55 protein-coding genes and 3 pseudogenes (2 of these 58 cut by a window edge) are annotated in these 57,671 nt (G+C 52.6%); 43 read left to right on the top strand and 15 right to left on the bottom strand.

All coding sequences use genetic code 11. The annotated features are described in order from the left end of the window. The 3 genes from ydgH to folM all read left to right on the top strand — a co-directional run. Nucleotides 1-598 carry the 3' portion of a DUF1471 family protein YdgH gene (gene ydgH / locus ACQG1K_RS09905; protein WP_022647937.1) on the top strand. The gene continues 347 nt to the left of window position 1, outside the view, so 598 of the gene's 945 nt are visible here — the last part of the coding sequence; its start codon lies off the left edge, out of view; its stop codon occupies nt 596-598. A 185-nt stretch (nt 599-783) separates the two neighbouring features. After that, a complete protein-coding gene (locus ACQG1K_RS09900; protein ID WP_023306086.1) occupies nt 784-2,166 on the top strand; it encodes an amino acid permease in 1,383 nt (460 codons plus the stop codon). 39 nt (nt 2,167-2,205) lie between these two features. Beyond that, complete coding sequence (gene folM, locus ACQG1K_RS09895) at nt 2,206-2,928, top strand: dihydromonapterin reductase (protein WP_022647935.1); 723 nt, start codon at nt 2,206-2,208, stop codon at nt 2,926-2,928. On the opposite strand, the gene ACQG1K_RS09890 is transcribed toward folM, so the two are convergent. Continuing rightward, nucleotides 2,925-3,260 carry a GlpM family protein gene (locus tag ACQG1K_RS09890; RefSeq protein ID WP_022647934.1) on the bottom strand — a complete coding sequence of 112 codons (336 nt, stop codon included), beginning with the start codon at nt 3,258-3,260 and terminating at the stop codon, nt 2,925-2,927. The genes folM and ACQG1K_RS09890 overlap by 4 nt on opposite strands. Before the next feature lie 127 nt (nt 3,261-3,387). Here ACQG1K_RS09890 and rstA point away from each other — a divergent pair, with 127 nt between their 5' ends. From rstA to tus, 4 genes are all read left to right on the top strand, one after another. Further along, nucleotides 3,388-4,104 carry a two-component system response regulator RstA gene (gene rstA, locus ACQG1K_RS09885; RefSeq protein WP_367075207.1) on the top strand — a complete coding sequence of 239 codons (717 nt, stop codon included), beginning with the start codon at nt 3,388-3,390 and terminating at the stop codon, nt 4,102-4,104. Nucleotides 4,105-4,493: 389 nt separating this feature from the next. After that, nucleotides 4,494-4,913, top strand: coding sequence for an anti-adapter protein IraM (gene iraM / locus ACQG1K_RS09880; RefSeq protein WP_048966459.1), 420 nt, complete (start codon nt 4,494-4,496; stop codon nt 4,911-4,913). Between the two features lie 325 nt (nt 4,914-5,238). Then, nucleotides 5,239-6,537: a two-component system sensor histidine kinase RstB gene (rstB, locus tag ACQG1K_RS09875; RefSeq protein WP_367075209.1), complete on the top strand. Its 1,299-nt coding sequence runs from the start codon at nt 5,239-5,241 to the stop codon at nt 6,535-6,537. Between the two features lie 74 nt (nt 6,538-6,611). Then, on the top strand, nt 6,612-7,541 hold the full coding sequence (gene tus / locus ACQG1K_RS09870; protein ID WP_022647930.1) for a DNA replication terminus site-binding protein: 930 nt from the start codon (nt 6,612-6,614) through the stop codon (nt 7,539-7,541). Here tus and fumC read toward each other — a convergent pair whose 3' ends face one another. After that, nucleotides 7,542-8,936: a class II fumarate hydratase gene (gene fumC / locus ACQG1K_RS09865; protein WP_058678012.1), complete on the bottom strand. Its 1,395-nt coding sequence runs from the start codon at nt 8,934-8,936 to the stop codon at nt 7,542-7,544. It lies immediately after the preceding gene. Between the two features lie 139 nt (nt 8,937-9,075). After that, on the bottom strand, nt 9,076-10,722 hold the full coding sequence (gene fumA / locus ACQG1K_RS09860) for a class I fumarate hydratase FumA (RefSeq protein ID WP_022647928.1): 1,647 nt from the start codon (nt 10,720-10,722) through the stop codon (nt 9,076-9,078). 199 nt (nt 10,723-10,921) lie between these two features. Between fumA and manA the strand changes: the two genes are divergently transcribed. Both manA and ACQG1K_RS09850 read left to right on the top strand, forming a co-directional pair. Continuing rightward, the gene (manA, locus tag ACQG1K_RS09855; RefSeq protein WP_032624354.1) at nt 10,922-12,097 is read left to right on the top strand and encodes a mannose-6-phosphate isomerase; all 1,176 of its coding nucleotides are present in this window, start codon (nt 10,922-10,924) and stop codon (nt 12,095-12,097) included. A 99-nt stretch (nt 12,098-12,196) separates the two neighbouring features. After that, nucleotides 12,197-13,723, top strand: coding sequence for a YdgA family protein (locus ACQG1K_RS09850; RefSeq protein WP_022647926.1), 1,527 nt, complete (start codon nt 12,197-12,199; stop codon nt 13,721-13,723). A 55-nt stretch (nt 13,724-13,778) separates the two neighbouring features. On the opposite strand, the gene ACQG1K_RS09845 is transcribed toward ACQG1K_RS09850, so the two are convergent. Further along, complete coding sequence (locus tag ACQG1K_RS09845; RefSeq protein WP_022647925.1) at nt 13,779-14,807, bottom strand: Mal regulon transcriptional regulator MalI; 1,029 nt, start codon at nt 14,805-14,807, stop codon at nt 13,779-13,781. Nucleotides 14,808-14,986: 179 nt separating this feature from the next. On the opposite strand from ACQG1K_RS09845, the pseudogene malX reads away from it, so the two are divergent. The 10 genes and pseudogenes from malX to ACQG1K_RS09795 form a co-directional block, all read left to right on the top strand. Beyond that, a pseudogene (gene malX, locus ACQG1K_RS09840) lies at nt 14,987-16,117 on the top strand (PTS maltose transporter subunit IICB); the annotation flags it as partial. A gap of 85 nt (nt 16,118-16,202) precedes the next feature. Next, on the top strand, nt 16,203-17,972 hold the full coding sequence (locus tag ACQG1K_RS09835; protein WP_214623872.1) for a recombinase family protein: 1,770 nt from the start codon (nt 16,203-16,205) through the stop codon (nt 17,970-17,972). A 558-nt stretch (nt 17,973-18,530) separates the two neighbouring features. Next, nucleotides 18,531-19,292, top strand: coding sequence for a lysozyme inhibitor LprI family protein (locus ACQG1K_RS09830; RefSeq protein WP_207383198.1), 762 nt, complete (start codon nt 18,531-18,533; stop codon nt 19,290-19,292). A gap of 275 nt (nt 19,293-19,567) precedes the next feature. Next, nucleotides 19,568-20,155, top strand: coding sequence for a hypothetical protein (locus ACQG1K_RS09825; RefSeq protein ID WP_058670901.1), 588 nt, complete (start codon nt 19,568-19,570; stop codon nt 20,153-20,155). Nucleotides 20,156-20,331: 176 nt separating this feature from the next. Continuing rightward, nucleotides 20,332-20,730: a hypothetical protein gene (locus ACQG1K_RS09820; protein WP_277360153.1), complete on the top strand. Its 399-nt coding sequence runs from the start codon at nt 20,332-20,334 to the stop codon at nt 20,728-20,730. Nucleotides 20,731-21,467: 737 nt separating this feature from the next. Further along, nucleotides 21,468-22,241: pseudogene (locus tag ACQG1K_RS09815) on the top strand (IS3-like element ISSen4 family transposase); the annotation flags it as partial. A gap of 261 nt (nt 22,242-22,502) precedes the next feature. Beyond that, nucleotides 22,503-22,934: a hypothetical protein gene (locus ACQG1K_RS09810; RefSeq protein WP_208284195.1), complete on the top strand. Its 432-nt coding sequence runs from the start codon at nt 22,503-22,505 to the stop codon at nt 22,932-22,934. A 379-nt stretch (nt 22,935-23,313) separates the two neighbouring features. Continuing rightward, entirely contained in the window at nt 23,314-23,928 is a 615-nt protein-coding gene (locus ACQG1K_RS09805; RefSeq protein ID WP_214623983.1) for a recombinase family protein, read from the top strand. A gap of 76 nt (nt 23,929-24,004) precedes the next feature. Then, nucleotides 24,005-24,451, top strand: coding sequence for a hypothetical protein (locus ACQG1K_RS09800; protein WP_049025767.1), 447 nt, complete (start codon nt 24,005-24,007; stop codon nt 24,449-24,451). 195 nt (nt 24,452-24,646) lie between these two features. Further along, on the top strand, nt 24,647-25,615 hold the full coding sequence (locus ACQG1K_RS09795) for an IS5-like element IS903B family transposase (RefSeq protein ID WP_426720870.1): 969 nt from the start codon (nt 24,647-24,649) through the stop codon (nt 25,613-25,615). Nucleotides 25,616-26,041: 426 nt separating this feature from the next. Here the strand turns inward: ACQG1K_RS09795 and ACQG1K_RS09790 are convergent, their stop codons facing one another. Next, complete coding sequence (locus tag ACQG1K_RS09790; protein WP_214623804.1) at nt 26,042-26,764, bottom strand: YagK/YfjJ domain-containing protein; 723 nt, start codon at nt 26,762-26,764, stop codon at nt 26,042-26,044. 418 nt (nt 26,765-27,182) lie between these two features. Between ACQG1K_RS09790 and ACQG1K_RS09785 the strand changes: the two are divergent. The 3 genes and pseudogenes from ACQG1K_RS09785 to add form a co-directional block, all read left to right on the top strand. Then, nucleotides 27,183-27,650: pseudogene (locus tag ACQG1K_RS09785) on the top strand (glucose PTS transporter subunit EIIB); the annotation flags it as partial. A gap of 49 nt (nt 27,651-27,699) precedes the next feature. After that, nucleotides 27,700-28,872 carry a MalY/PatB family protein gene (locus ACQG1K_RS09780; protein WP_367075212.1) on the top strand — a complete coding sequence of 391 codons (1,173 nt, stop codon included), beginning with the start codon at nt 27,700-27,702 and terminating at the stop codon, nt 28,870-28,872. 96 nt (nt 28,873-28,968) lie between these two features. After that, nucleotides 28,969-29,967 carry an adenosine deaminase gene (gene add, locus ACQG1K_RS09775; RefSeq protein WP_108367667.1) on the top strand — a complete coding sequence of 333 codons (999 nt, stop codon included), beginning with the start codon at nt 28,969-28,971 and terminating at the stop codon, nt 29,965-29,967. A 56-nt stretch (nt 29,968-30,023) separates the two neighbouring features. Here the strand turns inward: add and ACQG1K_RS09770 are convergent, their stop codons facing one another. Continuing rightward, the gene (locus ACQG1K_RS09770) at nt 30,024-31,064 is read right to left on the bottom strand and encodes an oxidoreductase (RefSeq protein WP_023306015.1); all 1,041 of its coding nucleotides are present in this window, start codon (nt 31,062-31,064) and stop codon (nt 30,024-30,026) included. Between the two features lie 239 nt (nt 31,065-31,303). On the opposite strand from ACQG1K_RS09770, the gene blr reads away from it, so the two are divergent. From blr to gstA, 12 genes are all read left to right on the top strand, one after another. Then, on the top strand, nt 31,304-31,429 hold the full coding sequence (gene blr, locus ACQG1K_RS09765; protein WP_193543376.1) for a division septum protein Blr: 126 nt from the start codon (nt 31,304-31,306) through the stop codon (nt 31,427-31,429). A 229-nt stretch (nt 31,430-31,658) separates the two neighbouring features. Further along, nucleotides 31,659-31,874 carry a transcription modulator YdgT gene (gene ydgT, locus ACQG1K_RS09760; protein WP_000217941.1) on the top strand — a complete coding sequence of 72 codons (216 nt, stop codon included), beginning with the start codon at nt 31,659-31,661 and terminating at the stop codon, nt 31,872-31,874. 85 nt (nt 31,875-31,959) lie between these two features. After that, a complete protein-coding gene (locus ACQG1K_RS09755) occupies nt 31,960-32,400 on the top strand; it encodes a DUF2569 domain-containing protein (RefSeq protein ID WP_015570663.1) in 441 nt (146 codons plus the stop codon). Nucleotides 32,401-32,476: 76 nt separating this feature from the next. Next, on the top strand, nt 32,477-33,058 hold the full coding sequence (rsxA, locus tag ACQG1K_RS09750; protein WP_367075215.1) for an electron transport complex subunit RsxA: 582 nt from the start codon (nt 32,477-32,479) through the stop codon (nt 33,056-33,058). Next, complete coding sequence (rsxB, locus tag ACQG1K_RS09745; protein ID WP_015570664.1) at nt 33,058-33,636, top strand: electron transport complex subunit RsxB; 579 nt, start codon at nt 33,058-33,060, stop codon at nt 33,634-33,636. Before rsxA ends, rsxB begins: the two co-directional genes overlap by 1 nt. After that, nucleotides 33,629-35,650 (top strand): electron transport complex subunit RsxC, encoded by a 2,022-nt coding sequence (gene rsxC, locus ACQG1K_RS09740; RefSeq protein ID WP_367075217.1) that lies wholly within the window; start codon nt 33,629-33,631, stop codon nt 35,648-35,650. The genes rsxB and rsxC overlap by 8 nt, the downstream gene beginning before the upstream one ends. Beyond that, a complete protein-coding gene (gene rsxD, locus ACQG1K_RS09735; protein ID WP_022647918.1) occupies nt 35,651-36,703 on the top strand; it encodes an electron transport complex subunit RsxD in 1,053 nt (350 codons plus the stop codon). 10 nt (nt 36,704-36,713) lie between these two features. Further along, complete coding sequence (gene rsxG, locus ACQG1K_RS09730; RefSeq protein WP_367075219.1) at nt 36,714-37,334, top strand: electron transport complex subunit RsxG; 621 nt, start codon at nt 36,714-36,716, stop codon at nt 37,332-37,334. Between the two features lie 2 nt (nt 37,335-37,336). Beyond that, nucleotides 37,337-38,023, top strand: a complete 687-nt coding sequence (locus tag ACQG1K_RS09725) for an electron transport complex subunit E (protein ID WP_003857592.1) — start codon at nt 37,337-37,339, stop codon at nt 38,021-38,023. Next, complete coding sequence (gene nth / locus ACQG1K_RS09720; protein ID WP_063146033.1) at nt 38,020-38,655, top strand: endonuclease III; 636 nt, start codon at nt 38,020-38,022, stop codon at nt 38,653-38,655. Before ACQG1K_RS09725 ends, nth begins: the two co-directional genes overlap by 4 nt. 608 nt (nt 38,656-39,263) lie before the next feature. Next, nucleotides 39,264-40,772, top strand: coding sequence for a dipeptide/tripeptide permease DtpA (dtpA, locus tag ACQG1K_RS09715; RefSeq protein ID WP_023299961.1), 1,509 nt, complete (start codon nt 39,264-39,266; stop codon nt 40,770-40,772). A gap of 105 nt (nt 40,773-40,877) precedes the next feature. Next, nucleotides 40,878-41,483 (top strand): glutathione transferase GstA, encoded by a 606-nt coding sequence (gene gstA, locus ACQG1K_RS09710; protein ID WP_023299960.1) that lies wholly within the window; start codon nt 40,878-40,880, stop codon nt 41,481-41,483. Nucleotides 41,484-41,543: 60 nt separating this feature from the next. Here the strand turns inward: gstA and pdxY are convergent, their stop codons facing one another. The 5 genes from pdxY to anmK form a co-directional block, all read right to left on the bottom strand. After that, nucleotides 41,544-42,404 carry a pyridoxal kinase PdxY gene (gene pdxY, locus ACQG1K_RS09705; protein ID WP_426720872.1) on the bottom strand — a complete coding sequence of 287 codons (861 nt, stop codon included), beginning with the start codon at nt 42,402-42,404 and terminating at the stop codon, nt 41,544-41,546. A gap of 66 nt (nt 42,405-42,470) precedes the next feature. Further along, the gene (gene tyrS, locus ACQG1K_RS09700; RefSeq protein ID WP_038415949.1) at nt 42,471-43,745 is read right to left on the bottom strand and encodes a tyrosine--tRNA ligase; all 1,275 of its coding nucleotides are present in this window, start codon (nt 43,743-43,745) and stop codon (nt 42,471-42,473) included. A gap of 125 nt (nt 43,746-43,870) precedes the next feature. Further along, nucleotides 43,871-44,527, bottom strand: coding sequence for a pyridoxamine 5'-phosphate oxidase (gene pdxH / locus ACQG1K_RS09695; protein WP_003857601.1), 657 nt, complete (start codon nt 44,525-44,527; stop codon nt 43,871-43,873). Between the two features lie 57 nt (nt 44,528-44,584). Next, nucleotides 44,585-44,914: a C-type lysozyme inhibitor gene (mliC, locus tag ACQG1K_RS09690; protein ID WP_100248986.1), complete on the bottom strand. Its 330-nt coding sequence runs from the start codon at nt 44,912-44,914 to the stop codon at nt 44,585-44,587. An 87-nt stretch (nt 44,915-45,001) separates the two neighbouring features. Then, on the bottom strand, nt 45,002-46,126 hold the full coding sequence (gene anmK, locus ACQG1K_RS09685; protein ID WP_032624364.1) for an anhydro-N-acetylmuramic acid kinase: 1,125 nt from the start codon (nt 46,124-46,126) through the stop codon (nt 45,002-45,004). Nucleotides 46,127-46,381: 255 nt separating this feature from the next. On the opposite strand from anmK, the gene slyB reads away from it, so the two are divergent. Both slyB and ACQG1K_RS09675 read left to right on the top strand, forming a co-directional pair. Next, nucleotides 46,382-46,849, top strand: coding sequence for an outer membrane lipoprotein SlyB (gene slyB, locus ACQG1K_RS09680; protein ID WP_022647910.1), 468 nt, complete (start codon nt 46,382-46,384; stop codon nt 46,847-46,849). A 196-nt stretch (nt 46,850-47,045) separates the two neighbouring features. Beyond that, nucleotides 47,046-48,407, top strand: coding sequence for a GGDEF domain-containing protein (locus ACQG1K_RS09675; RefSeq protein WP_367075224.1), 1,362 nt, complete (start codon nt 47,046-47,048; stop codon nt 48,405-48,407). A 38-nt stretch (nt 48,408-48,445) separates the two neighbouring features. Here the strand turns inward: ACQG1K_RS09675 and slyA are convergent, their stop codons facing one another. After that, entirely contained in the window at nt 48,446-48,886 is a 441-nt protein-coding gene (gene slyA, locus ACQG1K_RS09670) for a transcriptional regulator SlyA (RefSeq protein ID WP_032623345.1), read from the bottom strand. A gap of 187 nt (nt 48,887-49,073) precedes the next feature. Between slyA and ACQG1K_RS09665 the strand changes: the two genes are divergently transcribed. The 3 genes from ACQG1K_RS09665 to ACQG1K_RS09655 are packed head-to-tail and all read left to right on the top strand — an operon-like array spanning nt 49,074 to nt 52,206. Beyond that, a complete protein-coding gene (locus tag ACQG1K_RS09665) occupies nt 49,074-49,310 on the top strand; it encodes a DUF1656 domain-containing protein (RefSeq protein WP_022647907.1) in 237 nt (78 codons plus the stop codon). Nucleotides 49,311-49,312: 2 nt separating this feature from the next. After that, nucleotides 49,313-50,173, top strand: coding sequence for an efflux RND transporter periplasmic adaptor subunit (locus tag ACQG1K_RS09660; RefSeq protein WP_038417029.1), 861 nt, complete (start codon nt 49,313-49,315; stop codon nt 50,171-50,173). Then, on the top strand, nt 50,173-52,206 hold the full coding sequence (locus tag ACQG1K_RS09655; RefSeq protein WP_032677351.1) for an FUSC family protein: 2,034 nt from the start codon (nt 50,173-50,175) through the stop codon (nt 52,204-52,206). The genes ACQG1K_RS09660 and ACQG1K_RS09655 overlap by 1 nt, the downstream gene beginning before the upstream one ends. Here the strand turns inward: ACQG1K_RS09655 and sodC are convergent. The 3 genes from sodC to ACQG1K_RS09640 form a co-directional block, all read right to left on the bottom strand. Beyond that, entirely contained in the window at nt 52,185-52,703 is a 519-nt protein-coding gene (sodC, locus tag ACQG1K_RS09650; protein ID WP_022647904.1) for a superoxide dismutase [Cu-Zn] SodC, read from the bottom strand. The two genes, ACQG1K_RS09655 and sodC, sit on opposite strands and share 22 nt — an antisense overlap. 81 nt (nt 52,704-52,784) lie before the next feature. Continuing rightward, entirely contained in the window at nt 52,785-53,681 is an 897-nt protein-coding gene (locus tag ACQG1K_RS09645; protein ID WP_003857612.1) for an aldo/keto reductase, read from the bottom strand. Nucleotides 53,682-53,729: 48 nt separating this feature from the next. Next, a complete protein-coding gene (locus tag ACQG1K_RS09640; protein WP_023299951.1) occupies nt 53,730-53,969 on the bottom strand; it encodes a DUF1289 domain-containing protein in 240 nt (79 codons plus the stop codon). Between the two features lie 148 nt (nt 53,970-54,117). Here ACQG1K_RS09640 and eptA point away from each other — a divergent pair, with 148 nt between their 5' ends. The 4 genes from eptA to gloA all read left to right on the top strand — a co-directional run. Beyond that, on the top strand, nt 54,118-55,743 hold the full coding sequence (gene eptA / locus ACQG1K_RS09635) for a phosphoethanolamine transferase EptA (protein ID WP_367075227.1): 1,626 nt from the start codon (nt 54,118-54,120) through the stop codon (nt 55,741-55,743). Nucleotides 55,744-55,784: 41 nt separating this feature from the next. Further along, nucleotides 55,785-56,384 (top strand): TetR/AcrR family transcriptional regulator, encoded by a 600-nt coding sequence (locus ACQG1K_RS09630; protein ID WP_022647900.1) that lies wholly within the window; start codon nt 55,785-55,787, stop codon nt 56,382-56,384. 53 nt (nt 56,385-56,437) lie between these two features. Continuing rightward, the gene (locus tag ACQG1K_RS09625) at nt 56,438-57,535 is read left to right on the top strand and encodes an alkene reductase (protein WP_023299948.1); all 1,098 of its coding nucleotides are present in this window, start codon (nt 56,438-56,440) and stop codon (nt 57,533-57,535) included. 99 nt (nt 57,536-57,634) lie between these two features. Further along, nucleotides 57,635-57,671, top strand: partial view of a lactoylglutathione lyase gene (gene gloA, locus ACQG1K_RS09620; RefSeq protein ID WP_022647898.1) — the 5' end (the start) only. It continues 371 nt past the right edge of the window; 37 of the gene's 408 nt are visible here — the first part of the coding sequence; it begins with the start codon at nt 57,635-57,637; its stop codon lies off the right edge, out of view.

Genomic DNA, 57,671 nt, shown 5'->3' with positions numbered 1-57,671 from the left:
TCAGCTGGAACCGTATGACACCGTGACCGTTCAGGGCTTCTACCGCAGCCAGCCTGAAGTTAACGATGCCATCACCAAAGCCGCGAGAGAAAAAGGCGCTTACGCGTTTTATATCGTGCGTCAGGTTGATGCCAACCAGGGCGGAAACCAGCGCATTACCGCCTTCATCTATAAGCAAGATGCGAAAAAACGCGTAGTGCAAAGCCCGGATGCGATTCCAGCGGATTCAGAAGCCGGTCGTGCTGCGTTAGCAAAAGGCGGTGAAGAAGCGAAAAAAGTTGAAATTCCGGGCGTAGCAACGTCTGCGGCACCAAGCGCTGAAGTGGGTCGTTTCTTTGAAACCCAATCCACCAAAGGCGGTCGTTATACCGTTACGTTACCAGACGGCACGAAAATTGAAGAGCTGAACAAAGCCACTGCCGCGCAGATGGTGCCGTTCGACAGCATCAAGTTTACGGGCAACTATGGCAACATGACAGAAATCTCCTATCAGGTGGCGAAGCGTGCTGCGAAGAAAGGCGCGAAGTATTACCACATCACCCGCCAGTGGCAGGAACGTGGCAACAACCTGACCATCAGTGCCGATCTGTACAAGTAACAAAACGGTTTCATAAAGGCGGCGCAGTGCCGCCTTTTTTGTTACTTTTTTTCTGATTTCTGCCCCATGTCATTGCATGCATCCGTCACACTCCGTAAAATCCCGCGCCTTAGCGTGATCCACCATTTTTATGCGCCTTAGCGAAATAATTATTCTGGATTTGGACTTTTCATAACAGGAAGCCAATGGAAAAGAAACTTGGCCTGAGTGCGTTAACTGCACTTGTATTGAGCTCAATGCTGGGCGCGGGCGTATTCAGTTTGCCGCAGAACATGGCGGCCGTCGCCAGCCCGGCCGCATTACTAATTGGCTGGGGCATCACCGGCGTCGGGATTTTGCTGCTGGCGTTCGCCATGCTGCTGCTGACGCGTATCCGACCGGATCTGGACGGCGGAATATTCACTTACGCCCGTGAAGGTTTTGGCGAGCTGATTGGCTTCTGCTCCGCCTGGGGCTACTGGCTGTGCGCGGTGATCGCCAACGTCTCCTATCTGGTTATCGTCTTCTCGGCGCTCAGTTTCTTTACCGATACGCCCGAACTGCGCCTGTTTGGTGACGGCAATACCTGGCAGTCCATCGTCGGCGCCTCGGTGCTGCTGTGGATTGTTCACTGGTTGATTTTGCGCGGTGTTCAGACCGCGGCCAGCATTAACCTGGTGGCGACGCTGGCCAAGCTGGTGCCGCTTGGCCTGTTCGTCGTGCTGGCCTTCCTCGCCTTCCGTCTCGATGTCTTTACGCTCGATTTCAGCGGTATTGCGTTGGGCGTTCCCGTCTGGGAGCAGGTGAAAAATACCATGCTGATTACCCTGTGGGTGTTCATCGGTGTTGAAGGTGCCGTCGTGGTCTCTGCCCGCGCGCGTAACAAACGCGACGTGGGACGCGCCACGCTGCTGGCCGTCCTGGCGGCGCTGGGCGTTTATCTGCTGGTGACGCTGCTGTCGCTCGGTGTGGTGGCCCGCCCTGAACTGGCGGAGATGCGTAATCCGTCCATGGCCGGGCTGATGGTGAAAATGCTCGGTCCCTGGGGTGATGTGGTTATCGCGGCAGGTTTGATTGTCTCCGTCTGCGGCGCGTACCTGAGCTGGACCATTATGGCGGCGGAAGTTCCGTTCCTGGCCGCCACGCACAAAGCGTTCCCGCGCCTGTTCGCCCGTCAGAACAAAAACAGTGCGCCATCGGCCTCTCTGTGGCTCACCAACATCAGCGTGCAGGTCTGTCTGGTGCTGATCTGGCTCACAGGTTCGGACTATAACACGCTGCTGACCATCGCCTCCGAGATGATTCTGGTACCCTATTTCTTAGTGGGCGCATATCTGTTAAAAATTGCGACCCGCCCGGCACACTATGCGGTAGGCGTAGGTGCCTGTATTTACGGTCTATGGTTATTGTATGCTTCCGGCCCGATGCATCTGCTGCTGTCCGTGGTGCTCTACGCGCCAGGCCTGCTGGTGTTTATCTACGCTCGCCGTACGCATCAGCTTGATAATGCCCTTAAGCGCCGCGAAATGGCGTTGATAGGTTTGCTGTTAGTCGCTGCCGTACCGGCAACGTGGATGTTAATGGGATAGCGCCGCCTGTCCCATTGTTGAACTGAAAAGGAGATTACGATGGGACACACGCAGCAACGCCCAATATTGATCACTGGCGCAGGCCGTCGCATCGGCCTCGCCCTCGCCCATCACTTTCTCAATCTTCGCCATCCGGTTATCGTCAGTTACCGCACGGAATATCCCTCCATTGAAGGGCTACGACATGCCGGAGCCGTCTGCATTCAGGCGGATTTCTCCACGGATGAAGGTATTCTTGCTTTCGCGGAAAAAGTGAAATCGACCACCCCCGGGCTGCGGGCGGTTATTCACAACGCCAGTACCTGGCTTCCTGAAAAAGCAGGACATTCGCTCAGCGAAACGCTCGCCTGCATGATGCAGATCCACGTTAATGCGCCTTATCTGCTCAACCATGCCCTACAGGATCTGCTGCGCGGACACGGCCATGCCGCAGGCGACATTATCCATTTCACCGATTACGTGGTGGAGCGAGGCAGCGATAAACACATCGCCTACGCGGCCAGCAAAGCCGCGCTGGATAATATGACTCGCTCGTTCGCGCGCAAGCTGGCCCCCGAGGTAAAAGTCAACGCGATTGCCCCGGCGATGATTTTATTTAACGAGGGCGATGATGCCGAGTATCGTCAGCAGGCGCTTAACAAATCGTTGATGAAAATTGCGCCCGGCGAGAAAGAGGTGATCGACCTGATCGATTATCTGCTGACCAGCTGTTACGTCACGGGAAGGACGTTTGCCGTGGACGGTGGCCGCCCGCTGCGCTAGTGAAAGCGGCTCCAGAAGAAGATGAGCACCCAGGCGCTGAGGCTCCAGCAGACCACCGCCCCGCCCAGCGCCAGGGGCAGACGCAGAAAACCGGTGAAGTACCACAGCGACAGCAGATAAATGAAATACGGGATGATTGACCACATCCCGAATACAATGGTGGCACGCAGCGCCTCTATACCCCGCTCAGAGGCCACAATATAGTGCGCAATTAACGCAAAGGTGGGAAACAGCGGGATAAGCCCGGCAATGTAGTAGTTCTTCGTTTTAGCCAGCACCCCAATCAGCAGCACGACCAGCGCACCCAGCGCGGCTTTGATCAACAGCCCCATTCTTTTCCCTTAACAATCAAATAACATTCCCGTGCAGGATAACGGAACTCCGGCTAATTATGAAAGATTAATGGAAGGTTAAGGTTGTGCGGTGTATGTTGACGTTTTTCGCGATGACAGACGTAGTATGAATAAGATTGTTTATGTTGAAGATGAACCCGAAGTGGGTCAATTGATCGCCGCTTATCTGGGTAAACATGATATTGAAGTGGTTGTCGAACCTCGTGGCGATCGCGCTGAAGACGTCGTCACCCGCGAAAATCCGGACCTGGTGTTGCTGGACATTATGCTGCCCGGAAAAGATGGCATGACGCTTTGCCGGGATCTGCGCGCGAAGTGGGACGGCCCGATCGTGCTGCTGACCTCTCTCGACAGCGATATGAATCATATTCTGTCCCTTGAGATGGGCGCGAATGACTACATCCTGAAAACCACGCCGCCGGCGGTCCTGCTTGCCCGTTTGCGCCTTCATCTGCGTCAGCGTGCCAGCGCTGAGCGTGAAGCGCCTGCGCCCTCTTTAACGCCGCATAAGGCGATGCGGTTCGGCACGCTTTCTATCGACCCGGTCAACCGACAGGTTATGCTTTCCGGGGAGCTGATTGCGCTCTCAACCGCAGATTTTGACCTGCTGTGGGAGCTGGCAACTCATGCCGGGCAAATTATGGACCGGGATGCATTGCTGAAAAATCTGCGCGGCGTAAGTTACGACGGAATGGATCGTAGCGTTGATGTGGCGATTTCTCGCCTGCGAAAAAAACTGAAGGACAGCGCCACCGAGCCCTACCGCATTAAAACCGTACGTAATAAGGGCTACCTGTTTGCCCCGCACGCATGGGAAACCTGAAAAAAAACTACACAGTAAATTTCGAAAAATAACTTGCGATGCATCAGGATTGTTATCGGTATACGTCGTAAGTTTTGGATTATATGCATCGTTAGTCATGAAATATCCCTTGATCACATTCCTCTTACCTGTTCAATTTCGATGTGCATTTTTCGCGTAAACAAAAGTAGCTCTAATGTATTTCATTGCTATAGTACAATATATATTCAGCAGTTCAGGAACCATCATCGATCAAAAATCCGTCACTTAAATGCACATTGTGTTAAAAATGAACTTTACAATTTAATAAATTATTATCTTATCCTTATGAAAACAAAGGGGATATAGTTAGCATATAAATAATATCGATCTTTTTCAATAGCTTACGCGTTTGCAGAAATCTAATTCTCATGCTAAACCTTATACTCTCTCAATTATTTAATGAACGAGGTATAGCAATGTCATGGAGAGTCATTAGCTCGGTAATTTGTCCTAACACGGGAATCGTTTATTCAAGCATCTTGGGACTCAAGTTCTTGAAACTCATCATTTGGTATGAAAGCGATGTCTATTTGTACCCCGGCGATAGGATATATCCGACAAAGAATGGCGTCTTCATTAATGGTGTTTTCAAGCCAATATCGATATACAACATCTCCCCTTACAACGAGATGTTATGGAGTGAAATTAAAAACAAGATGGCCTGCCCATACAATCGAAACCAGGAAGAGGAGATATGTACCTACGCGGTGCATTGCAACGCGCGTAAGTGTCCGCATGGGTTTGCCACGAATCCACTGATTGTCAGCACAGTCAAATCCAGACATTAACGAATTTTTGTAATGTTCAGGTTACAAAGATAAGTATCTTTGTCGCACCGTTTGCGCCGGATACCTCTCACTGGTAAACGCCATAAATAAAGCCACCCGCAGGTGGCCTTTGTCATTGTTATTCTGATTCACAAATACTCTCAATCGCAAATAAACTCGTATAGCGAAGCGTAAACGGATTACCCGGGCATTGATGGAATAAAGCGATGCCGTGTTTTATTACCTTTCGACGATTACCCCTTTTCAACGCATCATGCCTGACTTGCGCCCATAGCGACCCTGCTGGTAAAAGACGTGTAGTGAAGCCCCTGTTTCGGTGAAATTAATGAAGAAGCTGTTTGTTCAGTTTTATTTACTGCTGTTTGTCTGCTTTCTGGTGATGACCATGCTGGTCGGGCTGGTCTATAAGTTCACCGCAGAGCGTGCGGGCAGACAATCCCTGGACGATCTGATGAAAAGCTCGCTCTACCTGATGCGTAGCGAGCTGCGCGAAATTCCTCCGCATGACTGGGCACGTACGTTAAAAGAGCTGGATCTGAATCTGTCGTTTGATCTGCGTATCGAACCCCTGAAGGATTTTGATTTAGCGCCGCCGGCGATGCAGCGTTTGCGCGATGGAGACATCGTCGCCCTGGACGAGAAATATACCTTCATTCAGCGTATTCCGCGCAGCCACTATGTCCTGGCCGTCGGGCCAGTGCCCTATCTCTATTACCTGCACCAGATGCGCCTGCTGGATCTCGCCCTGCTGGGCTTTATTGCCATCTCGCTCGCTTTCCCTGTATTCATCTGGATGCGACCGCACTGGCAGGACATGCTGAAACTGGAATCCGCCGCACAGCGTTTTGGGGAGGGTCATTTAACTGAACGCATACATTTCGACAGTGGTTCCAGTTTTGACCGTCTCGGTATTGCCTTTAACCAGATGGCCGATAACATCAACGCCCTGATTGCCAGCAAGAAGCAGCTTATCGACGGCATTGCGCATGAACTGCGCACTCCGCTGGTACGCCTGCGTTATCGCCTGGAGATGAGCGAGAACCTCACCGCCGCGGAATCGCAGGCCCTCAATCGGGATATTGGCCAGCTTGAAGCGCTGATTGAAGAGCTGCTGACCTATGCCCGCCTCGATCGGCCTCAGACGGAGTTGCACCTCAGTACGCCGGATCTTCCCGTCTGGCTACAGACGCATATTAACGATGTGCAGAGCGTTAACCCTCAGCGAAAACTGCTGACAGCCATTACCCCCGACGCGTACGGCGCGCTGGACATGCGCCTGATGGAACGCGTGCTGGATAATCTGATGAACAACGCCATGCGCTACAGCGAAACCACGCTGCGCATAGGTTTAGATTTGCAGGGGAGCCAGGCAATTCTTTGTGTGGAAGACGATGGCCCCGGTATTGAGCCAGCGGAGCGTGAAAAAGTTTTCGAGCCGTTTGTGCGCCTCGACCCCAGCCGCGACCGTGCTACCGGCGGCTGTGGTCTGGGGCTGGCTATTGTCCGTTCTATTGCCCAGGCGATGGGCGGTTCGGTTCGCTGCGAAGCGAGCGAGCTGGGCGGGGCCCGGTTCGTCTTTAGCTGGCCGATCTATCACAACATTCCTCTTCCCATACCTGCCTGAACTAAACCGCACGCTGGCCTGACCCGGCGTGTTGTGCTATATCAGTAGTATGTTGTAACTAATTAAGGGCTATTATGGCGACTTACGATCTCATCGAAAGGCTTAACACCACATTTCGGGAAATAGAGCAGGCGTTACTGACCCTGACGGCGCAACTACAGGGCTGCCGCCTGCTAGCCGCCCGCGTCTTTTCCCTGCCCGAGGTGGCGAAAGGCGCGGAACACGACCCGCTGAACACCATTGAGGTAACGCAGCATATCGGTAAAGTGGCGCTGGAACTGACGTTGCAGCACTATCGCCGCCTTTTCATCCAGCAGCAATCCGAAAATCGCAGCAGTAAGGCCGCCGTTCGCCTGCCCGGCGTCATCTGTCTGCAAACGGATACCGCAACGCGTGAAGCCATTGAGGCGCAAATTACGCATATTAATACGCTGAAAGCCGCCTTCGAGAAAATCGTGACCGTTGAGTCCGGGCTGGCACCGGCTGCCCGTTTTGAATGGGTGCATCGCCAGCTTCCGGGGCTGATCACCCTGAATGCTTACCGCACGCTGACGGTACTGCGCCACCCCGCCACGCTGCGCTTCGGCTGGGCCAACAAGCACATCATTAAAAACTTCACGCGCGACGAGATCCTGGCTCAGCTGGAGAAAAGCCTGAAATCGCCGCGAACGGTCGCCCCGTGGTCGCGGGAACAGTGGATTGAACGGCTGGAGCAGGAGTACCACAGCATTGCCTCCCTGCCGGCTGATACCCGTCTTAAAATAAAGCGTCCGGTGAAGGTGCAGCCTATCGCTCGTGTCTGGTATGCCGGACAGCAAAAGCAGGTGCAATACGCCTGCCCGACACCGCTGATTGCGCTCTACGATGCCGATCAGGGTGCGGTGGTGCCGGATATCGGAGAACTGCTGAACTACGATGCTGAAAACGTTCAGCATCGCTATAAACCCCAGGCGCAGCCGCTACAGCTGATTATCCCGCGGCTGCACCTGTATGTGGCGCAGTGATTACCTGATGCTGCCCACCATCGCTTCCGGGCGGACCCAGGCATCAAACTCGGCGTCCGTCAGGTAGCCCAGCGCCAGCGCAGAGGCTTTCAGGGTAAGCCCCTCTTTGTGCGCTTTTTTAGCGATTTCGGCCGCTTTGTCATAACCAATATGGGTGTTTAGCGCCGTGACCAGCATCAGGGACTCATTCAGCAGCTGGCTGATTCGCTCGCGATTAGGCTCAATGCCCACCGCGCAGTGCTCGTTAAAGCTCTCCATGCCATCGGCCAGCAGACGAATCGATTGCAGTACGTTGTGGATCACCATCGGGCGATAGACGTTAAGCTCGAAGTTACCCGACGCGCCGCCCATGTTGACCGCAACGTCATTACCCATCACCTGACAGCACAGCATGGTCATGGCTTCGCACTGCGTCGGGTTTACTTTACCCGGCATAATGGAGCTACCCGGCTCGTTTTCCGGAATGCTGATTTCGCCGATGCCGCAGCGCGGGCCGGAGGCCAGCCAGCGCACGTCGTTGGCGATTTTCATCAGCGAGGCTGCCAGCCCTTTCAGCGCGCCATGGGTATGGACCAGCGCATCACAGGTCGCCAGCGCTTCGAATTTATTCGGGGCGGTAACAAACGGCTGCCCGGTGATCTTCGCCAGCTCTTCGGCCACACGCACCGCGTACTCGGGATGGGTGTTTAACCCGGTGCCAACCGCCGTTCCGCCGAGCGCCAGCTCCGCCAGATGCGGCAGGCTGTTGTCTATATGCTTAAGATTGTGCTCCAGCATCGCCACCCAGCCGGAGATCTCCTGGCCAAGCGTCAGCGGCGTGGCGTCCTGCAGGTGCGTACGACCAATTTTTACAATGTCGCTGAAAGCCTGCGCTTTCTCGCTAAGCGTAGATTTGAGCGCGTTGAGCTGCGGGATAAGCTGCTCGCGGATAGCGATGACGGCCGCCACGTGCATGGCCGTCGGGAACACGTCGTTGGAACTCTGGCTTTTATTCACGTCATCGTTCGGGTGAACCTTCCGCTCCATGCCGCGTACGCCGCCAAGCAGCTCGCTTGCGCGGTTCGCCAGCACCTCGTTCATGTTCATGTTGCTCTGGGTGCCTGAGCCGGTCTGCCAGATGGCAAGGGGGAATTCGTCGGGATGTTTGCCCGCCAGCACTTCGTCGGCGGCATTGATGATGGCCGAGGCTTTATCGGCATCCAGCAGGCCCAGATCCTGATTGACTTTGGCGGCAGCGCGTTTGGTCAACGCCAGCGCCTGGATTAGCGAGACGGGCAGTTTCTCTGTCGAAATGCGGAAATGCTCCAGCGAACGCTGGGTTTGCGCGCCCCATAGCTTGTCGGCCGGGACGTCGATGGCGCCCATGGAGTCTTTCTCTCGGCGATGCATTGTCATTACTTACTCCTTGATAACAAAGATGGGATTGCTCACATGCTTAAGAGATAAGTATTGATGACTTCTGAGAAACGTTATGGCGCTTTGTGCGCTCTTTTTGATGTCGGGTGGCGTCAGCGCCACCCGGCAATTTACAGAATTACTTCACACACGCCGAACACTGGGAAGACTGGATCTGTTTGAAGAAGTCGTTACCTTTGTCATCCACAAGAATGAACGCCGGGAAGTCTTCCACTTCAATTTTCCAGATCGCTTCCATACCCAGTTCCGGGTACTCCACGCACTCCAGGCTCTTGATACTGCCCTGTGCCAGCACCGCTGCCGGGCCGCCGATGCTGCCGAGGTAGAAGCCGCCGTGCTTGTGGCACGCGTCCGTCACCTGCTGGCTGCGGTTGCCTTTCGCCAGCATGATCATGCTGCCACCGTTGGCCTGCAACTGGTCGACGTAGGAGTCCATACGGCCCGCCGTCGTTGGGCCTAACGAGCCGGAAGCATACCCATCAGGCGTTTTTGCCGGGCCTGCGTAGTAGATCGGGTGATCTTTAATGTACTGCGGCAGCCCTTCACCGTTGTCCAGGCGCTCTTTCAGCTTCGCATGGGCGATGTCGCGGCCCACGATAATCGTCCCGTTCAGGGAAAGGCGCGTTGAAACCGGATACTGCGAAAGCTGCGCCAGGATCTCCTTCATCGGACGATTCAGGTCAACGCGTACCGCTTCGCCCTCACCCGCTTTACGCAGTTCTTCAGGGATGTATTTGCCCGGGTTGTTCTCCAGCTTTTCGATCCAGATGCCGTCGCGGTTGATCTTCGCTTTGATGTTACGATCCGCAGAGCACGACACGCCCATCCCCACTGGACAGGATGCACCGTGGCGCGGGAGGCGGATCACGCGAATGTCATGCGCGAAGTATTTGCCGCCAAACTGCGCGCCCAGCCCCAGATTCTGCGCTTCGGCCAGCAATTCCTGCTCAAGCTGCACGTCGCGGAACGCCTGACCATGTTCGTTACCTTCCGTTGGCAGGCCATCGTAGTATTTGGTTGAGGCCAGCTTAACGGTTTTCAGGGTGCTTTCAGCAGACGTACCGCCAATCACAAACGCGATATGGTACGGCGGGCAGGCCGCAGTGCCAAGGGTGCGCATCTTCTCAACCAGATAGTTCTTCAGCTTGCCCGGGGTAAGCAGCGCTTTGGTTTCCTGGTAAAGATAGGTTTTGTTGGCTGAACCGCCGCCTTTGGCGATGCAGAGGAATTTGTACTCGTCACCGTCGACACTATAGAGGTCAATCTGCGCAGGCAGGTTGGTGCCGGTGTTCACCTCTTTGTACATATCCAGCGCCGCGTTTTGCGAATAGCGCAGGTTATCTTCGGTGTAGGTATTGTAGACGCCGCGCGCCAGCGCCGCTTCGTCACCGCCGCCGGTCCAGACGCGCTGGCCTTTTTTACCGGTGATAATCGCCGTGCCGGTGTCCTGGCAGGTCGGCAGAATGCCTTTCGCCGCGATATCAGAGTTACGCAGGAATTGCAGGGCAACGTACTTGTCGTTCTCGCTGGCTTCCGGGTCGCTCAAAATATCGGCAACCTGCTGCTGATGCGCCGGACGGAGCATAAAGGAAGCATCGTGGAAGGCTTGCTGCGCCAGCAGCGTCAGCGCCTGCGGGTCAACTTTGAGGATCTCCTGCCCTTCAAACTCAGAGACAGAAACGTAATCGCGGGTTAACAGGTAATACTCGGTCCGATCCTGACTGAGGGGGAAAGGATCCTGATAATGGAAGGGTTTATTCGACATTGTTCTCTCACTTACTGCTTCGGTCTGTTTATTCAGGGCAGATGTTCCGCTGCCCGGCTTAAAAGCGAGTCAGCTTATCCTACACAATTTTTTAACAAAAACTGAGACTAGTACGACTTTTTACATCCGCAGGTTACTTCCATTCGGTTTATTGCTTTAATACGCGAAGTTAATTCCACATATGAATCAGGGCTTGATAATGCAAAAACTCATCAACTCAGTGCAAAACTACGCCTGGGGAAGTAAAACTGCGTTAACGGATCTCTACGGTATCGCCAACCCGGACAACCTGCCGATGGCAGAGCTGTGGATGGGCGCGCACCCGAAGAGCAGCTCAAAAATTGAAGATGCCAGCGGCCAGGTGCGCAGCCTGCGTGATGTCATCGATGCCGACAAAGCTGCGCTGCTCGGCGATAAAGTGGCGAATCGTTTTGGTGAGCTGCCTTTTCTGTTCAAGGTATTGTGCGCCGACCAGCCGCTCTCCATTCAGGTTCACCCGAACAAAAAAGCCTCTGAGCTGGGCTTTGCCAAAGAAAATGCCGCCGGTATTCCGTTAGACGCCGCAGAGCGTAACTACAAAGATCCTAACCACAAGCCGGAACTGGTTTTCGCCCTTACCCCTTTCCTGGCGATGAATGCCTTCCGCGAGTTTTCCGAGATCATCTCCCTGCTGCAACCGGTCGCTGGGGCTCACAACGCGATCGCCCACTTCCTGGAAAACCCGAACGCAGAAGCCCTGAGCGCGTTGTTTGCCAGCCTGCTGAATATGCAGGGCGAGGAAAAATCCCACGCGCTGGCGGTGCTGAAAGCCGCGCTGAACGACCAGCAGGGTGAGCCATGGGACACCATTCGCGTAATTTCCGCGTTTTATCCGGACGACAGCGGCCTCTTCTCTCCGCTGCTGCTGAACGTGGTGAAGCTCAACCCGGGCGAAGCAATGTTCCTGTTCGCTGAAACCCCGCACGCCTACCTGAACGGCGTGGCACTGGAGGTGATGGCTAACTCCGATAACGTACTGCGCGCGGGCCTGACGCCAAAATACATCGACATCCCTGAGTTGGTTGCCAACGTGAAGTTCGTGGCGAAACCTGCTGCGGAGCTGCTTACTCAGCCGGTGAAAAACGGCGCAGAGCTGGACTTCCCGATTCCGGTTGACGATTTTGCCTTCTCCCTGCATGACCTCAGCGCAGACGAAACCGCCATTGCACAGGAGAGCGCCGCGATCCTGTTCTGTGTGGAAGGCGAAGCGACGTTGCATAACGGTAGCGAGCGTCTGCTGCTTAAACCGGGGGAGTCCGCTTTTGTCCCGGCAAACGAGTCGCCTGTCTTCGTGAGCGGCACTGGTCGCCTGGCGCGCGTTTTTAATAAGCTTTAGGGACTTACTGAATTTTTTAACAACTCTTGCTAAGCTAGTAACAGGCGTTGTAACACCAGGCGGTTTTAACCGCCTGGTTTCATTTTAGGGATAATCGCAATGAAAAAATCGGTCGTAGCGGTAGGAGTGATTGTTGCTTTAGGCGTGATCTGGACGGGTGCTTCCTGGTATACCGGGAAACAGCTGGAAAGCCGTCTGGCAGAGATGATGGCGCAGGCAAACAGCGAGATTAAGCGCAGCGCGCCTGAAGCAGGCCTGGAGCTGAGCTACCAGAACTACCAGCGTGGCGTCTTTACCAGCCATATGCAGGTGGTGGTGAAGCCGGTAGCGGGCAATCAGAACGCCTGGCTGAAACCGGGCCAGAGCGTGGTACTGGATGAAGTGGTCAGCCACGGTCCGTTCCCGCTGGCACAGTTGAAAAAGTTTAACCTGATCCCCTCTATGGCATCCGCCAGAACCGTACTGGTAAATAACGAGGTGACGAAGCCAATTTTCGATATGGCGAAAAATGAGTCGCCGTTCGAGATCAATACCCGCATCAGCTATGCCGGTGATACGCGTTCCGACATCGACCTGAAAGCCCTGAATTACGAACAAGGCACCGATAAAGTCGCCTTCAGCGGCGGTAATTTCCAGCTTGATGCCGATCGCGACGGCAAGAATGTCTCTCTGACCGGCGATGCCGCCAGCGGCCTGGTGAATTCAGTCAATGAATATAACCAGAAGGTTCAGCTCACCTTTAACAACCTGAAAGCCAGCGGCAATAGCCGTATGACCGATTTTGACGAGCGTATTGGCGATCAGAAGCTGAGCCTCGATAAGATCGCCATTGCGATTGAAGGTAAAGAGATGGCAGTGCTGGAAGGCATGGATCTGGACGGCAAGTCTGACGTTTCCAAAGACGGTAAAAGCATCAACACCCAGCTGGATTACAGCCTGAAAAGCCTGAAAGTACAGAATCAGGACCTGGGTACCGGCAAGCTGTCACTGAAAATTGGCAACATTGACGGCCAGGCATGGCACGAATTTAGCCAGAAATACAGCAAAGAGAGCCAGGCTCTGCTGACCGATGCCGCCCTGCAACAGAACCCGCAGGCGTACCAGCAGCAGGCGATGGCCGTGCTGTTTAATAACCTGCCGATCCTGCTGAAAGGCGAGCCGGTAATTACCGTTGCGCCACTGAGCTGGAAAAACGACAAAGGCGAAACCAACTTCAACCTGTCGCTGTTCCTGAAGGATCCGGCGGCCGCGACCGGCGAGCCGCAGACCCTGGCGCAGGAAGTTGACCGCAGCGTGAAATCGCTCGACAGCAAGCTGACCATCCCGATGGATATGGCAACCGAGTTCATGACGCAGATTGCGAAACTCGAAGGGTATGGTGAAGAAGATGCAGGTAAACTGGCAAACCAACAGGTGAAAGGCCTGGCGGCGATGGGCCAGATGTTCCGCATCACGAAGGTGGAAGACAACACCATTTCCACCAGCCTGCAATATGCTAATGGCCAGGTAACGCTCAACGGCGACAAAATGCCGCTGGAAGATTTTGTCGGCATGTTTGGTATGCCGACGCTGGGCATTCCGGCACCGGCTGAACCGGCTGCGCCGCCGGCAGTACCGCAGCAGTAAATGAAAAACCCCTCGCATGAGGGGTTTTTTATTGCCGGGCGATGTGCAGCGGAGATTACTTCACCGTCACTAACCGCGCCGCCACAATCTGATGCCCGGCCTGCACGTCCGTATTTTCAATACGCTGCATAATTCGGTCTGCCAGGGTGTACCCCATTTCACGAGCCGGCGTCGTCGCCCAGACGATGGGGAGATCGTCTAGCGCATTTTCACCGACATCCGCAAATGCCCCCAGCGCCACCTGATGGCCGAAGAACGTTTCTACCCCGCCCTCACCGCTCTGGCGTCCGGCGCGGATCAAGCCGAACCACGCCCCCATCGCAATCACATCGTTATAGCAAATCACCGCGCTGATTGTCGGGCTGTTGCGAAGCAACGTGCCGATGGCTTCGGCGGCTTTTTTCTGGCTGGACTCACACTCCACCACCCATTCGCTGTGAAACGGCAGGCCGTATTTGATGAGCGTGGAGCAGTAACCGCCCACCCGCTCCGCACGCGTCAGGGACGAGCTTTTACCGCCGAGCCAGGCGATGCGCTGATGGCCGCGATGAATAAGATGCTCGGTCAGCATTTGCGCGGCCTGCATGTTATCCGGCCGAAGGGTATCGGCTTCGTCGAGATAGCTGGCGCGTGACGCAAACACCAGCGGTACGCCTTTCTGCGCCGCGCGCTCACACAATTCACTGCCCACACCGGACGCGCCGGCCACGATCACCCCATCCACCCCTTGCGTCAGCAGCATATCCAGCCTGGAGAGCAGTTGCTCCGGTTCGCGCCCACCGTGGAGCAGGAAAACCATTCGTCCCTGCGCTTCAAGCGCCTCGGTAAGCCCGGCGGTCAGTTCTGCATAAAACGGCGACGCGAGGTCGCGAACAATCAGCCCTATCACCCCGCTTTGCCCACCGCGCAGCGCCGACGCCTGGCGATTACGCACAAAGCCCAGTTGCTCAACGGCCTCGTTGACGCGCTGACCCGTAGCAGGAGAGATGCGCCCCTTCCCGCTCAATACCAGCGAAACGGTGCTGACGGAAACCCCCGCCGCCAGCGCGACATCGTTGATGGTGATCTTTTTCGCTACAGCCATGTGGTGGCGTGACTCCTTGATAATGAGATCGCTAAAACGTTTTATCAATACGTTATCTTTATACTACCAGTAAAAGCCTGAGAATGTGATTTAGCGCGCACTAAAGTTTGATAAAACGTTTTATCTTCTCGCCCCATCGCGGTCGTTAAATCTCTTTCTACCATTTAAGGAGTCGTTTTATGACGACGAAAGCAGCACAAAAAATATCGCTGTGGGAGTTTTTCCAGCAACTGGGCAAAACATTTATGCTGCCCGTGGCGCTTCTCTCTTTTTGCGGGATCATGCTGGGGATCGGCAGCTCGTTAAGCAGCCATGACGTCATTACTCTAATCCCTTTCCTCGGAAATCCGGTACTGCAGGCGATCTTCATCTGGATGAGCAAGGTCGGCTCTTTTGCCTTTAGCTTCCTGCCGGTAATGTTCTGTATCGCCATTCCTCTGGGTCTGGCGCGGGAAAACAAAGGCGTGGCGGCGTTTGCGGGCTTCGTTGGCTATGCGGTCATGAACCTTGCGGTTAACTTCTGGCTGACCGCCAAAGGGATCCTGCCGACGACCGACGCGGCGGTACTGAAAGCCAATAACATTCAGAGCGTGATTGGTATTCAGTCCATCGATACCGGGATCCTTGGAGCCGTGATCGCGGGAGTGATCATCTGGATGCTGCACGAGCGCTTTCATAACATCCGCCTGCCCGATGCGCTGGCCTTCTTCGGCGGCACCCGCTTTGTGCCAATCATCACGCTGGTTGTGATGGGTCTGTTTGGTCTGATCATCCCTCTGATTTGGCCGGTTTTTGCCATGGGGATCACCGGTATTGGCCGCATTATCAACGGCGCGGGTGATTTCGGCCCGATGATTTTCGGTACGGGTGAACGTCTGCTGCTGCCATTTGGTTTACAGCACATCCTGGTTGCCCTGATCCGCTTTACTGAAGCAGGCGGCACTATGGACGTTTGCGGTCATTCCGTTAGCGGCGCGCTGACCATCTTCCAGGCCCAGCTGAGCTGCCCGACCACGCACGGCTTCTCTGAAAGTGCGACGCGTTTCCTCTCTCAGGGAAAAATGCCTGCCTTCCTCGGCGGCCTGCCGGGCGCTGCGCTGGCGATGTACCACTGCGCCCGTCCGGAAAATCGTCATAAAATTAAAGGCCTTCTGATCTCCGGCGTTATTGCCTGCGTGGTGGGCGGTACGACAGAACCTATTGAGTTCCTGTTCCTGTTCGTGGCACCGGTGCTGTACCTCATCCACGCCGTACTGACAGGCCTGGGCTTTACCGTGATGGCTGTGCTCGGTGTGACCATCGGTAACACTAAAGTAAAATACACCTCATTAAGAATTGAGGCGTAAAAACAGCTATACCTGTCGCCCCAATGGATTACCAAGGAGGTGATGACCAATGTCTGCACATGTTACAATCTTAAGAAATACAGTACTTCCAGTGAAATTCAATACCATGAATCGTCCACGCTTATATTCATATATCCGTTACTCCAGCGAACGACAAGGTAAAGGTAGTTCGATTGAGCGTCAGAAGAGCTACATTGCTGAAATGGCAAAACAGATTGCTACTGAGTACGATCTGGAGATTTTCGAGGAATACCAAGATTTAGGGGTATCCGCGTACAAGGGTAAAAACGTTCAGGAAGGAGCTTTATCGGATTTCATAGACCAAGTTGAATCCGGTTTGATCCCAAAGGGGTCTTTCCTCTTGATTGAATCCCTTGATCGCTTCTCACGCCAGAACGCCATGCAAGCGGTTAACCTTTTCACCAGCTTATTACTTAATGGCATCACGGTAATTACCGGGATTGATAAACAGGTTTACAGACAGACTGAAGTAAACACCGAGACATTGCAGCAACTGATGTTTAGCGTGATGTTGTTCAGCCGTGCAAACGAAGAAAGTTCAACCAAATCACACCGCACCATTGCAAGTGCTCTGTCCAAGATCAGACGTCACCAGGAACGGAAACCAGGTGATCCTGTAGTCGCAATTAAAGAGTTAGGGTCGGATAAATGGTGGACAGATTCAAGTACTGGATATGTCAATCCGCATCCAGTCCTGTTCCCCATAGCAAAAAAAATTATCCAGTTAAAACAAGACGGTTGGTCAAATCGGATGATCCTTCAACATCTGAAAAACAACTACGATGGACCGGTTATTGGCAACAAAAAATCAAAAGGTATATGGAATATGCAGCATTGTTCCAGAATCCTTGAACCTGCCATTTATGGACGAAAAGTAATCACTGTAAACAATGCAGAATACGTTCTGGATGATTATTACCCTGCGATCATCAGCAAAGATGAATATGAAGCGTTAAAGCTCCAAGTTGGAAACAAAGGATTTGCCCCGAATCGCGAGAGTAATCCAGAAATACCATTACTTTCCGGTATTGGTATTTTGCACTGTGCGCACTGCTCATGTTACATGGTTAAGGCTAAATCAACCCTTAAAAACCATCCACATGCTTACCGTTACCAATGTGCATCCAGAGATTTACATCAAGATTGTAATAAGTGGGGATTCAGGGCAAGCACCCTTGAAAGGACGATTTTACAACTGATAGCCGATAGAATATTCTTACAGACGAAATATCAACCATCTGGTTTAGAAGGGAAAATAGCGGACATACAATCGCAAATTGAGAACTATGTATTGGCTATAGGTTCAGCTAAAAGCCCTGCGATCATTAATAGCCTCACTTCGCAAATTGATCAACTAGAACAAGAAAAACAAAGTCTGATAGTGGAAAAAAGACTATACGATGAATCAATCGTGCAAATGAACACTGAAGGTTGGGACAAGTTCAGGAAGTTTGACATTGATGACGCACTTAACCCTTTACGCACAAAAATAAGGGCAAACATTAAGACCGTTATTATGCGCGTAGATTGCTCCAGAATAGATAAGAAACACAACTTGTTTACCATCACATACCGCGATCAGCATAAACAGCGTATCGTTATCGAAAACAACTCAGGCTGGAAGAAGGGTAAGATTTATGTTGAAGCGCAGACTATCAACGATATTCAAATTCTTGAATCTGAAGGTTTGATACTGCATGACCATATTGACATATTGATCAACCGAGACAAGTTCATGACGGAAGCGAAAAAACGACTAGATCATCCCCGAACACTGATCGATGAACTGACGGAATAAAGGTAAGTGTTAGTGCCATTGTAAAATTGCCCCACAGAAATGTTAGCGTAATCCATCGCTATATAGCCATGAATCGCTCTGTATCTTGTCAGAGCGATTAAAGCAGACTTCAGGCATCGTTCAATATAAAACCCCCGTAAAACTTGATACAGAGCGTTGTAGAGCAAGGGTTCAAAATTACATCGTATTCATTCTGTCTACGAACTATACTTATTGCACCGCTCCTTATCGAAACACCTCTATGGTTGCCGGAAACCCCGCACAAAGTAGATTGTTATGTCTTTCAATCGCAGTATTCAAGACTAACCGCTGCCCGCCGCCCGACGTTAACACCAAGCATATGAACCATTTTAAAACCCTTTAAAAACAATACCCTTCGCATCTTCCCCCTCTTCTCCCCATGTTAATAGATCGTTTTTACAGATCAATTATACGATATTGATAGATTTCATAGATCAATGTAAGATCATGATTCTTCGGTTAGTGTTTCTCGTAAACAAGACTCACGGAATGAATACTCTGTCCACGATGGAGTGCGAAAGAAAGAAGGTATCCAGAATGACAATTCTTATTAAAACGTTAAAAATCATGGCGTCAGGTGTTGTTTTCGTTTCAGGTTTAACCACCGCCTCCAGTACCGTGTATTTCTTGCCAGAGGCAAAATCAATGGGTGTCGCCAGCAGCGACAAAAACGCACTGATGTTTCTCGGGATGGACAGGGATGTAAATCTGAAGGGAATATGCTTCGCGATGACAAAGCAATCATCATCAATCGTTCCGCTGGTAGATATCACTGCTACAACTGATAACGGCAGATTCACGATGCACGGGTTACGCCCTAATGTCAGTGATTCTAAAGAAGTCGCTTGTTCCTTCGGGTCTGACGCTGGTGATTTCTTGACTGCCATTTCGAAGTCAACAACCGTTAACGTGAAGCTGGACTTCAATGGCGAGATCCGCAATTACAGTTTCGACACTACAGAGTTCGGAAAGGTATTGACTGCGAATGGGCAAGCCGTGGGGGAAAAAGCAGCTAAAGACTACGCTCAGGGAGTAAGGGCACCCGTTTTGTATGATACCAATCACGAAGCCCCTAAAAACAATGCAGAAAAATCAAAGGACGATACACATAGTTTTAAAGCAAGCGATGATAAACTTAATTCAGTCTGGAAAAATCTTAGCCCTGATACACGTAAACGCTTGCTCCCTGCGCAAAGAGAATGGATAAAGAAAAAATCCCAATGCAATAATGAAGAGGCATGTCTTACCCACATGACGGAAAATCGAATTCGTGAACTGGAATCTGAAAATGGAAAATAATCCATCAATATTACCCTTAAACACCAGCTCACTTCATTCTGTGGCTAAAGAGGATACAAAGGACAATATTCAACCATTGTACTTCGCAGATAAAGCAATCATCGAATAATGGAAAGAAAAACGCACCCACGTCATAAATGATGTACAACAAAACCAAAGTCAATTCGATTTACCCACTTTGCATTATGATAATAGTATCAACGTCCCAGAAGACATCTTTGATGCTTCTGGGTGCATCAAACATAAATGTTAAACCTACTAAAGGGAAGTAGATCATGAAATTATCGGAAACAGCACGTTGGTCAATATTCGGAGTGATAGCCGCAGTAGTATTAATATCCGCGTGGCTATCAAGAGATCCGAATAAGGTAATCAAGCAAGCAGCGGAACAAGCCGCAATACAAGCCGCAGAAGACCAACACGAAAAAATGCTTCAGGATCGTCGTGAAAGTGGATTCGTTGAAAAGGTCGACTACACAAACGCATTTGGTGATGTCACAACGCGTTCTGTAAGCGTGTTGGGACGCACGAAAGGAACAATGCTCACAATCAGACGTGAAGGAACAGGAAAGCTCTTAGACGTGTGTTTCAGTGCGATTACTAACGATAAAAAGCGTGAACTTTTCGCCCCATACTTTTCTACCACCGTTTATGTGAAATTCGATGGTGGAGAAACAAAGGAGTTTAGCGCAAGCAGAGGAATCACCGAAGATTTTCTGTGTATATCCTCTCCTCAGAAGTTTCTTTTTGAAATGAGCCACGCCAATCTAATGCAAGTCCAGTTAATCTTTCTGGATCACTACTCCAAAGTTCCAGAAGTCCATGAATGGAACCTGAAACAATATAATGCGATGTTCAAATAATAAACAACCAAATAACATTAAAGCTGTAATGCACTTGAATTTTTTGGGTTTGAATTAACACATCGACGGGAGCAAAGCTTCATGTACATTACAAATGATTCTTGATGCGAGTGTTAAAACTTCATATGAAAGTCGTAACAACGAATAGGCGTATACCTTTAGCGGATGATGATAACATGCAAAACAATGAAACCAGTTTAGTTTACAGAAATGAGTGGAAAGCTTCCACATCTGACCTTATGTTTAAGGGGAAACTTACAGTCGGACGATTTCACTTGACAGATTACTTCATCGTTCAATATATGAAGCTGTTACATGGGATCGAAATACCCGATTCGTGGGTTAGTGATTCATTCATTGACATAGCTGACATTGATACCAGAAAAGTTATGTATATGGAATGCTGTGATATGTTATCAAAAGATATAATGAATGAAATTCGTAACACAGTTAAGTCCCCACCTGACGAAGTGAAAATATATCGAAATGGAGAGCGTATTGTTAAGATAGAATTTAGGGAGAAACAAAATCACCAAAGGAATTTTTTGTTGAAGAAACGGATTGCCTACGGTTGAGGATTCGAAAAAAATCGTTCTGACTGATAAGCTGGAGTGCTCTGCTCCCCACGTTATTGGAAAGCGCCCAAATATTTTAGAAGTAGTTGGGGTTATGTTGAAGATATGAAAAGGCTGGAAAAAACCAGCCTTTGTAGATCATCTCACTTTCTTGAAGATGAGCAGGATCAGGGGGACGCAGAGAGCGAAACCAATGATCGAGGCTAACGCCGAATAAGATTGATTTTGCGATAGCTCCATAACAAACGACGTTAGCTGAGAGGGTGTAAAATCCCATCCTTGGATTACTGTTTCTGAAAAGTTAACGGCGAAGACCAAATCGAAGTAAAGCACTATAACGTAATAGGAAACACAGATAAGTACGACACTCAGCCATCTGATCCAGAACATCTTATTCATCATCTTACCTTTTTGAAGATAAGTAGGATAAGAGGCACGCAGATTGCAAAGCCAAAAAGGGCGACAGTAAAAACGCCATCAGTGGCTTGCATGATGGAGTCTATAGAAGCTTGGTACTCTTTTAATGGGATTGGGCCTGAAAACCGCATACTTTCACTCTCGCTGAATGCGGAAAAAGAGAAGGTAGATAGCAACAGTGCGATAAAGTAGCATAGCGATACAATGCCAATCCCGCCCCATCGGAAAACGGTTTTAGTTCTATTCCTCATTGCCATAAGATCCCCCCAATACGCCACCTACAGTGCCGCCGGAATACGGAGACAATGAATCGCCAGTGGCTGCACCTTCTGACCTGCCGCTATGAGGCTCACCGTCCGGCTGCTGATGCGCATTTATCAGGGCGCATCACTGAGCTGGCACTGGAGCGCAGGCGTTTTGGCTACCGTCGTATTTGGCAGTTGCTGCGCCGTGAAGGGCTTCATGTTAATCATAAGCGCGTGTACCGGCTTTATCACCTCAGTGGCCTGGGCGTAAAACGCAGAAGACGTCGTAAAGGGCTGGCAACAGAACGTCTGCCGCTGCTCCGTCCGGCGGCGCCCAATCTGACCTGGTCGATGGATTTCGTCATGGACGCACTTTCCACCGGTCGCAGGATCAAGTGTCTTACCTGCGTCGATGATTTCACAAAGGAATGCCTGACGGTCACTGTTGCCTTTGGGATTTCAGGCGTTCAGGTCACGCGTATTCTGGACAGCATTGCACTGTTTCGAGGCTATCCGGCGACGATAAGAACTGACCAGGGGCCGGAGTTCACTTGCCGTGCACTGGATCAATGGGCCTTTGAGCATGGTGTTGAGTTGCGCTTAATCCAGCCGGGCAAGCCAACGCAGAACGGATTTATTGAGAGCTTTAACGGACGATTTCGCGATGAATGTTTGAATGAGCACTGGTTCAGCGATATCGTTCATGCCAGGAAAATTATTAATGACTGGCGGCAGGATTATAACGAATGCCGCCCGCACTCCACGCTGAATTATCAGACACCGTCTGAATTTGCAGCGGGCTGGAGAAAGGGTCATTCAGAGAATGAAGATTCCGACGTTACTAACTGAGTGTTGTATCTAATCGTGGGGGCAGGTCAGCTCTGCGCTGAATGGGTTCTTGAATGTTGTGATCACAGATGGGGTAAGTTCGTTGGTGTATTGCTTCATAAGTCCCTCTACTTGTTATGAAAATAATTGCAGCGGTCATTTTACAAGCAATATCCACACGCGCAACACCAATTTGACTTAAGATAAACTTCGTTTCATAACAGAAGCTTATCCGGTAAAATTGACTGAGTACTCTTTGAAAACTTTCAGGTAGGACACATTATGGCAGGTGTATTGGCGAGCACGGCGGCGGCGGTCGGTATTCTCGATAAAGCAGTGAGTATCACCCAAAAACTTGCGAATAACAGCGATGAACTTGACAAGGCAACGCTTAAACTTGAATTGGCTAATCTGATGGTTGAACTTGCCAACGCCAAGATTGAAGCAATCACCACGCAAACTTTGCTCTTTGAGGCTGAACAAAGAAATAAGAATCTTGAAGCACAATTGGTTGATAAATCAACGTTCGTGTTTAAGTCACCGTTGTACTGGAAAGAAGGAGATGAAATTCCCTTTTGTCCAAAATGTTATGAAGGTGATAGTAAAAAACACCATTTGCGTTCTGTAACCCACAAGGCAAGGCCTGAATTTGGCATTCGAGCAAGCAGTAGTTGGTACTGTATGCACTGCAAGAGTTCCTACTCCCGAGAATGACAAAAGAAATAAGCCATTGATTAAATCAACTTTTATTTGGACCGATTTTTTGGTATAGGGGGGAGTTACTTTGTACAGTTCCCATAAACTTTCCCCCCTTTATCCCTTTCCACCTTTAGAGCTACATCACGATGATACTGTGATTGAAAGATAAATCAGAATCATCAGGATGTTCGCTAAGGATCCTACAGCAGTTGTAACAAGCGGTGGTTCCTGCATTTTCAAATCCCATTTTGTCCCTTGTATCATGTTTCATTGGGGTATACCTGATAAAGACCATGATACAAAGTCTCAATAGGGTTAAATTTGACTCTATTGACAACAAAAACACGCACTGTATCATATGGGTGTCAATTTAATATTCAAAAGAGAATGCATAATGAATGTCCGTATCTATTGCCGTGCATCTACCGAAGGCCAACATGCTGATCGTGCATTAGTTAGCCTGCGCGAATTTGCGCAAAGCAAAAACTGGCAAGTAGCCGGAGAATACATTGAGAATGCAAGTGGTGCGAAGCTGGAACGTATGGAACTGATGCGCCTACTTGCGGAAGCACAGCCTGGCGATTTGCTTCTAATTGAAGCGATTGACCGTCTCAGTCGTCTTCAATATGAAGAATGGGCTGAACTCAAAGCTACGCTGAACAGTAAAGGACTGGTTATTGTTTCGATGGATTTGCCAACAAGCTGGCAGATGGTTGAAATGTCCGGTAACGACCTTACTAGCGGAATTCTTCGGGCAGTCAATGCTATGCTGATCGATATCCTTGCGACAATGGCACGACAAGATTATGAAACCCGCCGTAAACGCCAGGCACAGGGGATCGAGAGAGCAAAACTGGCAGGTTTGTATACGGGGAAAGAAAAAGATATGGAAGCCCGTGAAACTGTTCGCGAAATGCTGGCGCAGAATGTTAAACCAGCCCACATCATGAAAGCGGCAGGTATCAGCCGCGCCACCTTTTACCGAATCAAGAAAGAGATTTTGTGTTAAAAACGGACTTGATAACAGTATTTGCTGCCCATATGTCCTGACTTTGAAACGCTCATATTATAATTAAGGATATCCCATGGTAGGTAACTCATTCTTCAAAGGTGTTGATGAAAAAATAGGCAGACAAAAACAAGAGCAGATTGAAGAAAAAGAAACGTTAGCCCAGGAACGAGAACGCTTATCGGAAATTATTGAATCTCTCGTACCAGAAGTTGAAACGTACAAAAATGGTTTACTTGAAAGAGGAATCCACGCTGAAATTTCTACATCTGCACGGCATATAAGCTTCAATATGAAGTATAAAGACGGCGGGAAGCATGAACTTTTATTATCAGAAACTGAGCGATTTGATGGCCGCTATTCGATAACGACATTTTCTACAAACGATAATGGTCGTACTTTTAGTTCTACAAACGGTGCATCTTATAGTTCAACTACTTGGTCGAATGATGATTTCTTTAAAGCTTTAGAACGGCATATCAATGATTTCTTGTTCTATGCGAATCGTCATGGTGGTCTTTAAACAACGACCGTTGTATAACAAGCCTCGCTGAAGTGCGAGGCTTTATTTTATCCATACCGATGCTCGATTTCGATAACACCAACACATTCATCAAACCAGCAACAGTCAAATACTTTCATATATTCAGTCTAAACTGTTGTAAAATTTATCAATAGTCTGACTTGACTTTGTTGAATAAATCGAACTTTTGCTGAGTTGAAGGATCAGATCACGCATCTTCCCGACAACGCAGACCGTTCCGTGGCAAAGCAAAAGTTCAAAATCACCAACTGGCCCACCTACAATAAAGCCCTCATCAACCGTGGCTCCATAACTTTCTGGCTGGATGATGAAGCTATTCAGGCCTGGTATGAGTCGGCAACGCCTTCTTCACGAGGCAGACCTCAGCGCTATTCTGACCTTGCCATCACGACTGTGCTGGTCATTAAACGCGTATTCAGGCTGACCCTGCGCGCTGCGCAGGGCTTTATTGATTCCATTTTTTCTCTGATGAACGTTCCGCTACGCTGCCCGGATTACAGCTGTGTCAGCAGGCGGGCAAAGTCGGTTAACGTCAGTTTCAAAACGTTCACCCGGGGTGAAATCGCGCATCTGGTGATTGATTCCACCGGGCTGAAGGTCTTTGGTGAAGGCGAGTGGAAAGTCAAAAAGCATGGCCAGGAACGCCGTCGTATATGGCGAAAGTTGCATCTGGCAGTTGACAGCAACACACATGAAATCATCTGTGCAGACCTGTCGCTGAACAATGTGACGGACTCAGAAGCCTTCCCGGGTCTTATCCGGCAGACTCACAGAAAAATCAGGGCAGCATCGGCAGACGGCGCTTACGATACCCGGCTCTGTCACGATGAACTGCGGCGTAAGAAAATCAGCGCACTTATCCCTCCCCGAAAAGGTGCGGGTTACTGGCCCGGTGAATATGCAGACCGTAACCGTGCAGTGGCTAATCAGCGAATGACCGGGAGTAATGCGCGGTGGAAATGGACAACAGATTACAACCGTCGCTCGATAGCGGAAACGGCAATGTACAGAATGAAGCAGTTGTTGGGAGATTCACTGACGCTGCGTGACTACGATGGTCAGGTTGCGGAGGCTATGGCCCTGGTACGAGCGCTGAACAAAATGACGAAAGCAGGTATGCCTGAAAGCGTGCGTATTGCCTGAAAACACAACCCGCTACGGGGGAGACTTACCCGAAATCTGATTTATTCAACAAAGCCTCCTGAATTACGAGCGAAGCGAGTTCCGTCAAGCGAAGCGAAGACGGATAGTTAATGCCGGTTAAAAAATATACGGAAATGTACTGTTTTCTCTATATATAAAATATAAATATTATAAACAGTACATCGTACACAGACACTCACTTCGTTCGTGTCCCTCGCTTCGCGAGGAATTTTGAAGTGATGTATGAATCTATCAGCATAGCAACTATAGTTGAACTATCATGCATCTGACCGAAGCATAAAGTTAACCAGTTACAAATCATGCCTTAAAACGCTCTGAGCGAGGCTGTAAGCGACTTTTATGATATGGGTAATGCGATTGCATACCTTGGGAAGAAAAACGCGCTACGGGCTTCCTGTGCGATATTTACGAATTCAGTACTTTGCTACTCAATTTTGATGTTGAGTACATGCGCGTTCCCTTCCCAGTTTGCGCTTTACCACGTTCTTTTGCCAGGTAAGAAAGCCAGAATACCGGACCTTCGAGTGATGAAGGATCGTCACGATGAATGACGTAGTGATCGGGATAGTCTTTAGTGGCTTTAGACAAGTTTACCAGCGTTGCTTTACCACCTGTCAGTTTCATCCAGATTTCCGTAATAATACCAGCAATCCCTCTTTCTGGCGTTCCAAACCATCTTACCGAACGATGTGGAAGTGCAATCCAGCAATGGTAATGGGGTTGTGAAGCCTTTTCCTGTTCGCAAACCCAACCGTAAGCAAAATCGATAATAGGTTCCGATAAACCGTTGTTTCCAGACTCCAGGCGGTCACGTAATCGTTTGAACAGGTTGCGTATGTATTTGTTACCTGCTTCAACAGAAGTGAACTCAGGGAGGTGGAGATCAAAACGGGTCAGGAACACTCGACTGTAGAGCTTCAGGATTGCTTTCAGTTCGTTGATTGTTGATATAAGTATGTCATGACGAACACCAGAGCCGATTCTTGTGTTAATACGGTATTCATGACCATCATGAACAAAGGAGTTGCCATTAATTGTTTTGTAACGTCCGTGTTCATGGTAGACGGTACGAAAACTTGTTGCCGATAAAATCGACGATTCGAACAGGGTTTGTGATTGTTGCATCATTGTTAAATTAACCTTTTTGTACTCAGAAAGAGATCACACCTCCTACATAGTTACTACCTAAAACCACGGTAAAACGATGGCATTTGCGATAGCGCAAAGCCGCCTTGCATCTGACGTTGGGGATGTTTTCGAGGAGAGAAATACTACGGAACAAAGTTTACGGAAATATTTATAATAACTCATTATCATATCAGAAGGAGTGAAAGGGGGCAACGGAAATCATGCCTTGATAAAAGAGGGATGATGATTGTGTGGGGTGTTGGTAACAACGGAGAAATTCAAAGGGATTTACAATCTTGTCTTTGGCTTCCTTCCGGCATACACAGTTGAGTGGGAGCTGTAATTTTCAACATTGCAGTAACCTGATTGTTCACAGTGTACATCGGCAAATATCAATTATACCTATTACACTTCAGTGAACACCGACGGTAACGTGATTGACTTCGTGGTATTCGGTATCCTGCATGGCCTGTCCACCAAGTGGTACCTGGTGCCGGTTGTGGCCGCCATCTGGTTCGCGGTTTACTACGGGATCTTCCGCTTCGCCATCACCCGCTTTAACCTGAAAACGCCTGGCCGCGATACCGATACGGCCACCAGCGTTGAACAGGCAGTGGCCGGTACCGTTGGGAAATCCGGATATAACACGCCGGCTATTCTGGCGGCGCTGGGCGGTGCGGATAACATTACCTCTCTGGATAACTGCATCACCCGCCTGCGTTTGTCGGTGGCGGACATGTCCAAAGTGGATACCAACGCACTTAAAGCTAACCGGGCTATCGGCGTGGTACAGTTAAATCAACACAATTTGCAGGTCGTCATTGGCCCGCAGGTACAGTCAGTGAAGGATGAGCTGGCAACCCTGATGCGAACCGTCGAAGCCTGATGCCTCGCCCCCCTCGTCATGAGGGGGTTTTACTTTACGGAGCACCGTCATGTTTGATTTTTCTACCGTCGTGGATCGACACGGCACCTGGTGTACCCAGTGGGATTATGTCGCTGACCGTTTTGGGGCTGCCGACCTGCTGCCCTTCACCATCTCTGATATGGATTTCGCCACCGCTCCCTGTATTACCGATGCGCTGCACCAGCGCATCAACCACGGCGTGTTTGGCTACAGCCGCTGGAAAAATGACGAATTTCTGGCTGCCGTGGCGCACTGGTTCCGGCAACGCTTTAACAGTCAGATTGATACCGAAACCGTAGTGTATGGGCCGTCGGTCATTTATATGGTCTCGGAGCTGATCCGCATATGGTCCGCGCCTGGCGACGGCGTGGTGGTTCATACTCCGGCTTACGATGCCTTTTATAAAGCCATTGAAGGCAACCGGCGTACCGTTGTTTCCGTGCCGATGCAGAAAACGGCGCGTGGCTGGGACGGCAATATGGCCGCGCTGGAAGCGGCGCTGGCAAAACCGGAAAACACGGTTCTGCTGCTGTGTAGCCCGCAAAATCCAACCGGCAAAGTCTGGACGCGGGAAGAGCTGGCCACTATTGCAACGCTTTGCAGCCGTCATGATGTGGCGGTAATCAGCGACGAAATTCATATGGACATGGTATGGGGCACGCATCGCCATACCCCGTGGAATGAGGTTGCACGCGGTAAATGGGCGCTGCTGACCTCGGGTTCCAAAAGCTTCAATATTCCGGCACTGACGGGCGCCTGGGGGCTTATCGCCGATGACGACAGCCGTAACGCCTATCTGAATGCCTTAAAAGGGCGGGACGGACTCTCTTCCCCTTCCGTGCTGGCGCTGACCGCGCACATTGCTGCTTACCGGCAGGGCGAACCCTGGCTGGACGCGCTGCGGACCTATCTCGAAGAAAACCTGCGCTACATTGCTGACGAACTGAATGCTGCGTTTCCGACACTCAAGTGGCAACCGCCAGAGGCCACCTATCTGGCCTGGATTGATCTCAGCCCACTCGGTATTGATGACAAAACGCTGCAAAACGTGCTGATTGAACAGCAAAAAGTGGCCATCATGCCGGGTTATACTTATGGGGATGAAGGTAAAGGCTATGTTCGACTGAACGCTGGCTGTCCTCGCAGTAAGCTCGAACAGGGCGTTCAGCGCCTTATTGCGGGTATCAACACTCTGCTGTAAATAATTTGCGCAACGGAATATTCCCTTGCGCAAATAGCTTTTTCCCCCGTTTTGTTTTTATAATATGGCGCACTTTAACCAGCAAAGAGTGCGACCATGATTGATACACGCCTGCCTTTAACTGATATTCACCGCCACCTCGACGGGAACATTCGTGCCCAAACTATTCTCGATCTTGGTCGCCAGTTCAATTTAACGCTCCCTGCCGAAACGCTTGAAACCCTGATCCCCCATGTCCAGGTGACGTCGAACGAGCCGGATCTGGTAAGTTTTCTGAGCAAGCTTGACTGGGGCGTGAAGATGCTGGCCTCGCTCGATGCCTGTCGCCGTGTCGCCTTTGAAAACATCGAAGATGCCGCTCGCAACGGCCTGCACTATGTCGAACTGCGTTTCTCTCCGGGCTATATGGCGATGACCCACAGTCTCCCCGTAGCGGGCGTGGTTGAAGCGGTCATTGAGGGCGTGCGTGAAGGTTGCAAAACCTTTGACGTTCAGGCGCGTTTGATCGGCATTATGAGCCGTACCTTCGGTGAAGCGGCCTGTCTTCAGGAGCTGGAAGCGTTACTGGCGCATCGCGACCAGATCACCGCCATCGACCTGGCCGGTGATGAGTTGGGCTTCCCGGGCAGCCTGTTCCTGTCTCATTTCAACCGCGCACGTGATGCAGGATGGCGTATTACCGTTCATGCTGGCGAAGCCGCGGGGCCGGAAAGCATCTGGCAGGCCATTCGTGAACTGGGTGCGGAACGTATTGGTCACGGTGTGAAAGCCATTGAAGATCGCGCGCTGATGGATTTCCTCGCCGAACAACGTATTGGAATCGAATCCTGCCTGACCTCCAATATTCAGACCAGTACAGTGGCGTCGCTGGCGCAACACCCACTGAAAACCTTCCTTGAACACGGGGTGCTGGCTTCACTGAACACGGACGATCCGGCGGTTCAGGGCGTGGATATTATTCACGAATACAACATCGCCGCGCCGCAGGCCGGGCTGAGCCGCGAGCAGATCCGTCAGGCGCAAATCAACGGGCTGGAGATCGCCTTCCTGACGCCTGAAGAGAAACAGGCGCTGCGCGATAAAGTTGCTCAGTAGTCCTCTTTACTGCCGGGTGGCGCTGCGCTTACCCGGCCTACGAAAGCGTTTGGCACTTATGCCAGACAGAGCGTTGCGCGATGTTTGGCGGATTCGATCCCCAGCTCGATGAGCTCCATAATCTGGATTGCCTGGCTCGCCGGAACCGGATTTTCACCTGAACCGTTCAGCGCGTCACGAATTGCGGCGTAATACGCCGGATAGTTCCCAGGCTGGGTCAACACCGTCTCTTCAACCAGTACCTCACCCTCCGCACGCGTCACCACCCCGTCCCGCATGTCGTAGCCCCAGTCCTCCTGCGGTAAGCGTTCGCCATTTTTGAGGCGCTCTTCCTGCGGATCCAGGCCGAACTTCACATAGCTGCCGCGCGCCCCGTGAAGGATATAGCGGGCCGATTCCGCCGCCGCAAGCATTGTCCCGTGCAGCACAATGCGCCGCTGCGGATAACTCAAAACGGCGTGGAAATAGTCGGTGGTCTGCGCCCCCGGCCTGAGCTGCGCTAAATCGACCGTCATGCTTACAGGCAGACCAAACAGATGAACGGCCTGATCGAGAAGATGCGGCGCTAAGTCATACCAGATGCCGCTGCCCGGTCCCGCCTGCTCGCGCCAGCGATCTCGCACCTGCGGACGATAACGATCGAAGTGAGACTCAAAAAAAGCAATTTCGCCCAACGTGCCTTCGTTTATCAGCGCTTTGATCGTCAGGAAATCACTATCCCAGCGCCGGTTGTGAAAGACCGACAATAACCGACCCAGGCTTCGCGCCAGCGCATCCAGCTCGCGCGCCTGTGACAACGTCACGGTAAAAGGCTTATCGACAACGACATGTTTGCCAGCCTCCAGCGCCGCTTTCGCCAGGGGGAAATGGGTGTCGTTAGGGGTGGGAATGACAATAAGGTCAATATTAGGATCGTTAAACAGATGCTTAGGCTCCGTTACCACCGGCACGGCTGGCCAGTCGGCATGGACTTTGGTTTCATCGCTGCTTGTGATAGCCGCCAGTTCCATTCCCGGCGTGCCGGCAACCAGCGGCGCATGAAAGGTTTTGCTTGCGTACCCGTAGCCAATAAGACCGACGCGGATGTTTTCACTCATCGTATGCCCCCTCGCTGTGCGCTTATTTATCACTGGCCTTGTGCTTAACGCACAGATTAATAATGTGCCCTGTGAGTTAAAATAGCATCTCGCGACAGCTTTTTTTGTTACCTCGCATTAAAGTGTGTATATGGGGCCCGGGAATCGTTCCCAAAGCGCTTGCTCTGTCGAAAAGGCCGCTGTAACATTTGCAATCTGTATTTATGGATAAATTACAAACACAAAATATGTCATCAATAATTAATCGAATCATTGAATTAGCGGGATGGATTGTCCTTGGCGTTTCAGTCGTGTTGCTCGGCATTGCCAGCCATATCGATAACTACCAGCCGCCGGAGCCTGTTACTGTTGCTCAACCAAAGTAAGCCGCATCGTCATAAAGCGTGACACATTACGTCATGGAACGTATTGCCAGCCGTAATGAACGGGGTTACCCTTCTCTTCCAGGCATCTGCTGATGCCTGAATCTTCGCAAAGAAAACTCCTAATTTCGTCGCGTTACCCGAGTGGACAGTTTACGTCTTTATTAATCCGTTTATTATTCGAACGCATTACCTTTATGGGTATTACCCTTTTATATGGAAACTTATTAATATGACAGTTCAGGACTATTTATTAAAATTTCGCAAGATCAATTCCCTCGAAAGCCTGGAAAAACTGTTTGACCATCTGAACTACACGCTGTCGGATAATCAGGACATCATCAATATGTACCGCGCGGCTGACCATCGTCGCGCCGAACTCGTCTCTGGCGGTCGTCTGTTCAACGTGGGGGAAGTACCTAAATCTGTCTGGCGTTACGTTGTATAAGAAAGTAGCCTTCGGCGTGAAATGTTATATACTCTCCGCCCTGCAAATTTCTGTATAACATTTCGCGCAGACTATGGGAGAGCGTATGACCGCATTGCCTGGAGAGAGAATTGGGGGCTGGTTAATCGCCCCGCTGGCATGGCTGCTGGTGGCTTTATTAAGCGCTTCGCTGGCGCTGTTGCTTTACACTACTGCACTGGTTACTCCTCATGCTATCCAGACACTGATGTCTCAGAGCGCGCTCAATATTGCGACGTGGTTTGTGTCGTTCGTTTTCGCAATCGCGATGTGGTACTACACGCTTTGGCTGACCATCGCCTTCTTCAAACGCCGCAAAAGCGTGCCGAAACATTACATTATCTGGCTGCTGGTCTCCGTGCTGCTTGCCGTCAAAGCGTTCGCTTTTTCGCCAGTTTCTGATGCACTGGCGGTTCGCCAGCTACTCTTTCCGTTGCTTGCAACGGCGCTTCTGGTGCCCTATTTCAAGCGGTCGACGCGCGTTAAGAAGACCTTCGTTAACCCGTAATAACCTTACAGTTAACCTGTTGTGGCCTGTTGTCGTTTATCCGATAATAGGCGGCTCTTTTATTTCAGGCTAAATAATGACCGATTACTTACTGCTCTTTGTCGGAACTGTGCTGGTTAATAACTTCGTGCTGGTGAAGTTCCTTGGCCTGTGCCCGTTTATGGGGGTCTCCAAAAAGCTGGAGACGGCAATGGGCATGGGGCTGGCCACCACCTTCGTGATGACGATGGCCTCCATTTGCGCATGGCTGATTGATACCTGGATCCTGATCCCGCTGGACATGCTCTACCTGCGCACCTTGTCCTTTATTCTGGTCATTGCGGTGGTGGTGCAATTTACCGAAATGGTAGTGCGTAAAACCAGCCCTGCCCTGTATCGCCTGTTGGGTATTTTTCTGCCCCTCATCACCACCAACTGTGCTGTGCTGGGCGTGGCGCTGCTCAACATCAACCTTGGGCATAATTTCATGCAGTCGGCGCTGTACGGTTTTTCCGCGGCGGTCGGTTTCTCTTTTGTTATGGTCCTGTTCGCGTCGATTCGCGAGCGTCTGGCAGCGGCGGATATTCCCGCGCCGTTTCGCGGAAACGCCATCGCTCTGGTGACCGCAGGTTTAATATCTCTGGCCTTTATGGGCTTTAGTGGTCTGGTGAAGTTGTAATGAGTGCTATCTGGATTGCCATCGCGTCCATCAGCGTACTGGGACTCGTCTTTGGCATCATTCTGGGTTATGCCTCCCGCCGGTTTGCGGTGGAGGACGATCCGGTGGTTGAAAAAATTGATGAGCTTTTGCCGCAGAGCCAGTGTGGGCAGTGCGGCTACCCTGGCTGCCGTCCTTACGCTGAGGCGGTGGGCGTGCAGGGAGAAAAGATCAACCGCTGCGCGCCGGGTGGCGAAGCGGTCATGCTTAAAATAGCTGCCCTGCTGAACGTCGATCCGCAGCCTGTCGACGGCGATGAACAGGCGCAGGAGCCCGTTCGTGCCCTTGCTGTTATCGACGAAGCCAACTGCATCGGCTGCACCAAATGTATTCAGGCGTGCCCTGTCGACGCCATTGTAGGCGCAACCCGCGCCATGCACACCGTTGTGGCGGACCTGTGCACCGGCTGTAACCTCTGCGTGGCCCCCTGCCCGACGCAGTGTATAGAACTCCGCCCGGTTGAAACGACGACCGAAAGCTGGAAATGGGATCTTCAGACCATTCCGGTTCGCAACATTCCTGTGGAACAACATGCTTAAGTTATTTTCTGCTTTCAGAAAAGAGAAGATCTGGGACTTCGACGGCGGTATCCATCCCCCGGAAATGAAAACCCAGTCAAACGGTACGCCGCTGCGTCAAATTCCGCTGGCGACCCGCTACGTGATGCCATTGAAACAGCACATCGGCGCGGAAGGCGAGCTGTGCGTGAAAGAAGGCGATACCGTCCTTCGCGGCCAGCCGCTGACCTTTGGTCGTGGACGTATGTTGCCGATACATGCCCCGACTTCGGGCAAGGTGGTGGCTGTTGCCCCCCATACCGTTGCCCATCCCTCGGCGTTGTCTGAGCTGAGCGTCATCATTGAAGCCGACGGGGAAGATCTCTGGATCGATCGTGACGGCTGGAGCGACTACCGTTCCCGCAGCCGTGAAGCGCTGATTGAACGCATTCATCAGTTTGGCGTAGCAGGTCTTGGAGGCGCTGGCTTCCCGACCGGCGCCAAACTTCACGGCGGCGGCGATAAAATCGAAACGCTGATTATTAACGCCGCCGAGTGCGAACCGTACATCACCGCCGATGATCGTCTGATGCAGGACTGTGCCGCGCAGGTGGTGGAAGGTATTCGCATTCTTGCGCATATCCTGCAACCCCGCGAAGTGCTGATCGGTATTGAGGACAATAAACCGCAGGCCATTTCGATGCTGCGCGCGGTGCTGGCGGACAGCCATGATATCGCCCTGCGCGTGATCCCGACCAAATACCCGTCCGGCGGGGCGAAGCAGCTGACGCAGATCCTGACCGGAAAACAGGTCCCCCACGGGGGCCGTTCGTCCGATATCGGCGTGCTGATGCAAAACGTGGGTACTGCCTACGCGGTGAAACGTGCGGTGATTGACGGAGAGCCATTGACCGAACGCGTCGTCACGCTGACCGGCGAGTCCGTCTCCCGTCCCGGCAACGTCTGGGCGCGTCTGGGTACGCCGGTGCATCATCTGCTGGAACAGGCTGACTTCTGCCCGGGGAGCGAGCAGATGGTCATTATGGGCGGCCCGCTGATGGGCTTTACCCTGCCGTGGCTGGATGTGCCAGTGGTGAAGATTACCAACTGCCTGCTCGCCCCTTCCCCAACGGAGATGGGCGAAACGCAGGAAGAGAAAGGTTGTATACGCTGTAGCGCCTGCGCGGATGCGTGTCCGGCAGACTTGCTGCCGCAGCAGTTGTACTGGTACAGCAAAGGCCAGCTGCACGATAAAGCCCAGGCGCATAACCTGGCTGACTGTATTGAATGCGGTGCCTGTGCCTGGGTCTGCCCAAGCAATATTCCGCTGGTGCAGTACTTTCGTCAGGAGAAAGCCGAAATCTACGCTATCTCCATGGAAGAAAAACGTGCCGCTGAAGCGAAGGCCCGCTTTGAAGCGCGCCAGGCGCGACTGGAGCGCGAGAAACAAGCCCGTCAGGAACGCCATAAGCAGGCTGCCGTGCAGCCTGCGGCGAAAGATCAGGATGCGATTAACGCTGCCCTCGCCCGTGTGCGGGAGAAGAACGCGACTGCCGCTCAGCCGGTAGCGATCGTGGCTGGCCAAAAGCCGGACAATAGCGAAGCGATTGCCGCCCGCGAAGCGCGTAAAGCCGAAGCGCGCGCACGTCAGGCGGAGAAGGCGCAAAACGCCAAACCGGAAGCCGACACAGACCCGCGTAAAGCGGCGGTGGAAGCGGCTATCGCCAGGGCAAAAGCCCGTAAAGCCGGTCAGCAGACAGTGGTGGTTGAACAGGAAGCGACCGATCCGCGCAAGGCGGCCGTTGAAGCCGCTATCGCCCGCGCCAAAGCACGTAAAGCGGCACAGCTTCAGCCTGCCGAAGAGAGTGAAGCGCCTGTCGACCCACGTAAAGCCGCCGTTGAAGCGGCCATCGCCCGAGCCAAAGCACGAAAAGCCGCACAGCAGGACGAACGGCCTGCGGCCGCCAACGACGATCCACGCAAAGCCGCAGTCGCCGCCGCGATTGCGCGTGTTCAGGCAAAGAAAGCCGCGCAGCAAGCCGTTAACGAGGATTAAATGGTTTTCAGAATTGCAAGTTCACCTTACACCCATAACCAGCGCCAGACATCGCGTATTATGATGCTGGTGTGCCTGGCCGCGTTGCCAGGTATTGCCGTACAGTGTTGGTTTTTCGGCTGGGGTACGCTTTTCCAGTTAGTTCTGGGTTGCGCCAGTGCCGTCGCAGCGGAAGCAGCGATCCTGAAGCTGCGCAAAATGGAGGTGACTCGCATCCTGAGCGATAACTCCGCCCTGTTGACCGGCCTGTTGCTGGCCATCAGCATTCCCCCGTTCGCCCCGTGGTGGATGGTAGTATTGGGAACGGTATTTGCGGTGATCATCGCCAAGCAGCTGTACGGTGGGCTGGGCCATAACCCGTTTAACCCGGCAATGATTGGTTACGTGGTGCTACTGATCTCCTTCCCGGTACAGATGACCAGCTGGCTGCCGCCGCATGAGATCGCCGCCACGGTGCCCGGCTTTATGGATGCCCTGAACGTTATCTTTACTGGCCACACCGCGATGGGCGCGGATATGAACGCGCTTCGCATGGGCGTGGATGGCATCAGCCAGGCCACCCCGCTAGATACCTTCAAAACCTCCCTGCGTGCCGGCCACAGCGTCGAGCAGGTGATGAAATCGTCTATTTACAGCGGCGTACTGGCGGGTGCGGGCTGGCAGTGGGTCAATCTGGCCTACCTGTTGGGCGGTGCCTTCCTGCTGCAACAAAAAGCGATCCGCTGGCATATTCCGGTGAGCTTCCTGGTGACGCTGGCCGTCTGTTCAACGCTCGGCTGGGTCATCTCACCTGAGTCACTGGCCAGCCCACAGCTCCATCTGCTCTCCGGCGCGACCATGCTCGGGGCATTCTTTATTCTGACCGATCCGGTCACCGCCTCTACCACCAACCGAGGTCGTCTGATTTTCGGCGCGCTGGCGGGCTTGCTGGTCTGGCTTATTCGCAGCTTTGGTGGCTATCCGGACGGCGTGGCATTTGCCGTACTGCTGGCTAACATCACCGTTCCGCTCATCGACTACTACACGCGTCCACGCGTGTACGGTCATCGCTAAGGGTTACGCCATGCTAAAGACTATGCAAAAACACGGCGTCACGCTGGCGATCTTCGCCGCCGCCCTCACCGGGCTGACCGCGCTGGTAAATGAACTGACGAAAAGCACCATTGAAGAGCAGGCAATGAAGCAGCAAAAGGCGTTGTTCGATCAGGTGATCCCATCAGACTTCTATGATAATGACCTGCAAAAAAGCTGCTTTGTCGTGCAGGCCCCGCAGCTCGGTAAAGGAACACACCGCGTTTATATTGCCCGTAAGGGCGAGAACCCGGTGGGTGCCATCATGGAAGCCACCGCGCCGGACGGTTACTCTGGCGCAATTCAGCTGCTGGTAGGCAGCGATTTTTCCGGCACCGTGCTGGGTACGCGCGTGACGGAACATCACGAAACGCCGGGCCTTGGCGACAAAATTGAAACACGCCTGAGCGACTGGATTTTACACTTTGCCGGTAAGATGATTCATGGCGAGGACGATCCTGCTTTCGCGGTGAAAAAAGATGGCGGTGAGTTTGACCAGTTCACGGGCGCCACGATTACGCCCCGCGCGGTCGTCAACGCCGTCAAACGCGCCGGTCTGTATGCCGAAACGCTGCCCGCGCAGATCAAACATCTTTCCGCCTGTGAGGAGTGACCATGAGCCAGGTTAAAGAGGTTATCGTCCAGGGACTCTGGAAGAACAACTCGGCATTGGTACAGCTGTTGGGATTGTGCCCGCTGCTGGCGGTGACGTCTACCGCCACCAACGCGCTCGGGCTGGGGCTGGCGACCACGCTGGTGCTGACCCTGACCAACTTCTCCATTTCTGTTTTGCGCCGCTGGACGCCATCGGAAATCCGTATTCCGATTTATGTCATGATCATTGCATCGGTGGTCAGCGTCGTGCAAATGCTGATTAACGCCTACGCATTTGGCCTGTACCAGTCGCTCGGGATCTTCATTCCGCTTATCGTGACTAACTGTATTGTCGTGGGACGCGCTGAAGCCTTCGCGGTGAAAAACAACCCGGCAATTTCCGCGCTGGATGGGTTTTCCATCGGCATGGGCGCGACTGCCGCCATGTTCGTCCTCGGCTCTCTGCGTGAAATTCTGGGCAACGGTACGCTCTTCGACGGTGCGGACGCGCTGCTTGGCGGCTGGGCGAAATCGCTGCGTATCGAGGTGTTCCATACGGACACCCCATTCCTGCTGGCCATGCTACCGCCAGGCGCATTCATTGGCCTTGGAATGATGCTGGCGTTAAAATACCTGATTGATGAAAAACGTAAACGCCGCGCCGCTGAACGCAGCGTACAGGAAGGGATCCCCGAGAAAGCAGTATGAATAAAGAGAAACGCATTGCGATCCTGACGCGCCTGCGCGATGAGAATCCTCATCCAACGACAGAGCTGAATTTTAACTCGCCGTTTGAACTGTTGATCGCGGTGCTGCTCTCTGCGCAGGCCACTGACGTGAGCGTCAACAAAGCCACGGCCCTGCTCTACCCTGTAGCCAACACGCCGCAGGCCATGCTGGAGATGGGGGTTGAAGGGGTAAAATCCTATATCAAGACCATCGGCCTGTTTAACAGTAAGGCCGAAAACGTCATTAAGACCTGCCGGATCCTGCTTGAGCAGCACGGCGGTGAAGTCCCGGAAGATCGCGCAGCGCTGGAAGCGTTGCCAGGCGTCGGGCGTAAAACGGCAAATGTCGTGCTCAACACGGCGTTTGGCTGGCCGACGATCGCCGTGGACACTCACATCTTCCGCGTTTCTAATCGCACCCGGTTCGCGCCGGGTAAAAACGTGGAAGAGGTGGAAGAAAAGCTATTAAAAGTGGTCCCTGCGGAATTTAAGGTGGATTGCCATCACTGGCTAATCCTTCACGGGCGCTATACCTGTATTGCACGTAAGCCACGCTGCGGCTCCTGCATTATCGAAGATCTCTGTGAATACAAAGAAAAAGTCTATCCCTGAAGGTACATACACTTGTTACTGTTCAAGCCCTTAGATTAAACAAGGGCTCTGATATCTTCTCCCTTGGCCGTAATTTTCCCTCTCATTGTCAATAAAGTGTTGTCGATTCTGCGGATATTTAACACTCAAACAGGTTAATAGTTTTTTCATCACCAAAAATTTCTATACATCTGTGATCGCGATCACTCTGATAACTTGATGTTGGATTTTTGTTGTTAAAAGCCTCTCCACGCCTTTGCCAGACAAGATCTCATCCTTTACTCACCGCATATAAGACCAGTCATTTTTCAGAATATGGGCTATATCACTGCCTTTCACCCAAAATAGCAGAACATATCGCCATACAGCCATTCATCAGGGTCATTTACAGTGAAAAAAACCACCAATTCTCAACGGATGAAATTTAACGCTGCATAACATTTGCGTGAACCGATGATTATACCACCACAGTTATATGTAACAGATTATTACAAACGTATTGCCAGATGGGGCTGGATAGTGAACATTACCCGCCGTTTCCCCTCCCAATATAACTATAAAGCGGATGGACTACGGTCATCACGCTATGAACACCCCCGTTAATATGGGATGTAAAAAAAGAGGTATATGTGTCTACTGCAAACAATAAACCAACAGATGAGAGCGTAAGTCTTAACGCTTTCAAACAGCCTAAAGCGTTCTATCTCATTTTCTCTATCGAATTATGGGAGCGTTTTGGCTACTACGGCCTGCAAGGGATTATGGCCGTTTACCTGGTTAAGCAACTGGGTATGTCCGAAGCCGATTCCATCACGCTGTTCTCGTCCTTCAGCGCTCTGGTCTATGGCCTGGTCGCCATCGGCGGCTGGTTAGGCGATAAAGTTCTCGGTACGAAACGTGTCATTATGCTGGGCGCCGTGGTTCTGGCGATTGGCTATGGCCTGGTTGCATGGTCCGGGCACGATGCGGGCGTGGTATACATGGGCATGGCTACCATCGCGGTAGGTAACGGCCTCTTTAAGGCTAACCCGTCCTCCCTGCTTTCTACCTGCTACAACAAAGATGATCCGCGTCTGGACGGTGCATTTACCATGTACTACATGTCCATCAACATCGGTTCATTCTTCTCTATGCTGGCAACCCCATGGCTGGCCGCGAAATTCGGCTGGAGCGTAGCGTTTGCGCTGAGCTTCGTGGGTATGCTGATCACCGTTGTGAACTTCCTGTTCTGTCGCAGCTGGGTTAAAGATTATGGTTCTAAACCAGACTTCGAACCCGTGCATATGGGCAAACTGCTGGCAACCATCGTCGGCATTGTGATCCTGGCCGCTGTCGCGACCTGGCTGCTGCACAACCAGGGTATTGCACGTGCCGTGCTGGCCGTGGTTGCGCTGGGTATCGTGATTATCTTCGCTAAAGAAGCCTTCGCGATGCAGGGTGCGGCACGTCGTAAGATGATTGTGGCGTTCATCCTGATGCTGGAAGCGATTATCTTCTTCGTCCTGTACAGCCAGATGCCGACGTCTCTGAACTTCTTCGCAATCCGCAACGTTGAGCACTCCATCCTGGGTATCGCGTTCGAGCCGGAGCAGTACCAGGCACTGAACCCGTTCTGGATCATGATTGGTAGCCCGATTCTGGCCGCTATCTATAACAAGATGGGCGACCGTCTGCCGATGCCGCACAAGTTCGCTATCGGTATGGTGCTGTGCTCTGGCGCATTCCTGGTGCTGCCGCTGGGGACGAAATTCGCGACCGACGCGGGTATCGTGTCTGTTAACTGGCTGATCCTAAGCTATGCGCTGCAATCCATCGGTGAACTGATGATCTCCGGTCTGGGCCTGGCGATGGTTGCACAGCTGGTCCCTCAGCGTCTGATGGGCTTCATCATGGGTAGCTGGTTCCTGACGACCGCTGGCGCAGCCATCATTGCAGGTAAGATTGCGAACCTGATGGCGGTACCGGACAACGTTACCGACCCGCTGGTCTCCCTGAACGTCTACGGTACCGTGTTCATGCAAATTGGTATCGCGACAGCCGTAATTGCCGTGCTGATGCTGCTCACCGCACCAAAACTCAATCGTATGACGCAGGACGACGACAAATCCGCTAAAGCGACCAACACCGCGAACGCGTAATGTCATCGGGAAACGACTGAACAGAAGCCGCTAATTGATTAGCGGCTTTTTTTTTATCTGAACGCGCACTAACATAGCGGGAACCTCAGCAAAAAGGAGTTACCGATGAAACTGTTCTATAAACCGGGCGCCTGCTCTCTTGCTTCGCATATCACCCTTCGCGAGAGCGGTAAGGATTTCACGCTGGACGGCGTTGACCTGATGAAAAAGCGCCTGGAAAACGGGGATGACTTTTTTGCGATTAACCCAAAAGGGCAGGTTCCGGCCCTGCTGCTGGATGATGGTACGCTGCTGACCGAAGGCGTGGCGATAATGCAGTACCTGGCCGACAACGTGCCTGATCGTCAGCTGCTGGCACCAACAGGCAGTATCTCTCGCTATAAAACCCTTGAGTGGCTTAACTACATCGCGACCGAGCTGCACAAAGGCTTTACGCCGCTGTTCCGCCCGGATACTCCGGAAGAGTACAAACCGACCGTACGTGCGTTACTTGAGAAAAAGATGCAGTACATTAATGAATCACTGAAAGACGATCAGTGGATCTGCGGTGCGCGTTTCACCATTGCTGATGCGTATCTGTTTACCGTTCTGCGCTGGGCGCGCGCGGTGAAGCTGAACCTGGAAGGATTAGATCATATTGCGTCGTATATGGAACGCGTAGCGGCACGCCCTGCGGTTGCAGCGGCGCTGAAGGCAGAAGGGTTGAATTAATCCGAGCGCGCTGTATTGCCGGGTGGCGCTGCGCTTACCCGGCCTACACTATCCCTGCTCTTACAATTGGGTTGCGCTGAAATAATGCTCGGGCTTCGCGATGCGATCCTGCGCCGCAACCACCTGTAGCTCATATTCCTGCATCGTCTTCGTCGCAATCATGATTTCATAAACGGCTGCGGTTACGTGCTCCAGCGCATCGCGCAGGCTCGCGCCCTGCAATAGCTTCACCAGCAGCAAACCGCTGGTCACATCCCCGACCCCGACAGGCTGACGCGCACCGAAATCCACCAGCGGTCGACTGATGTGCCAGGCTTCGTCCTTGGTCACCAGCAGCATCTCAAAACGGTCCTGGCTCAACCCTGCGCGTGCCAGGTGCTTAACCAGCACAATCTCTGGCCCCTGGGCGAGGAGCTCGCGAGAGGCGCGTACAGCCTCTACTATGCTGTTGACCGGATGCTCGCACAGGATCTCAAGTTCAATCAGGTTGGGCGCAATAATATCGCTGGCAGGCAATGCATGACGGACATGAAACTCCGCAACGCCCGGCGCGACGATGCAGCCTTTTTCAGGATGTCCCATCACCGGATCGCAGAAATATTTCGCCGCGGGGTTTGCCGCTTTCACCTGGCGCACAATGCCGAGGATATGTTCCCCCTGCTCCGCCGAACCCAGATAACCGCTCAGTACGGCATCGCAGTGTTTAAGCTGGTCGATATCCGCAATCCCCTGAACGATCTCCGTCAGATGCGAAGGCGGCATCACGCAGCCGGTCCATTTACCGTACTGGGTGTGATTCGAGAACTGAACGGTATTGAGGGGCCAGACGTTGGCCCCGAGGCGGCGCATCGGGAATTCCGCAGCGCTGTTGCCAGCATGTCCAAAAACAACGTGGGACTGAATGGCGAGGATGTTCTTCATGTTGTACTTACCAAACCCTGTCAAAACAAAAGGGGCGTGGTTTCCCACGCCCCTGCGTACTTTTAATTACTTCCAGCAGACCAGGCAGTAATTTTTCTTACCGCGACGCAGCAGCGTGTAGCGACCATAGAGACGGTCGTTCTCGGTAAAGGTGTATTCCGGATCGGCCTGTTTTTCGCCATTAATGGTGATCGCGTTAGAGGCGATGGTTTTACGCGCCTGACCGCGAGACGGCTGGAGCTCGGAGTCCACCAGCGCCTGCATCAGATCGGCGCCTTTTTCCATCTCCACCATCGGCACGCCATCCTGAGCAAGCTGTTCGAAGTCCTCTTCGCTTAAATCGCTCAGGGTCCCGTTGAACAGGCTCGCCGTAATGCGTTTCGCCGCTGCCAGACCTTCTTCACCATGAACCAGTTTAGTCACTTCGTCGGCCAGCACATACTGGGCGCGCGGTGCTTTACCGCTGTTCTTGTCTTCTTCTTCCAGCGCATTGATTTCTTCGATATCCATAAAGGTGAAGAATTTCAGGAAGCGATAAACATCGGCATCCGCCGTGTTGATCCAGAACTGGTAGAATTTGTACGGGCTGGTTTTCTTCGGATCCAGCCATACTGCGCCGCCTTCGGTTTTACCAAACTTGGTACCGTCTGCTTTGGTGATCAGCGGCACGGTCAGACCAAACACCTGATTCTGGTGAAGACGACGGGTCAGATCGATACCGGAGGTGATGTTACCCCACTGGTCAGAACCGCCAATTTGCAGCGACACGCCGTGCAGCTTGTTCAGGCAGGCGAAGTCATACCCCTGCAACAGGTTGTAGGAGAACTCGGTGAAAGAGATACCCTGATCGTCACGGTTAAGACGCTGCTTGACCGCTTCTTTGTTAATCATCTGGTTAACAGAGAAGTGTTTGCCGATGTCACGCAGGAACGTCAGCACGTTCATGCCACCAAACCAGTCGTAGTTGTTCGCCGCAATCGCAGCGTTGTCACCACAGTTGAAATCCAGGAACGGTGCAACCTGTTTACGGATCTTATCCACCCACTCCTGCACGGTGTCTTCGGTATTCAGCTTACGCTCAGCGGCTTTGAAACTTGGGTCGCCAATCAGACCAGTCGCACCGCCAACCAGGGCAACAGGCTTATGACCCGCCATCTGGAAGCGTTTCAGGCATAACAATGGAACAAGATGCCCCAAATGCAAGCTGTCAGCGGTGGGATCGAAGCCGCAATAGAGCGCGATCGGGCCTTGCGCCAGTCGCTCTGCTAACGCTTCCTCGTCCGTCACCTGGGCCACCAGGCCCCGCTCTTGCAATTGTTTAATCAAGTTACTGCTTGCCATCAAATTCTCCATGTATAAACGACTGCACCTTTGCCGGTACACGACTTTTCGCCTGATGCGAAAGGACCATAGAATAAAGCGCCAGCGCGGTGTGCGCTAGCGCTTAAATCAACAAATTTTGGGGATTACGGTGCCAGTCGGTCTATTTTCCAGCCACCGTTGTCGCGCTGGTATAAAAAGCGATCGTGCAGGCGGTGCTCACCGCCCTGCCAGAATTCCATCTGCTCAATGGGGATGCGGAACCCGCCCCAGAAACTCGGCAGCGGCACTTCACCCTGCTGAAACTTCTGTTTGAGTTCGAGGAATTTACTTTCAAGTACGCCGCGGGCCGAGATTCGGCTGGACTGTTTAGAAACCCAGGCGCCAATCTGACTGTCGCGCGGTCGGCTGTGGAAATATTTCACCACTTCGAGCGTAGAGAGGCGCTCTGCCTTGCCGGTAACCATCACCTGGCGCTCAAGCATATGCCACGGGAAGAGCAGGCTAATACGCGGATTATTTTCCAGGTGATGCGCTTTACGACTACCAAGGTTGGTGTAGAACACCAGCCCTTTCTCGTCATAATGCTTAAGAAGAACGATGCGTTGATACGGCTGACCGTTTTCATCAACCGTGGCAACGACCATCGCCGTCGGGTCGGCCAGTTTCGCTTCGCAGGCCTGTTTCAGCCAGCGTTCAAAAAGCACCAGCGGTTCGGCGGGAAGATCCTGGCGGCGCAGACCGCCTTTGGTGTATTCACGGCGCAGATGCGCAATTTGCTGTAGTTCGTCGTTATCTGACATGGCGTTAGCTGAAAGTGAGATTGGGTGGCGCTATTGTGCGCGCCCCCTTCAAAAATCTCAACGCTTCGGATTTTCCAGCTGACAATTGTTCAGCACAATGCGGTCTCGCTTATAGACGGTGGCGCTGTCACCTTTTGACCAGAAGACGTAGATCCCATCCGTGTAACGCGCCCCGGAGGCGGACATCCCCTGCTTCAGCGTCAACAACTTATTGTCATAAACAAAGCTGGCTTCCTGGCGAGTGTTGTTCAGCTTCACCGTCAGCGGTTTTTCATCACAACGATATTCCAGCTTATCGGTTTGCATACGCTCAACGAACTGGTTATAGACGCTGCATCCGGTCATAAGAAAAGGTACAGCAATGAGAAGAAGTTTTTTCATGGGCAGATTCCGAAGACTATCCTGGTCCTGGAGGGCCTAACCGCCCTCCTGTTTTTCCCTATTTTACGGGTTATGCCTCCCGCTGAATTTCAGTTAACTCTGATTATGGCGCGGATTTGCCGGGAAAATAGCACCGAGGACGCTCGCCTCTCGCGCACCGGTTACGGAGGGTAAATTCCCGGGCAGACCGGCAACCGTACGCCAGGCAAGCCAGGCGAAGGCCAGCGCTTCCATGTCGTCTCCGCTGATCCCGGCTTCGTCAGTGGTCGTGACTTCGGTGCCCGGCAGCAGGGCGGCGAGGCGTGCCATCAGGAGGGGGTTGCGGCTTCCGCCTCCGCATACCAGCAGACGCTCGCACCCGCCGCTGAGCAACACCTGTTCAGAAATCGACACGGCGGTAAGCTCAGTCAGCGTAGCCTGCACATCCTGAGGCGCAAGGCCGGGGAAGCGTGCCAGATGACGTTCAAGCCAGCCGTAGTTGAAATACTCTCGCCCCGTGCTTTTCGGCGCTGGCAGGGCAAAGAATGGATCGCTTAACAGGGCTTGCAGCAAGGGAAGGATCACTTTCCCCTGGCTGGCCCACTGCGCGTCTTTGTCGTAGGGTTTACCGTTCTGACGCCAGATCCAGGCATCCATCAGCATATTACCGGGCCCGGTATCGTATCCACGCACGGGCTGCCCGGGAATGAGCATCGACAGGTTGGCAATCCCGCCAATGTTCAGGACCATTCTGCGCTCCACCGGGTGCGCCAGCAGCGCCTGATGAAATGCCGGAACCAGCGGCGCCCCCTGCCCGCCGAGGGCCATATCGCGACGACGGAAATCCCCCACCACCGTCACGCCGGTTTTTGCCACAATCTGGTTATTATCGCCAATTTGCATCGTGTGCGGCGCCTCGCCGACAGGTTCATGCCAGACGGTCTGCCCATGGCAGCCTATTGCCACGACATCCTGCGGATGAAGTCTTTCTTGCTGCATCAGAGCCAGTACCGCATCAGCAAACAGCGCCCCCAGACGCACATCCAGTTGGCCCAGTTGGGAAAGCGTCAGCTGTTGCCCCTGGCAGATGCTCAGGATCTCTTCTTTTAACGAGACCGGAATAGGCCAGGTCAGGCTTGCCTGCTGCGCCACCATGTTTTCATCAATGGCGGCCAGAACGACATCCACACCGTCAAGACTGGTACCAGACATCACACCGATATAGCGACCCGATTTCATGCGCTTTCCTTACGTTACATGGGCTAAGTGCAACCACTCCATCATAAATAACGCTGCTTTGCTATCCGGTGATAATATTTTTTAACAATCTCAGACCTGTAGCACAGACGGTTTTTGTTTATGTCCCGTTAAGCCCCGTTCAGGTAAAATTTATCTATTCGGCATGCAAAGATATGAACTGTGGTCAGGAATGCCATATAATTTAGCCATAACGGATGCCCCAACCGGGCGTTTTTTGGTGAACAGGAGAGTCAAATGATTTTACGTGTACTGGGCGTTTCGCTGATTGGTTTAACACTGGCGGGTTGTGTGAACGACAATTCACTCTCCGGCGACGTATATAGTGCTTCTGAAGCTAAACAGGTACAGAACGTGACCTACGGTACTATCGTTAATGCCCGTCCTGTTCAGATTCAGGGTGGTGATGACACGAACGTCGTGGGCGCAATCGGTGGTGCTGTGCTGGGTGGTTTCCTGGGCAACACCATTGGTGGCGGCACCGGTCGCTCTCTGGCTACCGCAGCAGGCGCAGTTGCAGGCGGCGTAGCGGGTCAGGGCGTTCAGGGTGCGATGAACAAAACTCAGGGCGTTGAGCTGGAAATCCGTAAAGACGATGGCAGCACCATTATGGTTGTGCAGAAACAGGGTAATACTCGCTTTTCTGCAGGCCAGCGTGTTGTACTGGCAAGCAACGGTAGCCAGGTCACCGTCTCCCCGCGTTAATATCCCGACGGATGCGGTCCTTTCGGGCCGCATCCATTTACAAAAACTATCATTTTAAAAAATGTATTTATAAAAATACATTCACACGGCGTATAATTAATTCCCTCTGATATTGTTCCTGCGCAAAGTATTTTTTATTTCCCTCTTTTAGACTCGTCTGATTCTCTTTTTCCTCTTTTTAATTTTTTAACATTCTATGCTTGCGAACTGTCGATTTGTAATGAACCGCTTTGTGGCCTTTGCACTTGGGTGCATTTTTATCATTGCCGTGTTACAAGGTTGTTTTATAAAGCTTGTTGAATGGGTTCCTTCATTCTCTCCGCTATTTTTCCCTACGCTCACTATTTTTCTTCTGGTATTCCATCTGTTTATCGCCTGTTTTATGGCAATGAAATACTGGTGTGATAAAAAACGGCTATATCTCGTTCCGATTGCGTCAGCCTTTGCCGGTTCAGCACTGCTGATGGTGGGTACGCTATCCAGTTTTCCAGGCTGGCTGGATCTCTATCAGTTCAACGAGGCGAACTATAATGACGCGATGATCTTTTATATGTTCCGACACCTCTTAATGGCGGTGCTCATGATAGCCTCAGCCTTACTTTATACGCTTCGCGTTTCCCCCCTTTCACGAAGCACCCACATCGGTATTGTTGTCGGATCGGCTCTCTTTACGGGCTGCATGCTTTGGCTGGCGTGGTTCTATTCCAGCCATTCCACGACGTTAACCCTGGATCTTGTGGATAATGAAACCCGGCAGTTCATGATTCTCTGGAGCCAGACCATCAACATCATTTTGGTCATTCTTTGGGTTGTCACATTAATCACCCTGATGGTCGTGACCCGGATAAGAAATTTGTTCTGGGCGGGCGGCAATTTTTTATGCGTCTGTTATGTCGTCACGCTGTTAATGCTGTTGTTAGGTGGATACGTAGAAGATGTATCATGGTACCGCGCCCGGTTATTCGAAACTATCGCGACATTAATGATTATTTTCATTTTGCTTTCCGACGTCTTTAATTTGTATCGTGACTCGCACGTCAAATACCAGCAGTCATATCAAAATTCAATCCGCGACCCGCTTACCCGTCTTTATAATCGCAGCTATTTTTATGATTCATTAAACTACGCCCTCAGCACTGCAACGGAGGCACACCCGGTATCGGTGGTAGTAAGCGACCTTGACCGTTTCAAGCGTATCAACGACTGTTACGGGCATTTGCAGGGAGATAAGGTATTACAGTTCGTCTCTAATCTGCTGACGGATTCCGTGCGCCCCCAGGATATCGCGGCCCGAATCGGTGGTGAAGAGTTTGTGTTGATGCTGACAAATACCCCTTCAGACGCCGCGAGGCAGGTGGCCGAGCGCATTCGCCTCAAGCTGAGCGGGTTTGATAAAGCCAGCAGCGGCGGTCATCTGCCGGAACCTATTACCATCAGCATGGGCGTATTCACCGCAACCTCGCCGGAAACCAGTGCGGAAACCTGCGTGGAGAGCGCGGATAAAGCCATGTATGAGGCAAAAGAGACAGGGCGCAACCGGGTGGTGGTGTTCAGATAATAAGAAAGGCCTTGATTTCGCAAGGCCTTTACGTTCGGTCAGTCGCGAGACTGCAGATCGTGGATGTTCTGCTCAAGACGGGCGATGAGTCCTATCAGCATCTCCAGCTCAGCGGGGGAAATACCTTCAAGGATCTCCCCACGCGTTTTACTGATGACAGCTTCCATCTCAGTAATAATCGGGGCCGCTTTTTCCGTCAATTTGATCCGCTTGGCGCGACGGTCGCTGGCGCAGGTTTGTCGGGAGATAAGTCCCTTCTCTTCCAGTTGGTCAAGAGTGCGCACCAGTGACGGCTGCTCAATGCCAATCGCTTTTGCCAGTTGGATCTGTGACTGGTCGGGCGGGAGCTGATGAATGTTATGCAGCGTAACCCAGTGCGTCTGCGTGAGTTCCAGAGGTTTCAGGCGATGGTCAATCAGAGCACGCCAGATGCGTACCAACCTTGCCAGATCAGAACCTAATGGCGATTCCAATTTCATCTCCTTATAATTAGCTTGCTAAGTGATTATAGTGATTTTAGAATAGTTTGCAGTATTTGTATTGCCAAAACAAATGCAATCACGGTATTCATCATTCCTGAAAGGATGATTTACACTGAACGGTAATGCGCCATCGCATTGAAATATGCCATTGTGGCCCTCACCCCACTGCAAAGGATCACTGCTTGTGACGTTCTTTTCCCTCTCCGCAGGGTTGCCCCTCCAGGATCTGATTGTCGGCGCATCGGTCTACTTTCCGCCACTGTTTAAAGCCGTGATGGTCGGTTTTGTGATCTGGCTCATTGCGCATCGTCTGCTGCGCGACTGGATGTATTCCGGTGAAATCTGGCACCCGATGTTAATGGATCTCTCCCTGTTTACCCTTTCCGTCTGTCTTGGCCTTGCCGTGTTAACCGTGTGGTGAGAATAGCATTGAAAACGTTAAAATATTTTTCCACTCTTTTCGTTTTAGCGCTGGCGCTTATGGCCGGCTGGTGGCTCTGGAATTATTACATGCAGTCGCCCTGGACGCGTGACGGCAAGATCCGCGCAGAACAGGTCAGCATCACGCCACAGGTGTCCGGCAGTATCAGCGCGCTGCTGGTGAAGGACAACCAGTTCGTTCATGCGGGCGATGTGTTATTCCGCATCGATGAGACCCCTTTCCACATTGCGGTGCTCAATGCCCAGGCGCAGCTCGCAAAAGCTCAATCAGATCTGGCAAAAGCCAATAACGAAGCCGAACGTCGCCGACATCTGTCGAGGAATTACATCTCTGCGGAAGATCTCGATACCGCCAATATCAATGTAAAAGCCATGCAGGCCAGCCTGAAGGTTGCAGAGGCAACGCTGAAACAGGCCGAGTGGCAACTGACCCAGACCGTTGTCAAAGCTCCGGTGGATGGATGGATCACGAGCCTGTCGACCCGTGTGGGGGATTACGCCACCACAGGCCAGCCGGTCTTTGCCCTGGTAGATAGCCACTCTTTCTATGTTGTAGGTTATTTTGAAGAGACCAAGCTGCGGCATATCCGCGAGGGTGCGCCTGCCCGGATCACGCTTTACAGCGGTGCAGAAAAGTTACAGGGTCACGTTAGTAGCATAGGTCGGGCAATTTACGATCAGAGCGTGGAAACCGATTCTGGTCTGGTGCCTGACATCAAACCCAACGTACCGTGGGTGCGTCTGGCTCAGCGGGTGCCTGTTCGCGTCGAGTTAGAGCAACTGCCGAAAGACATTACTCTGGTCTCTGGCACAACCTGCACCGTCGCCATCGGATCGCGATGATGAACCTGGGAGCTTTCTCCTGGCGCAATACGCCGTGGATAAAAGCGACACGGCCGCAGTGGCGTTACGCGCTGCGTAACGGCATCGCCATGTGCCTTGCGCTTACGGTTGCCTATTATCTGAATCTGGATGAGCCTTACTGGGCGATGACCTCTGCGGCGGTCGTCAGCTTCCCTACCGTCGGGGGCGTTATCAGTAAAAGCCTCGGGCGCGTGGCGGGTAGCCTGCTGGGTGCGACCGCTGCACTGCTTCTTGCCGGCCATACCCTGAACGATCCCTGGCTCTTTCTGTTAAGCATGTCGGCATGGCTGGGGCTGTGCACCTGGGCCTGCGCCCATTTTACCAACAACGTTGCGTACGCGTTTCAACTGGCAGGTTACACCGCAGCCATTATCGCCTTTCCGGTCGTCAACGTGCTGGATACCACCGAGCTATGGGACATCGCCCAGGCACGCGTATGTGAAGTGATGGTCGGCATTCTGTGCGGCGGCGTCATGATGATGATCCTGCCCAGCACCTCGGATGGCACTACGCTTATCACCGCCCTTAAAACGATGCACGCGCGTTTGCTGGAACATGCCAGCCTGCTCTGGCAGCCTGATAGCAGCGATAACATCCGTCTAGCACACGAAAAGGTCATCGGCCAGATCCTGACCATGAACCTGTTACGCATCCAGGCATTCTGGAGCCACTACCGTTTTCGTCGCCAGAACACGCTCCTGAACTATTTACTGCACCAGCAATTGCGGATGACGAGTGCGATCTCGAGCCTTCGCCGGATGTTGCTGAACTGGCCTGCGCCGCCAGCCCATACCCGGGAAGTTATCGAGGCGCTGCTCGCCGCCCTTGCGCGTCCGGATGCCGATATCTATACCGTGGCCCGCATTATCGCGCCGCTCGCCCCAACGGATGAATATGATTACCGGCACCGCGCCTTCTGGCAGCGTCTGAACTATTTCTGCCGCCTGTATCTGCGCAGCAGCCGCTGGTTAAAAGCCGTCGAAAATGCCACGCCCGTCACCGAATTTTCCGTTCCCGGTAGCCCAGCTCTGGCGCGCCATACCGACGCAATGGAGGCGCTGTGGAGCGGTTTTCGTACGTTTTGCGCGTTGACGGCCGTGGGCGCATGGGCCATCACCACCCAATGGGATGCGGGCAGTGCAGCCCTGACGCTTGCGGCAATCAGCTGCGTGCTCTATTCCGTCGCCGCTTCCCCGTTTAATTCCCTGACGCTTCTGCTGCGTACGCTGGTACTGCTGTCGCTGTTCAGCTTCGTGGTGAAATTTGGTTTGATGGTGCAGATAACCGACCTCTGGCAATTTCTGCTGTTTCTGTTCCCGCTGTTAACCACCATGCAGTTGCTCAAACTGCAAATGCCAAAACTGGCCGGTCTGTGGGGGCAGTTGATTGTTTTTATGGGCTCATTTATCTCTGTAACGAATCCTCCGGTTTACGATTACGCTGATTTTCTCAACGATAACCTGGCGAAGATCCTCGGCGTGGGGCTGGCGTGGCTGGCTTTCGCCGTGCTACGCCCGGGCTCGGATGCGCGTAAAAGCCGCAGGCATATTCGTGAGCTGCGCAGGGGTTTTGTCGATCAACTGAGTCGCAGCCCGCATCTGCGTGAAAGCGAGTATGAATCGCTGGTTTACCATCATGTCAGCCAGCTGAACAACAGCCAGGATTCCCTCTCCCGTCGCTGGCTACTGCGCTGGGGCGTGGTGCTGCTGAACTGTTCGCACGTGGTGTGGCAGCTGCGTGCCTGGGAGACGCGTTCCGACCCGCTTTCGCAGGTCCGCGATAATTGTATTTCCATGCTTCGCGATGTGATGAGCGAGCGCGGAGTTCAGCAACGCCCCCTGAGCGTCACGCTCGCCGAGCTTCAGCGTATTTGCGACGCTCTGGCGCACCACCATCAGCCTGCGGCCCGCGATCTGGCGTCCATTATCTGGCGGCTGCACTGCTCCCTGTCACAGCTTGAACAGGCGCCGCCACCCGGAACAATTGGCGATCAGATCACGCCGCAGGCATAGCGCGCCCCGCCGCCGCCAAGCGGTTTAGGTTGATCGGACATGTTATCGCCGCCCACATGGACCATCAGCGCCTTGCCTTTGACCTCGTCAATCTTTTTCAGCCGGGGCGCAACAACCGGATCGGTGGCTTTACCGTCGTTATTCACCACCAGCACCGGCAGATCGCCGAGGTGCCCCATACCTTCCGGGCCTTCATGCTTACCAGAGTTGTGCGGATCCAGATGCCCCCCAGCGGCCTCAGCGGCTGAAGGTTTCCCCTCTTTCATTGCAGGTTGACAGCTGCCTTTGGCATGAACGTGAAAACCATGTTCACCGGGTGGAAGGGCCTTGAGATCGGGAGCAAATTCCAGCCCTTTATCGGTTTCGGTGATTTTCACCGTCCCGATGGACTGGCCTACTCCCTGAGAAGTGACGAGATTCATTTCAACTTCTTCGCTGGCTGCCTGCGCTCCTGCGCAAACAACCAGCGTGACCACTGCCAGAGCAAAACGCTTCATATGACCTCCACGGGTTATTTTTTGCACCTTAAGTTTATACCAGCGGCGCAGATTTCACCGGAAAGTCAGGTTCAGGCGTGCTCAGGGTACGTCGTAGCCCAGCGCCGCCTTGCGGATGCGGAACCACTGCTGACGCGTCATATCCAGCTCTTCAGCAACAAGCGCAGCGCGGACACGCTCAATTTTGCCGGAGCCGATAATCGGCAGCGGTTTAGACGGCAGGCGCAGGATCCAGGCGTAAACCACCTGCTCAATACTCTCCGCATTCAGTTCGCGGGCCACCGTTTCAAGCTCGTTACGCAGCGGCTGGAATGCTTCATCGTTAAACAGGCGGCCGCCGCCCAGGCAAGACCATGCCATTGGACGGATGCGCAGCTGTTGCAATTGGTCGAGCGTGCCATCCAGCAGCAGCGGCTGATGAACAGGCGAAATCTCCACCTGATTCGTCGCCAGCGTAAACGGCAGGCGAGACTGCAATAGCGCAAACTGTGCCGGGGTGAAGTTAGATACGCCAAAATGACGCACTTTGCCGCTCTGGTGTAGCGTCAGGAACGCTTCCGCAACCTCATCCGCATCCATCAATGGATCGGGACGGTGGATCAGCAGCAGGTCGATACGATCGGTGGCCAGGTTGACCAGTGACTGCTCAGCGCTTTTAACGATATGCGCGCTGTCAGTGATGTAATGCCCAAGTGCATGCTCCGGTTTTGCTGTGGTGGCAATACCGCATTTGGTCACAATCTCCATACGTTCACGCAGCGCTGGCGCACGCTTCAGCGCTTCGCCAAAAGCGGCCTCGCACTGATAGCCGCCATAAATATCAGCGTGATCGACGGTGGTGATCCCGAGATCGAGATGCTCTTCTATAAAGTCCGCCAGCTGGACCGGAGACATATTCCAGTCCATAAGGCGCCAGTAGCCCATAACGAATCGGGAGAATTCCGGGCCCTGCGGGGCAAGGGTAATACGCTGAACCATAACATTTTCCTCAAGGAAGTCATGTCAACAGTATACGCAATTACCCTGCTAAAACAGTGAAGGTTGCTGAGGTTCTTCGGTTTCAACCGCTTTGTTTGCACGAATTTTGCGCAGCAGACGTTGTCGGCAGAGCCGTAAGACCTCCTGCTTTTGTGCGTCGCTGAAATTTTGCCAGTTAAAACGTTCATCGCGTGTGCGCATGCAGCCACGGCAGTATCCTCGTTCATCAACCTGGCAAATACCCCGGCACGGGCTCTGGACAGGGAAAAATTCCAGTTGCTCTGCCACACCTACCTCCAGAACGTCATTATTCCCTACAGTGAAGACCCTAAATGGCCTGCATGCAAGGAGTGTCCGTCACAAACAGGGCATTAAGGTTTCGCTAATCTTCCCTTCTTATACTCGCCGCATTGATATAACGAATGGTCTGATCATCATGTGGCTCACTAAAAAGTTACACTGTAACGATACGAAATTTACCCTCGCCTGTGCGCTTTTCTTCACCGTGTTCAATGCGCTGTTTATCCAGCACAGCTGGTCAATCATCGCACCTGCCCGTCTGCACGACGTGCTTTTTGCCGCCAGTGTGCCGCTGGTTCTGTTCTGCGGCTGGGTCATTGTTTTTAGCCTGCTGAATATTCCCTTTATTCGCAAGCCGCTCATGATTGCCCTGACCATAGGATGCGCCGCCGCCACCTGGTTTATGTACACCTATGGCGCGGTTATCGATCAAAACATGATTGTGAACGTGTTTGAGACTAACTCCCAGGAAGCGACAGCCCTGGTAACGCCGCAGCTGATCCTGTGGCTGGCCGTCGCGGGTCTGGTCCCTTCCGTCATCTTAGCCCTGACGCGCATTCGAACCGGAAAATGGTGGTATGCCCTGCTAACACGTTTCGCCGCTATACTCGGTGCGCTGCTGGTGATCATTCTCGTCGCGGCAGTGTTCTATAAAGACTATGCTTCGCTGTTCCGCAATAACAAAAGTATCGTCAAAATGGTCACTCCGGCGAACTACGTGAGCGCCGTTGTGAAGTACAGTAAAATGCGCTGGTTTGCCGGCGACCAGACGCTGGTCCGCATTGGCGAGGATGCCCATAAAGGGGCGCTGATTTCCGGCCAACGTAAGAAAACCGTGCTGGTTCTGGTGGTGGGTGAAGCCTCCCGCGCTGCAAACTATTCGTTAAATGGTTACCCCCGTGAAACCAACCCCGAGCTGAAAAAGCGGGATGTCATCAACTTCCCACAGGCCTCCTCCTGTGGCACGGAAACCGCCGTTTCCGTCCCCTGCATGTTCTCCGGCATGACGCGAAAAAAATATGACGCGGACCTCGCCCATCATCAGGAAGGACTGCTCGATGTGCTTAACCACGCGGGGTTCAACCTGCTGTGGCGTGACAATGACGGCGGGTGTAAAGGTGCCTGTGACCGCGTGCCGCACACGGATATGACCCAGTGGAAACTGGATCAGTTCTGTAAGGACAAATCCTGTATCGACGACGTCAACCTGTACCGCCTGGACAACGTGCTGGACGGAATAAAGCAGGATACCGTACTGGTGATACACCTGATGGGCAGCCACGGTCCGGCTTATTACAACCGTTACCCGGACCGCTTCCGGAAATTCACCCCAACCTGCGATACCAATGAAATTCAGGATTGCGATCATCAGTCGCTGATCAATACCTATGACAACTCGATTCTGTATACCGATAGCGTGCTCAGCCGAACCATCGACGCGCTAAAAGCCCGGCAGGCCAGTATGAACACAGCGCTCATTTACCTCTCCGATCACGGCGAATCGCTGGGCGAAAGCGGAATTTACCTGCACGGTACGCCGTATATGCTGGCCCCGGAGCAGCAAACGCATATTCCGTTTATGTTCTGGCTCTCCCCGGACTATGCGAAAAACTTCGGCGTAAACACGGATTGCCTGCGTAACCATGCTGCAAAAGAGGCAGTTTCACAGGACAATTTGTTTGCCACGGTTCTGGGCATGATGGACGTGAAATCAGTGGTTTATCAGCCGCAGCTGGATATTTTGTCGCAATGTCGTCGCTAAGCGGGCTTGCATTAGACCGAACGGTCTATTAGAGTAAGAGCATGAGCAGACATACAGAACACGATACACGAGAACATTTGCTGGCTACCGGCGAGCGCCTTTGCATGCATCGCGGGTTTACCGGTATGGGGCTGAGCGAGTTATTAAAAACCGCTGAAGTGCCTAAGGGATCGTTTTATCACTATTTTCGATCCAAAGAGGCGTTTGGCGTAGCCATGCTGGAGCGGCACTACGCCAGCTACCATCAGCGCCTGGCAGCCCACTTCGCCAGCGGCGAAGGTGACTACCGGGATCGTGTTCTGAACTACTATCAGGAAACGCTGACGCAGTTCTGTCAGCAGGGCATCATCAGCGGCTGCCTGACGGTAAAACTGTCTGCCGAAGTGTGCGATCTCTCCGAAGATATGCGCACCGCCATGGATAAAGGGGCCAGCGGCGTAATCGCTCTGCTGGCTCAGGCGCTGGAAAAAGGCCGCGATGAAACAACGCTCTCCTTCTCCGGTGATCCGCTCACGCAGGCACAGGTGCTCTATTCCCTCTGGTTAGGCGCCAACCTGCAGGCAAAAATGTCTCGCAGCGCCGTGCCGCTCGAAAGCGCGCTGGCGCATGTAAAAAACTGTATTACCGCGCCTGGCGTGTAGCCGGCGTTTTTATTTACCCTTTTACTAGTCGACTGGTCTACTCAGGAGCCATTATGTCCGCTGAAAAGCTATTTACCCCACTGAAAGTGGGTGCCGTTACTGCCCCAAACCGCGTGTTTATGGCCCCACTTACCCGTCTGCGCAGCATCGAGCCGGGAGATATCCCAACGCCATTGATGGGTGAGTATTACCGTCAGCGCGCCAGCTCGGGCCTGATTATTTCCGAAGCCACGCAGATTTCTGCCCAGGCCAAAGGCTACGCCGGTGCGCCGGGTCTGCACAGCCCGGAACAGATCGCCGCGTGGAAAAAAATCACCGCAGGCGTTCATGCTGAAGATGGCCGTATTGCGGTTCAGCTGTGGCACACCGGTCGTATCTCGCACAGCAGCATCCAGCCTGGCGGTCAGGCGCCCGTTTCTGCCTCTGCCCTGAATGCGAATACCCGTACTTCCCTGCGCGATGAAAACGGTAATGCTATTCGCGTCGACACCACCACGCCACGCGCGCTTGAGCTGGACGAGATCCCGGGTATCGTGAATGATTTCCGTCAGGCCGTCGCCAACGCCCGTGAAGCGGGCTTCGACCTGGTCGAGCTGCACTCTGCGCACGGCTACCTGCTGCACCAGTTCCTGTCACCGTCTTCCAATCAGCGTACCGACCAGTACGGCGGCAGCGTTGAAAACCGCGCGCGTCTGGTGCTTGAAGTGGTAGATGCCGTGTGTAATGAGTGGAGCGCAGATCGCATTGGTATTCGAGTTTCCCCAATTGGTACCTTCCAGAACGTCGACAACGGTCCGAACGAAGAAGCGGATGCGCTGTATCTGATTGAAGAGCTGGCTAAACGCGGTATCGCGTATCTGCACATGTCCGAGCCGGACTGGGCAGGCGGCAAGCCCTACAGCGAAGCCTTCCGCCAGAAAGTTCGCGAGCGCTTCCACGGCGTGATTATCGGGGCGGGCGCTTATACGGCAGAGAAAGCCGAGGATCTGATCGGTAAAGGTCTGATCGACGCCGTGGCCTTTGGCCGTGATTACATTGCTAACCCGGATCTGGTTGCCCGTTTGCAGAAGAAAGCCGAACTGAACCCGCAGCGCCCTGAAAGCTTCTATGGCGGCGGCGCGGAAGGTTATACCGACTACCCTTCACTGTAATCCCGCTTTGTACATTGATAGCGGCGACCTTTCGCCGCTATACTAAAACATCGTTTCTGTTCAAAAAGATAATCCATTCCACTGGTTAATGAGGAAATTATGCGCCTACTTCACACCATGCTGCGCGTTGGCGACC

This window comes from Enterobacter cloacae complex sp. 402C9, assembly GCF_050030745.1.
Lineage (GTDB): Bacteria > Pseudomonadota > Gammaproteobacteria > Enterobacterales > Enterobacteriaceae > Enterobacter > Enterobacter intestinihominis.
This window is presented reverse-complemented; position numbering and strand designations above follow the sequence as displayed.

Excerpts from the sequence above, each read along its gene's own strand:
- ACQG1K_RS09890 (WP_022647934.1), bottom strand. The coding sequence starts at position 3,260 with ATGGGGCTGTTGATCAAAGCCGCGCTGGGTGCGCTGGTCGTGCTGCTG.
- fumA (WP_022647928.1), bottom strand. The coding sequence starts at position 10,722 with ATGTCGAATAAACCCTTCCATTATCAGGATCCTTTCCCCCTCAGTCAG.
- pdxH (WP_003857601.1), bottom strand. The coding sequence starts at position 44,527 with ATGTCAGATAACGACGAACTACAGCAAATTGCGCATCTGCGCCGTGAA.
- tus (WP_022647930.1), top strand. The coding sequence starts at position 6,612 with ATGGCGACTTACGATCTCATCGAAAGGCTTAACACCACATTTCGGGAA.
- rsxA (WP_367075215.1), top strand. The coding sequence starts at position 32,477 with ATGACCGATTACTTACTGCTCTTTGTCGGAACTGTGCTGGTTAATAAC.
- rstA (WP_367075207.1), top strand. The coding sequence starts at position 3,388 with ATGAATAAGATTGTTTATGTTGAAGATGAACCCGAAGTGGGTCAATTG.
- iraM (WP_048966459.1), top strand. The coding sequence starts at position 4,494 with ATGCTAAACCTTATACTCTCTCAATTATTTAATGAACGAGGTATAGCA.
- gstA (WP_023299960.1), top strand. The coding sequence starts at position 40,878 with ATGAAACTGTTCTATAAACCGGGCGCCTGCTCTCTTGCTTCGCATATC.
- rsxG (WP_367075219.1), top strand. The coding sequence starts at position 36,714 with ATGCTAAAGACTATGCAAAAACACGGCGTCACGCTGGCGATCTTCGCC.
- ACQG1K_RS09780 (WP_367075212.1), top strand. The coding sequence starts at position 27,700 with ATGTTTGATTTTTCTACCGTCGTGGATCGACACGGCACCTGGTGTACC.
- ACQG1K_RS09725 (WP_003857592.1), top strand. The coding sequence starts at position 37,337 with ATGAGCCAGGTTAAAGAGGTTATCGTCCAGGGACTCTGGAAGAACAAC.
- ACQG1K_RS09770 (WP_023306015.1), bottom strand. The coding sequence starts at position 31,064 with ATGAGTGAAAACATCCGCGTCGGTCTTATTGGCTACGGGTACGCAAGC.
- ACQG1K_RS09810 (WP_208284195.1), top strand. The coding sequence starts at position 22,503 with ATGGCAGGTGTATTGGCGAGCACGGCGGCGGCGGTCGGTATTCTCGAT.
- slyA (WP_032623345.1), bottom strand. The coding sequence starts at position 48,886 with ATGAAATTGGAATCGCCATTAGGTTCTGATCTGGCAAGGTTGGTACGC.
- pdxY (WP_426720872.1), bottom strand. The coding sequence starts at position 42,404 with ATGAAGAACATCCTCGCCATTCAGTCCCACGTTGTTTTTGGACATGCT.
- slyB (WP_022647910.1), top strand. The coding sequence starts at position 46,382 with ATGATTTTACGTGTACTGGGCGTTTCGCTGATTGGTTTAACACTGGCG.
- ACQG1K_RS09900 (WP_023306086.1), top strand. The coding sequence starts at position 784 with ATGGAAAAGAAACTTGGCCTGAGTGCGTTAACTGCACTTGTATTGAGC.
- ACQG1K_RS09645 (WP_003857612.1), bottom strand. The coding sequence starts at position 53,681 with ATGGTTCAGCGTATTACCCTTGCCCCGCAGGGCCCGGAATTCTCCCGA.
- ydgT (WP_000217941.1), top strand. The coding sequence starts at position 31,659 with ATGACAGTTCAGGACTATTTATTAAAATTTCGCAAGATCAATTCCCTC.
- ACQG1K_RS09830 (WP_207383198.1), top strand. The coding sequence starts at position 18,531 with ATGACAATTCTTATTAAAACGTTAAAAATCATGGCGTCAGGTGTTGTT.
- ACQG1K_RS09630 (WP_022647900.1), top strand. The coding sequence starts at position 55,785 with ATGAGCAGACATACAGAACACGATACACGAGAACATTTGCTGGCTACC.
- ACQG1K_RS09800 (WP_049025767.1), top strand. The coding sequence starts at position 24,005 with ATGGTAGGTAACTCATTCTTCAAAGGTGTTGATGAAAAAATAGGCAGA.
- ACQG1K_RS09820 (WP_277360153.1), top strand. The coding sequence starts at position 20,332 with ATGCAAAACAATGAAACCAGTTTAGTTTACAGAAATGAGTGGAAAGCT.
- manA (WP_032624354.1), top strand. The coding sequence starts at position 10,922 with ATGCAAAAACTCATCAACTCAGTGCAAAACTACGCCTGGGGAAGTAAA.
- rsxB (WP_015570664.1), top strand. The coding sequence starts at position 33,058 with ATGAGTGCTATCTGGATTGCCATCGCGTCCATCAGCGTACTGGGACTC.
- ACQG1K_RS09845 (WP_022647925.1), bottom strand. The coding sequence starts at position 14,807 with ATGGCTGTAGCGAAAAAGATCACCATCAACGATGTCGCGCTGGCGGCG.
- fumC (WP_058678012.1), bottom strand. The coding sequence starts at position 8,936 with ATGACAATGCATCGCCGAGAGAAAGACTCCATGGGCGCCATCGACGTC.
- sodC (WP_022647904.1), bottom strand. The coding sequence starts at position 52,703 with ATGAAGCGTTTTGCTCTGGCAGTGGTCACGCTGGTTGTTTGCGCAGGA.
- rsxD (WP_022647918.1), top strand. The coding sequence starts at position 35,651 with ATGGTTTTCAGAATTGCAAGTTCACCTTACACCCATAACCAGCGCCAG.
- ACQG1K_RS09625 (WP_023299948.1), top strand. The coding sequence starts at position 56,438 with ATGTCCGCTGAAAAGCTATTTACCCCACTGAAAGTGGGTGCCGTTACT.
- eptA (WP_367075227.1), top strand. The coding sequence starts at position 54,118 with ATGTGGCTCACTAAAAAGTTACACTGTAACGATACGAAATTTACCCTC.
- ACQG1K_RS09805 (WP_214623983.1), top strand. The coding sequence starts at position 23,314 with ATGAATGTCCGTATCTATTGCCGTGCATCTACCGAAGGCCAACATGCT.
- ACQG1K_RS09825 (WP_058670901.1), top strand. The coding sequence starts at position 19,568 with ATGAAATTATCGGAAACAGCACGTTGGTCAATATTCGGAGTGATAGCC.
- rsxC (WP_367075217.1), top strand. The coding sequence starts at position 33,629 with ATGCTTAAGTTATTTTCTGCTTTCAGAAAAGAGAAGATCTGGGACTTC.
- ACQG1K_RS09835 (WP_214623872.1), top strand. The coding sequence starts at position 16,203 with ATGTCTGCACATGTTACAATCTTAAGAAATACAGTACTTCCAGTGAAA.
- tyrS (WP_038415949.1), bottom strand. The coding sequence starts at position 43,745 with ATGGCAAGCAGTAACTTGATTAAACAATTGCAAGAGCGGGGCCTGGTG.
- nth (WP_063146033.1), top strand. The coding sequence starts at position 38,020 with ATGAATAAAGAGAAACGCATTGCGATCCTGACGCGCCTGCGCGATGAG.
- ACQG1K_RS09675 (WP_367075224.1), top strand. The coding sequence starts at position 47,046 with ATGCTTGCGAACTGTCGATTTGTAATGAACCGCTTTGTGGCCTTTGCA.
- ACQG1K_RS09655 (WP_032677351.1), top strand. The coding sequence starts at position 50,173 with ATGAACCTGGGAGCTTTCTCCTGGCGCAATACGCCGTGGATAAAAGCG.
- ACQG1K_RS09755 (WP_015570663.1), top strand. The coding sequence starts at position 31,960 with ATGACCGCATTGCCTGGAGAGAGAATTGGGGGCTGGTTAATCGCCCCG.
- rstB (WP_367075209.1), top strand. The coding sequence starts at position 5,239 with ATGAAGAAGCTGTTTGTTCAGTTTTATTTACTGCTGTTTGTCTGCTTT.
- folM (WP_022647935.1), top strand. The coding sequence starts at position 2,206 with ATGGGACACACGCAGCAACGCCCAATATTGATCACTGGCGCAGGCCGT.
- ACQG1K_RS09850 (WP_022647926.1), top strand. The coding sequence starts at position 12,197 with ATGAAAAAATCGGTCGTAGCGGTAGGAGTGATTGTTGCTTTAGGCGTG.
- anmK (WP_032624364.1), bottom strand. The coding sequence starts at position 46,126 with ATGAAATCGGGTCGCTATATCGGTGTGATGTCTGGTACCAGTCTTGAC.
- add (WP_108367667.1), top strand. The coding sequence starts at position 28,969 with ATGATTGATACACGCCTGCCTTTAACTGATATTCACCGCCACCTCGAC.
- ACQG1K_RS09790 (WP_214623804.1), bottom strand. The coding sequence starts at position 26,764 with ATGATGCAACAATCACAAACCCTGTTCGAATCGTCGATTTTATCGGCA.